Raw genomic sequence first — 57,378 nt, forward strand, 5'->3', positions numbered from 1 at the left:
CCAACACCCCGGCCGTCACGCCCACCCGGACCCCTACTCGCACCAATACGCCGGCCGTGACACCCACCCGCACCCCAACCCGCACCAATACCCCGGCGGCTACCCCAACGCGCACGCCCACCCGCACCAACACCCCGCCACCGACGTTCACCCCGACCCCCACCCGCACCCCCACCAAGAAACCCCTTGGTCCCGAGCCGCCTCCTCAGGCTAGGCTCAAAACCAATCCTTTGGATCGTCTGGCTTCCGTTTTCCGGCAGGCATGGGCATCGCTGGTGGCCGGCGTGAAAGCCTCCGCTTCGCCGCGGGTTGCAGAAGCGCAGGTGGGTACGGGCAACATTTACGAGTACAGGTTGCGGTACTTTAACCCCAGCCGTTTGGCGGTGGTCAAAAACGTGATGGGTGACTCGGTGAGCGTCTGGGTGCCACCCCAGGAGTGGCCTGCGGTGGACAATAGCTTTTGGAACGAAAGCGTGGTCACTGATACCAGATCGGGTATCACCACCCGCACGTACACCACCTTGACCTGCCAGGCGATGGCCCCAGCACCCCCGTTTGACACAGCCGCCTTGCCCGCCCCACGTCTCCCAAGGAACGTGGTCGGTCGCTATAAAGACAAGATCAATTGGGCAGTGCTCACCTATTCTTACGATGAGGGTGACCCCACCGTCTCTATTTCGAACTGTGATACCTGTACGGTAAACCGCGAGATCAACTACTCAATGCTTGGCGACGTGACCAGCATTCTGGACAAGATGAAGCTTGCCAAAGATGGAGGCTTCAAGGTGTGGGCGGGGACGCCCACCAAGGGAGCCCTTAAGTTTGCAAAAGAGGTAATTCAAAAGACCAAGGACGGTCTCTTATTCACGGATTACCAAGGCCAGGTATTCAGTCCCCCTGGCGACGCGCTGGCGCAGTGTCGCCTTTGGGGTGTTTTGCTGATTACGGATGGAGCTTCCAATTACTGTAACCCAGAGAGTGGGGAGCCAGGTGGGCGCGATAACTGGTGGAACGACTGCGCCACCAATGCCAGCAGTAACTGGGCTGACTACCCACCGGGCGAGGCCGATGCTATTTTCAACCTCTGGAGCCCCAACCCGCCCCGGACCTTTGCCATTGGGCTTTCCGCAGACGTGAACCAGTGCGAGCTTAACTGGACTGCCTTTAAGGGCCGCACCGACGCTTCGGCACCTTTGGGCGACGGGGGCGTGAAGTATCAGTCCGACCCCAGGTTGTGGGACCCGGTTAACGGAACGTGGGCAAACTTTGACCCCTCCGCCCCATACGCATTCTTCGCCTTGACCCCGGAGCAATTCGAACAAGCCGTGGAGGCGGTGCCCGCCTCTCTGGGCACTGGTGATTACGTGACTGGTCCGCCCTCCGGTGCGCCGTCAGCCTCCGGCACCGGCACCGTAGGGCTCATTGCATCGGTTAAGTACCCCACCTGGCAGGGCCACCTCTACGCTTACGATGTCACCAATAAAGTATTTGACGCCCCGCCCTACTTCCCGCTGCTGTGGGACGCGGGTCAGGTTCTGGCTTCGGGGAATAACGGCTTTGCCCGCAAGATTTACACCTGGAACCCAATCACCAAGGACCTAATTCTAATTGACGATCCAGCTTCCGATGCCGCCACCCTCAACGCCTTGTGCGGTGGCTGTGGCATTACGCCCCAGGTGGTGGACTTCATGCTGGGCAACGACGGCACCCTGACCAACACCCGCCGCCCCTGGCTTTTGGGGGCCCTGGTGAACAGCACACCCGCCATCATCGGCGCACCGGAGCATTGGACGCAATCCATCGGGTTGGATACCCAGCGTCGCGATTTCGAGGCTACTTACTCGACTCGCCATTCAATTGTTTGGGTGGGAGCTTCTGACGGCATGCTCCACGCGTTTGACCTTGTGGACGGGGCAGAAGTCTTGGCTATCGCCCCGCCCGACCTTTTGGACACACAAGTGCGGTTGTTTACCCAATACTCCCTGGACCCAGTCCGCTTCCCCATGGGGCAACCGGCCGCCGCCGACCGTCACATCTATGGGGTTGCTAGCTCGCCACGGTTTGCCGATGTGTACGACGGAAGCAAGTTCAGGACCGTGCTCTACCTCACCGAGGGCCCAGGTGGTACCGGTCTCCATGCTTTGGACGTGACCCATATCTACCCCGGCCGTACCATTGACGCCATAAATTACCCTGCAGATCCCAACTACAGCGCCACCAAGCCTTTTGAACCGCTGTTCAGCATTACCCAAAACGGGGAAGCGGGTACCTCGGCGGTTTCGGGCTTGAAACTTACGCTCTCCGTGCCCGCAGTGGCTCGGGATGAGACAAACGTGTGGAGGGTGATGGTGGCCCGCGGGTATCCCTGGCCATCTGATCCTAACAAGCTCACAGCGCCGCAGGTGTTTGTCTTCGACGCTCTCACCGGCGCCCTTCTTGATACCGAGACTTTGAGCTCTCTGGCTGACGCCAAGGTTTGGGTGAAAAACCAGGCCCTTGCGGACACCGGCTTCTTCCAAACCCGCGCCAAGTTCTTTAGGCCCGATAACGCTGCCGACCAAGGTGTGCAACCCGACCTTCACGGACAGCTGTGGGTCTTGGATCGCCTTACTGCCAGCAGCTTCAAAGCAACGGTGAAGGCCTCGCTCGCTGACAAGTTCGGCAGTCGGTTCGTACCGTTCTACTTCCCCTCTGCGGAAAATGGCTGGCCCACCAACGATCCAAAATACGACGTTTACGCCCTAGCGTCTGGGAGCTATTACGAAAACTCCTGGTTTATTAACCCGCCAACCACCACTTGGAACGGCGGAAACTTCTTCCGTGCTGGCCTTCACGTAGTGGTTGATAAGTTCGATCCGCCCAAGTCAACCAACACCTTAAGCCTCTGGGTTGAGGATCAAAAGCACCCCGATCCTGACAACCCACCGTTGAATCCGGGCGATCCGGTGATTTTGGAACCCTTTAGCCCCAGGTCTCAGCCCACAGCCCCGCCGTTCCTCTTCGTTCCCGAGGAAAAGAAGGGCGGGGCAGATGTGCTTGTCGTCGCGCTCATCTACGATCCCGATGCCGAGTTTTGCTTCGGCCACACCTACTTGGTCACTTGGAAGGTGAAACCCTCTGACCTTTCGAACCCGGGTGAGTTCAAGGCCTACGAAGGCGGGAAGGGGGCTTCTTCCGGAATCTTAGTGACTCCATCCGGCATTGTTTTTGCCAAATCGTGGGTGGGTAGCGAGTCTGAAGGTAACGCGTACTTTGAGCCTCCCCAGGTGCCCATTGATACGGGTGGAGCACCTACTCCCAGGGGGATCCTCTGGTGGCGAGAAGTCCAGTAGCGTTAACCGGTCTTCACCAGCGGGGGCGGGCTACAGCCCGCCCCCGCTGTGTTTCACCTTCGCTCGAAGAAGAACTGTACCGCCAACTCGAGGATCTACCGGCCTTTCGCGCGTTGGTGCGCGCGAAAGAAACGCTGCTCCTCCGTTCTTGGCCCAGACCTAGACCGGTTGTGGATTTGGGGTGCGGAGATGGGCACTTTGCCTCCATGACCTTTGCCCCACCGGCGGACGTTGGCGTTGATCCCCATTGGCTGGCCCTGCGGGAAGCCTCCGCTCGAAAAGGCCACCGGCTGCTGGTGCGGGCCAACGGGGCCAATCTGCCGTTTCCCTCGCAATCCGTTGGCACGGTGGTTGCCAACTCGGTGCTGGAGCATATCCCGGCGTTAGAAGCGGTGCTTTCCGAAGTGGTTAGGGTCCTGCGGCCGCAGGGGCGCTTCTACCTCACGGTCCCAGGGCCCGGCTTTTCCCGTTACCTTTCTGTGGCGCGGTTTTTCGACGCCCTCAGGTTAAGACCGCTCGCTGGTTGGTACCGGACGTTTTTCAACCGGGTTTCCCGCCACGTTCACGTGGACCCGCCGGAGGTCTGGATCGCCCGCCTGGATCGGCTGGGGTTTTCGGTGGTGGCCTCGCAGTCGTACCTGGGACCACGGGCGTTAACGGTGGTGGAGTGGGGCCACTACCTGGGCTTCCCGCTTTACCTGGCTAAGAAAATCACCAAGAGCTTTCGGCCCTGGCATTGGCGCTGGAAGCAAGCGTGGCTGGCGCACTGGCTGGTCAAGGTGGCCGCCGAAGACGTAGGGGAAGGGGCGTACTGGTTTTTCGCGGCGGAAAAGGGGAATACAACGTAAAATACGTTTATGACGCTCTTGTTCCAAGGTTTTGCCTGGTACGGGTTGTTGTTCGTGGGCGGCGTTGCGGGCTTTCCCCTAGCAAAAAAGTTGGTGCCAAGCGGTCTCGGGGCATGGGCTTGCGCACGCCTCGTGGGTTTCGCTATTCCCGCCTTTTTGTGCTGGTACCTGGGATTAGCAGGCTTAACCGGCTGGGTTTGGGTGGCCCTCCCGGTTGTCGCTTTTGGCGTGTTTTGGGGCACCCGAAACATCCGCCAGGAACAGAAAACCATCGTGGAGTTGGAAGCGGTAGGCCTTGCAGCTTTTTGGCTGCTGGTTTTGCTCCGCAGCCAAAACTTTGCAGTGACGGGAACGGAAAAACCCATGGATTTAGCCATTCTCGCCAGCCTCATGCGCCCCCAGGCTCTCCCACCGGGCGACCCCTGGTTTGCCGGTTATCCTCTTCCCTATTACTACTGGGGGTTTTTGCCTTGGACTCTGCCAGCCAGACTGTCGGGGTTTTTCCCAGACGAGGTTTTCAACCTTCTCGTCCCCACTTTGGCCGGTCTCACGGCGCAGTTAGCCTACGCTTGGGCGAGAACCTGGGACCTGGGGAAGCTTCCCGCGACAGCTGCAGCTGCAAGCTCAGTTTTTTTGGGCACTACCGATGGGTGGGTCCAGCTCTTGAAAGGCGAGGCCGGCTTCTTTACGTCCAACCTGTGGGACGCCTCGCGAGGAATTGCTCACACCATCACCGAGTTTCCGTTGTTCACCTACCATTTGGGGGACCTGCACCCCCACCTGTTGTGTCAGCCTTGGATTCTCGGCTGCTTCCTTCTTTGGACAGGTACCGAGAGCTTGCGCTGGCCTCTCAAGCTGTTAGTTCGGGCCCTGTTCTTCGGGGTGGTGGCCGCGACCAACCCCTGGGCCGTGCCTTTTCTTGGCCTCTCCCTGGCGGCGCTTCTCTGGGCCACCACGGGCCGAACGTTCCATGCGGGTGGTGAAGCGCTGCTTGCCGGCCTTTTGGCTTTCGCCCTGTTTTTCCCCGCCTGGGCTAGCTTGCCTGCCGGTGCTTCCGGGCTGGGATGGGTCACAACTCCCACCACCCTCGGAGAAATTGGGCGGGTCCTTCTGCCTGCCCTTATCCCATCTCTCGTTTTTGCCGCCTGGTTCTTCTTCAAAGAACACCGCCTCTTAGGGCTTCCAGCAGCGTTTCTGGGCTTTGTGGTCGTCGCTTTGGCTTCTGCCAGGCCTCTGGTGGCCCTGGCCCTGACCCTGGCCGTGGCGGCCTTGTGGTTTGCCATCAAGAACGGCGACGCCAAACCAGCTGCTGCCATCCTGGCATCGTGTCTGGCAGGTCTCATGCTGATGGAGCTCGTTTACCTCAAGGACCCGTACGGGCCCGAGTGGTACCGCATGAACACGGTGTTCAAAACCTTAAGCTTTGTCTTTCTGGTGCTGCCGGTTCCCAGCATCCGTTTGTTGGCGCTGGCTCAAAACCTTGGATTTCCACGGGCACTCCGCTGGCTCATCCTTCCCTGGGCCCTGAGCTTACCCCAGCTTGCCACCCTGGCTCGCTCCGCCTGGCCACCACCCCCTGACTTTTCCGGCCTTTACTGGATGGCCCCCGGTGAGGCGGAAGCCGCGCACTTTTTGCACCGGACTAGCGCCTCGGAGATCCTCGTTGAAGGCATTGGTCCCGCCTACTCCGACGCCGCTCGCCTGAGCGCCGCCTCAGGGGTGCCTGCGGTTTTGGGTTGGGAAAACCATGAGGGCCTTTGGCGCCGGCCTGAGTTCGGCCCTCTCATCGCGGACCGCAGCGAAAAGGTGAGCAGCCTCTACCGCTGTCAAGAGGTTGAGTGCGTGCAGGGTTTTGCCGCCGAGCTGGGGGCCACGTTGTTGGTAGTGGGCTCCGTGGAACGCCGCCTTTACCCGGAAATGAACGAAGAGGTTCTCAAAAACGCTGGGGACGTCGCCTTTGCCTCAGGCGAGGTAACCCTCATCCGCCTGGCACCGCCCCTCCCCTAGCATGAAACACAAGAAGCTCTTCTTCCCCTTCGTTTTGGCCGCCACTCTTCGCTTTACCGGCTTGGCCTGGGACGGGTGGTATCACCAGCACCCGGACGAGCGCTTCTTGGTCATGGTTGCGGAAAGCCTTTCCTTCCCCAAAAGTTTGGGTGAAGCTCTGGATCCTAACCGCACCCCACTTAACCCACAAAACCACCCCGAGTTTGGCTTTTACGTTTACGGCGCACTCTTCCCCAACCTCAATTTTACGGTGGCCAAGCTCTTTGGCTTGGCCCACTACCGGGGTCTTCTGCAAACCGGGCGGGTCTTGGCTTCCTTGTTTGACTGCCTCACCCTTTGGGTTTTAAGCCTTACCGCTTGGCGCTTGGCCGGCCCCGGGGCCGCAACGACCGTGGCGTGGCTTTACGCCTTTTCCGGCCTTCTGGTCCAAAACGCCCGATTTGGCACTCCTGATGCCCTGGGCATGCTGGCCGTAGCCCTGTGCCTGGCCTTCAGCCTCCGGGCTCAGTCCACCCCGCGCGCAGCGCTTGCGGGCTTGGCGGTGGGGCTTGCCGCAGCCGTCCGTCCTAACTTGGTCACAATGGCCTTGCCGGTGAGCCTCGCTCTTCTCTTGATGCCGTTGCGCAAACCAACCGCAAGGCCGTGGCTATCACGTGTCCTTTGGCTGTTGGTTGCCGGTGGAACGGCCCTGGTTACCTGGAAGCTTCTGGACCCTGGTTTCTTCGCCACCACTTTTTCGCCACTGCCGCACCCAAGAAGGCTGGCCTCGTTCCGTGAGCTGGCAGGATTTGTTTCCGGAGAAGGCCAGTACCCGCCTAACCTTCAGTGGGCCGACCGCGGTCCCGTCTTTCTCCTTTCCAATTACCTCTTTTGGGGGTTGGGACCAGCCTTGGGGCTAGCCTTCGCCTGGAGCCTCGTGGGGACTTTCAAGCGCGCACTCCTAGGGGATCGGCACACTTGGGTCATGCTGGCCTGGCTCGTTCCAGTTACCGCCTTTCAGGCCACGCGCTTGGTGTGTTCTGCGCGACATTACTTAGGCGCAACTCCGTTTTTCTTTTTGCTCCTGGCCATTATTGTCCGCCGCTGGCCTGCAAAACTGCGGGTCGCCCTGGTGGTTCTCACGCTCCCCTGGGGCCTTGCTTGGGCCGCGCGAGCCTGGCAGCCCTATACCCGGCTGGAAGCCAGCGAGTACCTTAGAGCCCATTTTCCACCTGAAACCGTCATTGCCACCGAGGCCTGGGACGATGGGCTGCCCATTGATTACGGTGCCGAACGTTTTAGGTACCGAGAAATTCCGGTGTACGCTCCCGACACTCAAGAAAAACGGGAACAGCTCCTCGCTATTCTTCACGAAGCCAAGGTAATTGTCCTTTCTTCCCAAAGGGGTGTAGGGAGCATCTGCCGGGTCCCCGACGCCTATCCCCTGATGTCCGAGTTTTACCACTTGCTCTTCGGTGGTCAGCTGGGTTTTCGCCTGGTGCACAGCCAGGAACGCCGCTTGGGGTGGGGTCGCTGGGGGCTTTCAGACCTTGGGGCTGAAGAAGCATTTTCCGTTTACGATCACCCACCGGTTTGGATTTTTGCAAAGGATGCCAGCTACAACCCGGAGATGGTGACCCACCTTTTGGCGCGGGTAAGGCTTCCGGAAAACACCGACTGGCACACCCGTGAGCTGGAGGCCCGCGGCCTTCCCCCCTATTTGAAGATTCCCGCGCAAGCCTACAGCACGTTTTTCAACTGGGGAAGAGGCTTTTTGGCCCAAGGAGCAAGTACCCTTTTGTGGCTGCTCTGGTGCGAATGGCTTGGTCTTTTGGCGACCGTCTGGCTCGTACACAAATGCGGCTTGGGCAGGCCTGCGGGGAGCCTGCTAGCAAGGCCTCTGGCCTTTCTGGTTCTGGGTATGGTCTTGCTTTGGACCGGCACCTTGGGAATGCCCCGCTGGCAATGGCTGCCATGGGTGGTGGTGGCGCTGATCCTGAGCTGGCGCTGGCGTTTCCTCCTGTGGTCAACTCTGAATCATGCCGAGGTTGGTTTTGCCAGACATTTGTTTGTCTTCACCTTCATTATCTTCCTGGCCATTCGCGCTTTTAACCCTGAAATTTACTGGGGTGAAAAGCCAATGGACAGCGCGATCTTCTTTTCCTTGGTACGCTCGCCTAGCGTGCCGCTCGCTGACCCTTGGTTTGCGGGGTACCCCATTAACTACTACTTTTTTGGCTTTTTGCCCCACGTCGCCCTGGCTTCCGCTTCTTTGGCGCATCCAGCGGTAGCTTTTAACTTGGCGGCGGCTACGGTACCTGCCTTGACTTTTTTGGGTGCGGCCTCGGTCAGTTTCACTTTCTGCCAAAGAAAATCCTCGGCTCTTCTCGGGGGCGTCATGGCCCAATTGGCAGGAACCGCCTACCTGTTGGTGCGACCGGGTCACCTTTTGAGTCCCAATTTTGACCGTTTCTGGGCGAGTTCGAGGGTAATCCCGGAGGGGATTAACGAATATCCAGTGTGGACGGCGCTGTTTGCGGATCTCCACGCCCATTTCTTAAGCTTTCCCGGGTTTCTCACCACCGTTGCCCTGCTTTTGTTTTTGGCCCAGGGATGGTACCAGGCCCGGAGTCTCCTATTCCCTCTGGCCCTGGCACTGGCCGCGCAGTACATGAGTAACACCTGGGAAATGCCGGCTTTAGCCTTCCTTTTCATGGTTGCCGTGGGGGCGAGCATGTCAACGGCGCCCCGTCCTTATGTTTGCGGCCTGTGGTTCGGTGCTCGTACCCTTTTCTTCGCTGCTCTCTTGACTTACCCATTCCTCAGCGCCCAGCACCTTCCGCAGGGTCGGTTTTTTCTCGAAAAAGGGCAAGGGGTGACGTGGGACCAGTACCTGGAGCTGTACGGCGTTCACGGCGTCGTCTTCCTCCTCGTGCTGGTCGCTGCTTGGCAAGGCCTATCTTGGGTACCCCATAGGTGGTTCGTGGGGGCAGTTGCGCTTTTGGCAACGGCGTACATTTGGGGTCCCGTTTATTTCACCCTCGTGGACAAGATGAACACCTACTTCAAGCTGGGCTTGCAAGCCTTTCTCCTCTTGGGAGCTTTCGCCGGTGGATTATGGGGCAAGAGCTACGAGTTGTCCCCTACCTGGCCCCGACGGCTGTTGCGGGGCTGCGCTTGGGCGCTAATGGCTGTTGGTCTCGCCCAGGCTACCTGGAACGCCTGGGCCGTTGTCACCACCCGTCGCCTTCCCGGGCCCCGCCCCACCCTGGATGGCCAGGCTTACCTGCGGTCAGCCCAACCGCCAGTGGCCGTAGCGGCGGAGCGTTGCCAGAAGAGTCCATTGGGGGTTGTGGCAGAAGAGGCCAGCCCCTCGTACGGTGATAACCTGCGTCTGCCCATGTTTTGTGGGGTGCCGGCAATGGTGGGCTGGGATTACCACCTCTGGCAAAGGGGGAAGTCGCAGGCGGAAATTCGCCTGCGGATGGCCGACTTAGACCTCATACTGCGGGGCAGCCCCCCGGAGATGGCTAAGGCTCTGGCCAACCGGTGGGATATTGACTGGCGGGCTTCCTGGCAGGAACCACCATCACCCTTGCCGGACTTTGAGCCGCTTTCGGAAACTGACGGGCGAGTGTGGGTAAGGAGCAAGAAATGAAGCGCTGGGAAAAGGTGGCGTGGTGGCTGCTGGGCCTTGCGGCTGTGGTTTCCCGATTCCTGTTCTTAGGGGAAAGGGTTCCCCACCATGACGAAGCCGTCCATGCGCACTTGGCCCGGGAGCTCCTGCTTTTAGGTAAGTACCAGTATGACCCCACCTACCACGGCCCGCTGCAGTTTTACGTCATGGCGCCGCTGATGGCGGTGTTCGGGCAAAACGACTTCGTAGTGCGGATTTGGGCAGCCGTCTGTGGTGTGGGGCTGGTCCTCGCCCCCGCGCTGCTCCGCAAACGGGTGGGCGGCTCCGGCGCTTTGGGCATGGGAGTGCTGATGCTCTTTTCGCCAACGCTCACCTATTACTCGCGCTTTGCCCGAGAGGATGCGCCGGTGATTTTCTTTACCTTTGCTGCTGCGGCCCTCCTTTTGGCGGGCCAGCGACACAGGCGCTATGCGCTGTTCCCCGTTGCGGTTTTGGCGGCGCTCCACCTGGCCTCCAAGGAAACCTTTTACGTTTACCTTGTGGTGTTGGCCGTGGCCTGGTGCGCCACGTGGATCAGGCGACCAAGTTACGCTTGGACCACGCTCCAGCCATGGCTCAAGCAGAATCAAACTAACCTCTTAGCTGCTTTTTTCCTCTTCCTCGCGGTAACACTCACACTTTACACTTTTTTCTTCCGCCATCCTGAAGACATCCTTTTTCCCGTTAAGGCGGTGGTTTACTGGTGGGGTCAGCATGCCCAGGAGCGGGTTGCCGGACCGGCTTGGTACTACCTGCCGCGGCTGGCCCTTTACGAGTTTGCCATCCTAGGTTTAGCTGCGGGCTTTTACTGGCAGCGGCGGCGAAGGATTTCGGCAACGTGGCGTTTTTTCTTCTTTTGGGGTTTGGTTTCGCTGGCCATGTACGCGTACTTGGGAGAGAAGGTCCCGTGGCTCGCGTTGCATCAAATCCTCCCATTTCTGCCCCCGGCTGGAATCGCGTTGGGCCGGCTGGTGAGCAGGGGTGCGTGGCGTGCCCGAATGGGGGTTCTGGTTTTGTTTGCCGCCACCGCCTGGAACACCGTCCAGGCTTGCTTCGTCAACTCGGCCATTGAGCCTAGCACCGGAAAAGCCGAGCTTTTGGTGTACGTGCAAACCGTGCCGTCTTTCAAAGCCATCATTGAAGAGGGCAAGCAATTGGCGGCGCAAAGCGGGGATGAGTTGGCGATAGCCGTGGCCGGCGAAGCAGGATGGCCATTGGCTTGGAGCTGGGCCAACATCCCGGTCTGGTGGGACACACCCAAGGAGGGGCAAAACATCCGCTTGTTCCTCTGCGACCCGGGTCGGGAGCAGGAAATCGTCAACACCTTGGGCAAGGGCTTCGGATGCGGCGAAATTCCCTTACGGGCGTGGTGGGCAGAAGAAGGGCCTTTCACGCTAAGGGGGGTAACCACGTGGTTTTTCACCCGCCAGGCGTGGTCGCCGGTGGGATTTCAGTCGGTAACCGTTTGCCGTATCCTCCCGGAACCTCCCGCCGGCTCTTCGGCACCGTAAGCTTGCCGGCAGCGGGTAGAATCCCCGCCGGGAGGGGTCATGGTTTTAGCGGTTCGGGCTGCTTTGGAAGCGCTGCTGCAAGAAGAGCTCAGCCTCCGGGGTTTTGAGGTTTCCCCACGGGTGGAGGTGCCGCCCCGTCGGGAGCTGGGGGATCTGGCGTGGGCGGGGGCTCTGGCCCTGGCCAAGAGCCTGGGAAAGCCACCACGGGGCCTGGCTCAGGAGCTGGCCAAATCCCTGGAGGCCAAGCTGCAGCAGGCTGAAGGGCCCCTGGGCTTGCTGGAGCCCAAAGTTTCCGTGGAAGGCCCCGGCTTTTTGAACTTCCACCTCCGGCGCGGCCCGGTGGTGGGCCAAGCTCTGCAGGCCGGCTTTCACGAAACGCCAGAGCGGCCGGCCAAGATCATCGTCGAGCACACCAACATCAACCCCAACAAGGCCGCCCACATTGGGCATCTGCGCAACGCGGTGCTGGGCGACGTGCTGGCCCGCTGCTTGCGGTTTTTGGGCTACCCCGTAGAGGTGCAGAACTACATTGACGACACCGGCGTGCAGGTGGCGGATGTGGTGGTGGGTTTTGTGTTTTTGCCGGAGGCCGAGCTGTTGGAGGCGGTTCGCCAGGTTTGGCCTTCCCCTTCCTCGCGCCGGGAGGTGCTGGAGGAGTTTGCCAAAAGAAAGCGGGAGAACCGCCTGGTGGTGGAGGCCTTGGGAGAAGCCGATTTCGATGACCTCTGCTGGCAGCTTTACCCCCAGGTCACCCGCTGGTACGAGCAGAACCCCGAAGCCAGCGCCAGAAGGACCGAGGTCCTGCACGCCCTGGAGGGCGGCGCTCCCGAAAGCCTCAGTCTGGAGGAGGCGGTGGCAGCCCTTGCCGCCGGCAACCAAGACCCGCAAGCCCTGGCCCGGCTGGGAGCGGCTGTCGCCGAGACCAACCTGCGCTGCCATTTGCTCACCATGGGCCGGCTGGGGGTGGCCTACGACGTGCTGCCCCACGAGTCGGACATCCTGCGCCGGGGCTTTTGGCAACGGGCCTTTGAGCTCTTGCAAGAGGCGGGTTGCATCCGCAAGGAAACCGATGGGAAGAACGCCGGCTGCTGGGTGATGAGCCTGGCGGATTCCCCGGAGTTTGCAGGCATGGCCGATGCCGACAAGATCCTGGTGCGCTCCAACGGCACCGTCACCTACACCGGCAAGGACATCGCCTACCAGCTCTGGAAGCTGGGGCTTCTGCGGGACCCCGACGGCACCTGCCACGACTTCGGCTACGTGCCCTTTGCCCGCTTCCACCAGGATGGCCCCGCAGCTCCGGTGCGCTACGGGGAAGGGCCCCGGGTGCTGTTCCGCACCTCGGCGGACCCCAACCAAAAACCGGAAAACGCCTCCTTTGGCCGCGGGCAGAAGGTTTACAACGTCATTGACGTGCGCCAGTCCTACCCGCAAAAGGTGGTGAAGGAAGCGGTGCGAGCGCTAGGGTTTCCGGAAAGCGCGGAAAACTCCATCCACTTTGCTTACGAAATGGTGGCCCTCACCCCCAAGGCCGTGCACCAATTGGAAGCGCAAACGGGCACTTCCTTTGGCCTCAACCCGGAGGAAGAAAAAAAGCCCTTTGTGGAGATGTCCGGACGCCGGGGCCTGGGCGTCAAGGCCGACGAACTCCTGACCACGCTGGTGGTGGAAGCCAAGAAGGCCATCCGCGAGCGGCTTCCCGAAGGGGAAAGCCCCGCCGATCTGGAAAGCCGTGCCCGGGACATTGCCGTGGGGGCTCTGCGCTACCAAATGGCCCGCCAGGGCCGCAACCGTGTATTGGCCTTTGACTTTGCGGAAGCCTTGGCCTTCGAAGGGGATACCGGGCCGTACCTGCAGTACTCGGCAGTGCGGGCCAAGAAGATCTTCGAAAAGCTCGCCCAGGCCGGGCTTGCGGGAAGCCCTGAGGAAGACGCCGCGGCGCTGGCCAGTACCCTGCTACCCAACGATCTCTGGGAGCTGGCCTTTTCCTGCCTCCGCACCCCGGAGGTGGTGGAAAAGGCCGTGGCTTCTCTGGAGTTTTCGCTTTTGGCCGGCCACGCCCGGGAGCTCGCCCAGACCTTCCACAACCTCTACCACCGCTACCCGGTGCTGCACGCGGAAAACGAACAGGAGCGGGCGGTGCGGCGGGCGGTCTTCCGCCTCTTCCTGCTCACCATCACCACGATCCTGGAAGAGCTTCTGGGCATCCCCGTCCCGGCGGAGATGTAACCCGGGCGCGGCCGGCACCCCCGCTATTCGGGAAGCGTGCGGTGGGTGCCGTCGCAAAAGGCCCCTTTGCCCGAGTGCTTGCACCCACACCAGGCCACCAGCTGCTTTTCGGTGATCTCCACCTTCACCGGCGAAAAGCCCGTGCCCTTGTGGGAGCCGTCGCAGAAGGGCTGGTTGGCCGAACGGCCGCAGGCGCACCAAAAGTACGTCCCCGGCTCCATTTCCAGCTTGTAAGGCTTCTTCTGGGCAATGGTAGGTTCTGCCATGCTCACCTCCTCTAGTAGTGCAATTCCACCACATCCCGGTCCCGCAGTTCAAAGTCCCGGGAAACCTTTTGTCCGTCCAGCTTGCCACCCCAAACCCGGGCAAAGGCCAGCTTTTCCGCAATGTCGCGGTGGATGCGCTCGGCCAGGTCCAAAACCGTTGAGCCCTGCGGCAGCACGAAAGGGGACGTGCGGTCGGCGGGCTTCCCCGGGGGCTTGGTGTACACGCGCACCAGCTGCAGCATCCGCCACAGCTTGACCTTGAAGGTTCCCAACCCCTGGTGGTTGGCCACCGAGATGCGCACCATGGGGTACTCGCCGCCGTACATCTCCTCCAGAACCTGCAGGTCCTCCTCCCGGGCGCGATCCACCTTGGATATCACCATGAGCGTGGGCAAAGGGGTGTCCCGGGGGTCAGCGTCTTCGGGGAGAGCCCCCACCAGCGGGATGCGCACCTCGGCGAGCCGCTGGCGAACCTCCTCCACGTCCTCGGGGAGCTCCGGGGAAGTGGGATCCACCACCAGGATGGCCGCATCGGCCCCCCGCACCACGTTGGGAAGCCAGGGGTCCAGGTGGGAGGCGGTCACCGGCGGCAAATCCACCAGCTGAACGTGCACGTCCTCAAAGGGCATCATCCCCGGTTGCGGGCGGGTGGTGGTGAAGGGGAAATCGGCAATGGCCGGCTCGGCCCTGGTCACCGCCGCTAAAAGCGAGGATTTGCCTGCGTTTGGGGGCCCTAGGATCACCACCTGCGCCGCTCCCTCGGGCTCTACCTTGAACGTCAGCCCGTGCTTGGCCGCGCGGCTTTCCTCCTCCTGACGTAAGCGGGCCAGGCGCCTCTTGATGTCCGCCTGCAGCTTTTCCGTCCCCTTGTGTTTGGGGATGGTGGCCAGCATTTCCTCCAGAGCCTGGCGCTTTTCCTCCAAGGTTCTGGCGGCCCTGAACTTGGCTTCGGCGGCCTTGTACTGGGGCGTGAGGTTCGCCGGCATGGCCTCATTCTACCCAACGGCAAACGCTAAACTGCCCCGGTATGGCCAGGCGCGTCCTTCTGGGAATTACGGCCGCCGGAATGGTGCTCGCTGGGGTTTTTGCGCTTCCCCTGCTGGCGTTTTTGGGAGCGCTCGCAGCGGTGACGGCACTCTTGCTGGCCTGCACGCGCACGCAAGAAAAGCCCAAACCGTCTTTCGCCCTCGCCTGGCTTTCCGCCCTAACGGTAGGTGTGGTGCTCTTGGGGGCGTTTCTGCTTAAAACCCACTCGCCATGGGGCTTTCTGTGGCTTTTGGGACCTGGCTTCCTGCTGGCCGCTCCGGTTTTTCTCCGGTGGTTTGCGGAAAGCGCGCGTAAGCCATGAGCGTGGCTCCCCTTTTCCTGCTGCTTTTGGGCGTCGCTTTGGCCCTGGCCCTGGTACGCCGCCGGCTTTCCGCCGCTGGGTTTTTAGCAGCCGATCACCAGGCGGGGGCGGTGCTGACGGGCCTGGCGGGCACCGCCATAGGGCTTTCGGCGTTCGTGTTCGTGGGGGGACCGGCGCTCTTTGCCCAGCTGGGATCAGGGGCTTTTTGGCTCATCCTCTCCGCGCCCTTTACCGGCGTTTTGCAGTGCTGGGTGGTGGGGGGCTGGATCCTGGCGCACCACCCGCGCCCCCTCACGGTGCCCGAGCTTCTGGGCCAGCGTTTTGGCCCTGGGGTGAGGGTCACCGCGGCGGTGCTGGTGGCGCTGGGCTGCCTGGCGGCGCTTTCGGTGCAGGCCCGGGCGGTGGCGGTGCTGGCCGAGGGGCTGGGAGGGGGCAGCGGCGAGGTTTGGGCGCTGGCGGTTTTTCTCGCCACCGCGGCGTACATGGCTGCCGGCGGCATGCGCGCCGGGGTTTGGGTGGACGCGGTGCAGGGCGTGATCATGGGGTTGGTGGCGGTGGCGCTGGCCGCCAGTGCCCTGCTGCACACCCGGGAAGCTGTTGCCAACCTCTTTGCCGCCGGTTCTCCCTGGCTTACCGTTTTTGGCAAGGTCCCTCCTTCCCAGGCGGTGGCCTGGTACCTGCTCTTCTGCCTGGGCACGCTGGCCCAGCCCCACTACCTGCAGAAGTTCTTCCTGCTCCGCTCCCGGGAGGAGCTCCGCCGCTTCCCCTGGGTGCTTACGGTAAGCCTCATGGCCGTGCTGACCGTGTGGGTGGGGGTGGGGCTTTCGGCGCTGGCCCTGGTGCAGCAGGGGGAGCTGCCGGCAGGCGCCGGGGACGCGGTGGTTCCCTTGCTTTTAAAACGGCTGGGGCCCACGGCGGTGCTGGCGGCGGCGGTGGGTTGCCTGGCCGCCATCATGTCCACGGTGGCTTCCTTCTGCAACCTGCTTTCGGCCTGCCTGGCTTACGACCTCCCCCAGGCCTTGGGCCGCCCTGGGTGGTCCCTTGCCTGGTCGCGGGTGGTGACCCTGGCCGGTGGGCTTTTAGGGACGCTCCTGGGGGTAGGCAGTAGCCGCTCCGTGGCGTTTTTGGGGGTTTTGGGGTGGGGGTTCTTCACCGCCTCGCTGCTGCCGGCGGTGTTGGCCGCCCGTTTTTCCCTTGGCTCATCCCGCGCGCTCGTCACGGCCATGGTGCTGGGGGCGGGGGTTTGCGCCGGTCTCGAGCTCTTCCGCCCGCACCTGCCGATGGGGCTGGAACCCGGGCTTTTGGGGGCCTCCCTGGGGCTTTTGTGGCTGGTGGCCTTTTCCCGGGAGGAAACGTGAGCTGGACCAAGGAAGACCTCACCTGGCTTTTGACCACCCTGCACGGGGCGGTCCGGGGGTTCCCCGCCACCACCCTGGCGCACGTGGAAAAAAGCAGGGATCCCTTTCGCCTTTTGGTGGCCTGCGTGATTTCCCTGCGCACCAAGGATCAGGTCACCGCCCAGGCCGCCGCCCGCCTCTTTGCGGTGGCCCCGGACGCAATGAGCCTGTCCCAGCTCCCCGCCGAGCGCATCGCCCAGCTCATTTACCCTGCGGGCTTTTACCGCACCAAGGCCCGGCAGCTGCAAAAGCTCGCCCAAATCCTGGTGGAACGGTGGGGTGGGCGGGTCCCGGAGTCCCGCGAAGAGCTTTTGAGCTTACCCGGCGTAGGCCGCAAAACCGCCAACCTGGTCCTGGGTTTGGGCTTCGGCATCCCCGCCATTTGCGTGGACACCCACGTGCACCGCATTGCCAACCGCCTGGGGCTGGTGCAAACCCGCCGCCCGGAAGAAACCGAAACCGCCCTGGAGCAGGTCTTGCCTTCCGAGTGGTGGATCCCCATCAACGACGTGCTGGTGACCTTTGGCCAGGAGGTCTGTACCCCGGTTTCCCCCAGGTGCTCCCGCTGCCCGGTGTCGTCCCGCTGCCCCAAGATTGGCGTGAACCGCCAGCGGTAAATCGGGCTGCAAAAAGCGAAGAGTGTGGGACCTGCGCTAAAAAATGTGGGAACCTCGCTAAAAAATGTGGCACCCGCGCTCCGTCGCGGGTCTTTTTTCTGTTTGCCGCCGCGGAGCGGCGGCCCCACATTTTTCGCGGCGGCCCCACAGGAGCGCGCGTCCAGCTTTGCTGGCGCGCATGGGGGCGCCGGGGGCCAAGCACGGCCACGGAGGGGTGGGGGAGCGTGGCCGTGCCCCCCGCGTCAGATAGCCGGCAGCCCCACATTGATCACGAAATGTGGGACCCGCGCTCCGTCGCGGGTCTTTTTTCTGTTTGCCGCCGCGGAGCGGCGGCGCCGCAGACAGCCCGGCTATGTTTGACGGTGCTCCCTACACGCCAAAATCTGCCGGCAGCTTGTTCATTTGGTTCTTCACGTCAGCTGCGCTCTTGTGCAGCAGGGCCAGCTCCTCCTGGGTGAGCTTGAGCTCGAACACCCCTTCCATACCGGAAGCGCCCAGCTTGCAGGGAACGCCAACCCACACGTCCTTAAGCCCGAACTCGCCCTGGAGGTACACCGAGCAGGGGAGGATCTTCTTGCGGTCCCTGACGATGGAATCCACCATCTCCCACACGCCAGCGGCCGGCGCGTAGTAGGCGGAGCCGGTCTTGAGCAGCTTGACGATCTCGCCACCACCTTGGGCGGTGCGCTGAACGATGGCGTCAATTTTCTCCTTGGGCAGAAGCTCCGGCAGCGGCACGCCGGAAACCGTGGTGTAACGAGGCAAGGGCACCATGGAATCGCCGTGGCCGCCCAAGACGATGGCAAACACGCTTTCGGTGGAAACGCCCATTTCCATGGCAATGAACGCCCGCATACGGGCGGTGTCCAGGATGCCGGCCATGCCGATCACCCGCTCCCGGGGGAACCCCGTTACCCGGCGCGCCACCTCGCACATCACGTCCAAGGGGTTTGTAACCATAATGACAATGGCATCCCGGGAGGTCTTGGCCACCCGGGACATGCACTCCGCCACGATCTTGGCGTTGGCATCCTGGAGATCGTCGCGGCTCATGCCGGGTTTCCGGGCTAGTCCAGCGGTCATCACCACGATATCCGAGCCCTCGGTGGGACCGTAGTCGTTGGTACCCACCAGAATGGAGTCGTGGTGCACCACCGGGGCGGCTTGGTAGAGGTCGAGGGCTTTGCCCTGAGGCATCCCCTCCACCACGTCTACCAGCACCACATCCCCCAAACCGCTTTCCGCCAACCGCATGGCGGTGGTGGATCCCACGTTGCCCGCACCAATCACTGTGATCTTGGGTTTCTTCATGGCCTTGCCTCCCTTCGGGTCGTCTCCGCTTGACCCAGCTTTTACAATAGCACCGCGTGAGAATAATCACAAGAGCAAAGCGGCCTGTGGGAGGTAGCCGTCCTTGCACCACCCGGCTGCGCCACAAAATTTGGTTTCGGCGCTGCACGTGGCGCGGAGGGGCCGTTGTGGAACCCGTGCCCCGTGGCGGGTTTTGGAAGGAGTGCCATGGGCCTCCGCTCCCCCGGCGGCCCCACATTTCCCACCACGGAACGCGGAGCGGCAGCCGGCCTTGCCGCGTGAAGCAATAAGCGACTTGGTGCCTGGCTGCCCCGCGTCCCGAGACCCACGGCCCGCATAGAAAACCCGGGAGTGCAACCCGGGCGCCACCCGCCCCTTGATTTTCCTGGGCAAAGGGGGGATACTTTCGACGGCTGCTTTCGCGAGAAAGTGGGACGTGTGTCCCACTTTTTTTTCGAGGTGGCCGAGGTGATGGGGTGAAGAGGTTACCCGAGGAGCTGACGACTAAGCTCGAGGCCCTGGTGGCCAGCGAGGGCATGGAGCTGTTGGCGGTGGAGTTTGCCGGAACAGCCAAAAAGCCCATCCTCCGCTTGGTCATTGACCGCGAAGGCGGGGTGAGCCTCGATGACTGCGCGCTGGTTTCCGAGCAAGCCAGCGTGCTTCTGGATGTCTATGATCCGTTCCCCGGCGCCTACACCCTGGAGGTTTCCTCTCCGGGGATGGAGCGCAAGTTTTACCGCCGGGAGGACTACCTGCGGTTTGTGGGGCAAGCGGTGCGGGTGCGCATGGCCCCCACCTGGAGCGGGGCCAAGGTCATCGAGGGGTACCTGGAGGGTCTGGAGGCAGGGATGGTGCGGGTGCGGGACCCGCAGGACGTGGTGCATCTTTTGCCGGAACGTGAGATATTTGAAACGCGCTTGGCGCCCTTTGCCGAAGAAAGTTGGCGCGCCAAGCCCAAGGGTCGAGGGAAGAAGCCATGAAGCTTGCACAACTGAAAGGTCTTATTCACCAGGCAGCCGCCGAAAGGGAAATTACCCCTGAGCGCATGGTGCAGGCGCTCGAGGACGCCATTGCCCAGGCGGCGAGAAAGCACTTTAAGGAAAAGGGGGTTCAGGCCAAGGTGGACCTGGAAACCGGAGAGATCTCCTGCCTGCGCGTGCGGCAGGTGGTGGCCACCCCGGAAGAGGTCAAAAACCCCACCGAAGCCATCACCCTGGAGGAAGCGCAAAAGCTCGATCCCAACGTGAAAGTTGGTGACACCCTGGTGCTCGGAGAATTGGACGCCGAACAGCTCGGCCGCATTGCCGCCCAGGCTGCCCGGCAGATGCTCTTCCAGCGGGTGCGGGAAGCGGAAAGGGACAACATTCACCGCGAGTACTCGCAAAAGATCGGGGAAATGGTCAACGGAATCGTCAAGCGCATCGAGCGGGGCGATGTCATCGTGGATTTGGGGCGCACCGAGGGGATCCTCCCCAAGCGCGAGCAGATCCGCTCCGAACGCTTCAACCAGGGGGAAAGGGTGCGGGCGGTGATCGTGGAGGTCACCAAGGACGCCAACAAACCGCAGGTGGTGCTTTCCCGCACCTCGCCCATGCTTTTGGTGCGGCTTCTGGAAATGGAGGTGCCGGAAATCTTCGATGGCACCGTGGTGATCAAGGGCTGCGTCCGGGCTCCGGGCGAGCGGGCGAAGGTGGCGGTGACCTCCCGGGACCGGGAGGTGGACCCCATCGGCGCCTGCGTGGGCATGCGGGGTACCCGCGTGCAGGCCATCATGCGCGAGCTCAAAGGGGAAAAGGTGGACATCATCCCCTGGTCCCCAGACCTGGTGACCTTCGTGCAGGCCGCCTTGGCCCCGGCCAAGGTCAACCGGGTGCGGGTGGACGAGGAAGTGATTGAAGAGCCGTTGCGGGACGCCGAAGGCAAGGTTGCCGTGGACGAGGAAGGCAAGCCCATCACCATCACGAAACGCCGTCCCGTCATGGAAGTGGTGGTGTCCTCCGAGCAGTACTCCATGGCCATCGGTAAGAACGGGCAAAACGTCAAGCTGGCGGACAAGCTCACCGGCTGCAAGATCATCATCAAGACCGAAAAGGAAGTGAAGGACGAGATTTCTTCGGCGCTGGCCGCCCTTTTGCGGGAAGTGGAGGGGGAGCTGGCGGAGGAAATGAGCGAAAAAGAGGAAGCCCCGACGGCCGTGGAGTACGACCTGGTGATCCCGCTGGAAGACGTCCCGGGGATTTCCGAGCGCATGCGCGAGAGGCTTACCGAGCACGGGATTTCTCACGCTCAAGCTTTGGCCAACACGCCAGCGGAAAAGCTCATGGAAATCCCGGGGATTGGTCCGCACTCGGCAGCCAAGCTCATCGAGGCGGCCAAGCAGGCTCTCGAAGCCCAGGTAGCTTCCCGAAGTGAGGAGTAAGGCATGGTTCAGGTCTTTCGCGTCGGCGATGTGGCCCGCCAAATGGGCGTGGAGGTACCGGAGCTCATCTTCAAGCTCCGGGCCATTGGCGTGGAGGTATCCAGTGCTGAGGACAGCTTAGACCTGGAGACGGTGCGCGCCATTATCCGCGGCGAAACCTTAAGCCGCCGCCCCAAAGAGGTCATTATTCGCCAGGAGACCACCACCCCGGCTCCCGCGGAACCGGCGCCCAAGGCCGTGCTCCGCAAGCCAAAGAAGGGCGTGCGTCGCCACGTTCTGGAGGAGGACCTCCCGGACGAGGTCCCCAGCTTGGACGGCCTGGGGGTGCCGGCCTCCCAACCGCGGCCCGTACCGCCTCCGCCACCGCCTCCGGAAACGGCACCGACGGCTGCTGCCGAGGAGGCCACCGAGGCGGCCAAAGCTGAAGCAGGAGCTGCAGCCCCGGCGGCCCCTCAAGAAGCCGTAGCCAAGGAGACACCCGAAGAGCTCGCACCCAGGCCGGCACCCGAAGAGGCCCCGGTTCGGGAGGCCGCAGCCGAAGTGAGCGCCGCCAAGCCCGCGGAAGAGGCACGGGCAGCGGCTCCGGCGCCCAAGCAAGCACCCGCTCCTGCGGCGGAGGCTAAGCCCGCCAAGCGGACGGCCAAAACCCCGCTGGAGGGCAAGCTGCGGGAGCTTTCCGAAGAGGAAATCAAGCAGCGCCTTCTGGCGCAAAAGCAAGCGCAAAAGGCGGCAGCTACAGCAAAACCGGGGAAAAAGGGCAAGGCCTCGGCCGATGCCGCGCTCATCCGCGAGCTTTTGGAGACCTTCGAGCAGCAAAAGGTTCGCCCCACCACCGAAGTGAAAGCGCCCACCCCCGGGCCCGTGGTTCCCGTGGCCGCAGGAAAGCCAAAGGCTGCCAAGCCATCCAAGAAGCGGGAAGCCCCGGTGGAGCCGGTGGAAGTGACCCTGGAGTTTAGGGATGGCAAGAAACCCGAAGGTCCCGTGTACCTCTCCGAGGCGGTCACCGTGCGGGAGCTGGCCGAAAAGCTCAACGTGCTGGTGAAGGACCTCATGAAGTTCTTGCTTTCCAAGAAGATCCTGGTCACCGCCAACCAAACCCTGCCCCGCGATCTGGCCGAGCAAATCTGCGAGTGGCTGGGGGTGGAAGCCATGGTGGTTTCCTTCGAGGAGGAAATTGACCTCACCCTGGAGGAAACCGGCAAGCTGGGCCGCGGCGAGCCTCGCCCGCCGGTGGTTACGGTCATGGGCCACGTGGACCATGGCAAGACCTCGCTTCTGGACGCCATTCGCAAGACGCAGGTGGCGGCCCGGGAAGCCGGTGGCATCACCCAGCACATCGGCGCTTCGCGGGTGGTGCACCAGGGTAAGGCCATCGTCTTCATTGACACCCCTGGCCACGAAGCCTTTACCGCCATGCGCGCCCGGGGGGCCAAGGTCACCGACATCGTGGTGCTGGTGGTGGCTGCCGACGACGGCGTCATGCCGCAAACGGTGGAGGCCATCAACCACGCCCGCGCCGCCAAAGTGCCCATCGTTGTGGCCATCAACAAGATTGACAAACCCAACGCCAACCCCGATCGGGTCAAGCGCGAGTTGGCCGAGCACGGAGTGCTGGTGGAGGGCTGGGGCGGCGATGTGCCGGTGGTGGAGGTTTCGGCCCTGAAAAAGCAAGGTATCTCCGACCTTCTGGAGGTCATCCTGCTGGTGGCCGAAATGAACGACCTGCGGGCGCCCAAGGAAGGGCCGGCCCGCGGCACCATCCTGGAAGCCCGCAAGGAAAAGGGTCGGGGCGTGGTGGCCACGGTTCTGGTGCAGCAGGGCACCCTGCGCCCCGGCGATTGCTTTTTTGCCGGCGCCACCTGGGGACGGGTGCGCAACATGGTGGACGCCAACGGCAAGCCGGTGAAGGAAGCCGGGCCTTCGGATCCGGTGGAGGTCATGGGCTTCGAGGACCTCCCCGAAGCCGGTGACATCTTCCAGGTGGTGGAAAACGAAGCGAAAGCTCGGGAAGTGGCCACCTTGCGGCAGGAGCGGGCCCGGGAAGAGCAAATGGCGGCCAAGCGGGTTTCCCTGGAAGGGCTTTTGGACCACATTGCCAGCAAGGACGTCAAGGAGCTCAACGTGGTGCTGAAGGCCGACGTCCAGGGCTCAGTGGAGGTGCTGCGGGATACGCTCACCAAGCTCTCCACCTCAGAAGTGGCGGTGAACGTGCTCCACGCTTCGGTGGGTGCCATCACCGAAAACGACATCCACCTGGCTTCCGCCTCCGACGCCATCGTCATCGGCTTCAACGTGCGGCCCGAGCGCACCGCCCGGGAGCTGGCCGAGCGGCACCGGGTGGAAATCCGCACCTACAACGTGATTTACCAGCTCACCGAGGACATCCAGAAGGCCATGACGGGTCTTCTGAAGCCGGTGTACGAGGAAAAGGAGCTGGGCCGCGCCGAGGTGCGGCAGATCTTCCACATTCCCAAGGTGGGCACGGTGGCGGGGTGCATGGTAACCGACGGGATCATCCCGCGTTCGGCCAAGGTACGGCTGGTGCGGGACAGCGTGGTGGTGTGGGAAGGCAGCCTCGGCAGCCTCAAGCGCTTTAAAGACGACGTGAGCGAGGTGAAGGCTGGCTTTGAGTGCGGCCTGACCCTGGCGGGCTACCAGGACATCAAGCAGGGTGACGTCATCGAGGCTTACCAGCTGGTGGAGGTAGCCCGCACCCTGGAAAGCTAGGGAGGCGCCGGTGCCGGGTGAGCTGTCGCCTCTTTTTGTGGCGGTAGCGGAAGTGGAGCTCCACTTCCCGGGGGCTCGCTCGCTCAAGGACAAGCGGCAGGACCTGCGGTCGCTCTCAGACCGCCTCCGCCATCGCTTGCCGGTTTTGGTGGTGGAAGCCGACTTTCAGGACCTGCACCAGCGGGCCGGTTTGGCCATTTCCGCCTTGGCCACCGGTGAAGCGCAAGCCCGGGGTACCGTCAACCGCGCCCTGGAGGTGGTGCACCAGCTCTTCCCGGGGGTGGTGTTGGCGGAACGGGTAAGCGTGGTTCAGCTGCGTTAGGAGGCAAGCTATGCGTGACCCAAGGCTGCGAAAAGCACGCCTGGAAGAAACCATCCGCGAGGTTTTGTCCTCGCTTTTGCTGCGGGAGGCCAAGGACCCGCGGCTTTCCGGGGTTGTCATTTCCGCGGTGGAGCTTTCCGGGGATCTGCGGCAGGCCAAAGCGTACTTTTCGGTTTTTGGCGACGCCGAGCGGGAACGGCAAGCGGCGGAGGGGCTGGAGCAGGCCAAAGGCTTCCTGCGCGCCGAGCTGCGCCGCCACCTCAAGGCGGAAACCATCCCCGAGCTCGTCTTCCTCAGGGACAAAGGCTACGAGCACGCCGATCGCGTCTTCCAAATCCTGGACCAGCTCAAGAAGGAACACCCCGAGGGGAACGATGAGTAACACCGCGGGAAAAGCTTTGGAGGTGGCGCAGGCGCTTTCTTCCGCGCGCTTCGTGCTCATCACCAGCCACCGCAGCCCCGACGGTGACGCTTTGGGTTCGGAGCTGGCGCTCTGGGAAATGTGCGGGCTTTTGGGTCGGCAAGCGGTGGTGGTCAACCGCGACCCGCACCCTGCCAGCCTGGCGTTCTTGCCTAACCTCGCAAAGGCCCAGGTCACCGAACGCGTTCCTGCCGAGCTCTTGGACCAGGTGGATCTGGTGGTGTTTTTGGAATGCCCCGGCCCCGAGCGCCCGGGCTTTCCGGAGCTTTTGCCAAAGCCTTTGGTCAACGTGGACCACCACCTGGACAACCCCCTTTACGGCACCGTCAACTTCGTGGACCCCGAAGCCCCGGCGGTGGGGGAAATGCTTCTGGCGGTAGCCGACGCCGCCGGCGTTGCCCTCACCCCCACCATGGCCACCTGCCTTTACACGGCTTTGGTCACCGACACCGGCGACTTTCGCTACTCCAACGCCACCCCCAGGGCCTTTGCGGCGGCCCAGCGGCTGGTGGAAGCCGGGGCGCAACCCGCCGCCATTGCCGAAGCCCTCAACGACCACGTCCCCGCCCGGGTCATCCGCCTGCAAGCCCTGGTGCTGGGGACCCTGGAGCTGCAGGCAGACGGGCGGGTGGCGGTCATCACCTGCACCGCAGACATGCTCAAGACCGCCGGTGCCTTCCCCGAAGACACCGAGGACATGATCAACATCGTCAGGGCCATTGACGGCGTCAAGGTGGCGGTGTTCTTCAAAGCCTTTGCCCCCGATACCGTGCGGGTTTCTCTGCGTTCCAAAGGGCCCATCAACGTTCAGAAGCTGGCCGCTGCCTTTGGCGGCGGTGGGCACGAAAACGCCTCCGGTTTAACCTTTCACGGCGACCTCCCCCAGGCCCGGGCAGCGATCCTGCCGGGTATTTTGCAACTATTGGAGAAAGCATGAGCGGAAAAGCTGGTTTGCTGTTGGTGGACAAGCCGGCGGGTCCCACCTCCCACGATGTGGTGCAGGTTGCCCGTCGCGGGCTCAAGGAAAAGCGCATCGGTCACACCGGGACCCTGGACCCCGCAGCCACCGGGCTTTTGGTGCTGTGCGTGGGCAAGGCCACGCGCCTGCAAGGCTACCTCTTGGCCTGGGAAAAGGCTTACCAAGGGGAAATCCGCTTGGGCTTTGCCACCACCACTTACGACGCTGAAGGCGAGCCCCTGGCCGAACCCAAGCCCGTCCCCGAACTGACCCCTGAGCTTTTGGCCGAGCTTACCCGCCGCTTTTCCGGCGAGCAGGCGCAGCTTCCCCCACCCTTTTCCGCCAAGAAGAAGGACGGCAAAAAGTTCTACGAGCTGGCGCGGGAAGGGCAAGAGGTACCGCGGGAACCCAAGCTGGTCACCATCTTTGAGCTGACCCTGGAACCCGCGGGACAAGACCGCTTGCGCTTTTCCGTGGTGTGCTCTTCGGGCACCTACGTGCGCTCCCTGGCCCACGACATCGGCGAGGTCTTGGGGTGCGGTGGGCACCTGGCCACCCTTCGCCGGGTGCGGGTGGGGCCGTGGAGTGTGGAGCAGGCGGTGGCCGCCGAGGAGCTGGCCAAAAGGCCACCGGAGATTCCCGAGGGCGCCTTTATCGAGCTGGACAACATTGCCCTCCCCTTCCCCACGGTTACCCTCAACCCGGTGGCCGTTCAGCACTTCAGCCGCGGCCAGGAGGTGGTGGTGCGCGACGTGGTGGGGGATTTCGTGCCGGGAAAGATGGTGGCGGTCCGCGACCGGGCCGGCAAGCTGGTGGGCATTGGTCAAACGGCCCTTTACCTACCCCGCGCCCGCAGCCTCACCATTGCCCCCCGCACCGTGCTGGCCGAAGGCTGAGCTGGCAAAGACCAGCGAGATCTCCCTGCACCTGGCGCGGCTTTGGCTTTTTTTCAATTTGGGAAGCTGGACTAGGGCAGCACGACCCGCACAAACACCGCTCTGGGACCCGCCATCACCGCCACCGGCAGCTTGTTCGCCCCCACCGCTGAGGCTCCCAGCCGCGAACCCAACCACCAGCCGATGCCGGCGCCGGCCACCACATCGGCGAAAAAGTGCTGGCGTTCCTTAACCCGGGATAATGCCACCCCCGAGGCCAGCACCGGGAAAACCCAGCGGGCTTTGAACTCGGGGTAGCTCCCCCACAGCACCCCGGCCCAGGCAAAAGCGTGGGCTGCATGGGCCGAGGGGAACGAGCTCCCGCCCCGGCCAAAATCGCCGGCGTGGGCTTGCCAGGGTCGGGCTCTGCCGGTGAGGTTTTGCAAACCCGCCACCAGCCAACTGGCCAGCAGGTTGGCCTCCACAAAGGCCACCCCCCGGCTTGCCACCTTTTTCTCACCCGTTGCCAAGCCCACCGCCAAAAACGACGCCCCCAGCGCGTTCCCCACCCCAAACCGCCCCAAAGGCTCCAGAGAGCTCAACCCTCCCGGGGCACTGTCGGCAAAATCCCGAGAGGGCCTGCGGTCCAGGCGCGTCAAAACCCAAACCCCCGCCACCCCCGCCAGCAGCCTGGGTGCTTCCTGGCGCCTGGGCACAAATGCAGCAAGGTCTCGCTCCAGCCTCGCCTTTACCGCTGCCACCACCGACGGCCTGGCCGCTTCCTGCCCCGCCGCCGGCGCCACCAGCCCCGCCGCCACGACCACAAGAGCCACCGAGCGCCACCCGCACATTTGAGCCGGATTGTAATCCCGAACTCACTTGCAGCGCATACGACCAGCAGAGTAGCTAGGCCCTCGGCACCTTGGAAGTGTTGGGAACTATGGGTCTTCCCAGAGTACCAACTGGTGATACCTTTTCGTGTTGACCCACAGTGTTTGGACGACCCGCCATCGCCGAAGAACTAGTCAGCATCAATGAGAATCACTTTTACCGGAACAGCAGGGAAATGCCGCTTTAAGCGTTCAATATCGTAGACCAGCTGTTCTCCGTAGGACACGCCAGTGGACATTTGCTTATGGAGCGCATGGGAAGGAACAATCTCAACCCCAACATCAGCCTTATTCTCGTTGAAGAAGTACTGAAACTTGGCCATATCGTAAAACATGAAGGCGTACTTACCCAGTTGGACTTCAATTAGAACTTTGCCCTTTACGAAGTCAATTTGCTTAAAACCACCAGGAATACTTACATTGCAATTGGGAATAGTGATTGTGTAAGTGTCCCGAAGCTCAGTATAACCTTTCGCCCGGAATGCTTCGCGGAACTGCTGGTTCATATCCTTCGGGGAGAAGAAGGCTTTTCCATGGCTAGCACGTTCCCGACTGACCTTGGTTCTCCTTGCTTTCACCATGGAAATGACTTCATTAATCTCAGCCTCCCACTCTGGGTACCGCACGTGCAAAATTTCAGCTCCCCCGAGGTGCGAGTACTCGTAAACTATTCTCATTCTTCTCGCTCCTGCAGAACATCAACCCCACCCTGATCAAACAACTGGGGCTGAACTACAGGCGGACCTAAACGGACTATTTGTGGTGGGACATTGAGGTTCGGCATACCAGGGTCAAAGACCGACCTTGTCATGGGTCTGATCCGCAACGCACCCTTTTCTGCAAGGCGGATCCGATCTCGGGCGATGGTCACGTACTCTTCCATAATTTCCGCGCCTATGGTCTTCCGGTGGTGCATGAGCGCCGCAATGGCTGTGGTACCTACCCCAACGAAGGGGTCAAGAACCCAGTCGCCTTCATCGGTCATTGCGAGAACCAGGCGCTCAATTAATTCCACCGGGAATTGGCAAGGATGAATGGTCTTCTCCACGTGATTAGCCTTAACATTTGGGATCTCCCACACATCACTAGGGTTCTTACCAAGGGGATTACCGGATAGCTGTCCTTTTTTTGGGCCTTTGAAGTACTTTTTCTGCGGATACTTCTGCGGCACACGAACCGCATCAAGGTTAAAGGTGTAATCGTCGCCTTTGGTGAACCACAGGATAACTTCATAGCGACCAGAAAACCTCCGGGAGGCATGCAAGCCATGACCAAAATGCCACACGATGCGGTTTCGAAGACGCAAACCCAGTGACTTAAAGATGGGATATAACACGATATCAAGAGGAATAATCTCCCCATTGTCGACATAATTCCCCACCTGCCAACAAATGCTGCCCCGATCATCCAGAACCCGCACACATTCCTCGATCACTCGTCGCTGCTGGGCCAAGTATTCGCCCATATCCAGGCGGCTCTCATAGGGCTTCCCCAGGTTGTAGGGCGGCGAGGTAACCACAAGCTTCACAAATTTTTCCGGGATCGTGGGCAGCAACTTAAGGCAGTCACCCTGGTAGAGGACCAAATCCGCCGCTGGGTCGAACTTCGAAGCTACTTTAATTTTCGACATCCTTCCTCCAGGTAATAACCCGGACGCCTGAAGTCCTCCCCCTGCCTCACGAAAGCTTGGTCAGACTTCCGACCCTTCCTTCCGTTCCGCCTCATCTGTTCTCATCAATACGAGTTTCGCCCCGCACCCATCACCTGTCAACTCACGACTCATGATAGCCTACGGCGGAAGCAGTACCTGCTTCCCGCTCGGCGTACGCCCTCACCCATCCGGTGTGGGAAGCCTCGGTCACTGCTCCGTGGAAGCGCGGGCGGCTTCTCGTCTCGCCGCTTTTGACCTACCGCAAAGCTCAGCAGCGGGGTGGCTTTCTTTTGCTGGACCTGCAAGCCCGCTGGCCGCTGACCACCAGCTGGGACCTCTCGCTTTCGGTGTGGAACGCCTTCCACCGTCGCTACCAGGAAATCCCCGGGGTTCCCCAGCCCGGACGTTGGCTTGCCATCGCCCTTGAGTGGCGGGGCTTGCCGTGATAGAGTAAGGTGCTTTGTGGGGGTAGCCCCGCAGGAAGAGGTATGGAAAGAAGGAGTCGAGAATGACGGAAAGGGAATACGCCCAAGCGAAAGAGCAGATCATCGCCGAGTTTCGGCGTCACGAGCACGATACCGGCTCGCCCGAGGTGCAGGTGGCGTTGCTCACCAAGCGCATCGAGTACCTCACCGAGCATTTCAAGGTGCACGTCAAGGACCACCACTCCCGACGGGGCCTTTTGATGCTGGTGGGGCAACGTCGTAGGCTCCTGGAGTACTTGAAGCGCAAGGACATCAACCGCTACCGCGCCCTCATTGAGCGCCTCGGACTGCGCCGCTGAGGGACCGGCATCCACGGCTTTTAAAAGGAGCACCATGGAAGTCATTGAAAGCGTCACATTAGAAGGAAGATCCCTGCAACTGGAAGTGGGGAAAGTTGCCAAGCAGGCCGATGGGGCCTGCTTGGTTCGTTACGGGGAAACGGTGGTGCTGGTCACCGCCTGTTTTGCCAAGGAGCCGCGGGTGGGGGTAGATTTCTTGCCGCTCACCGTGGACTACCGGGAGTACACCTACGCCGGTGGCCGCATCCCGGGCGGCTGGTTCAAGCGCGAAGGACGCCCCACCGAAAAGGAAATCCTTACCGCGCGTTTGATTGACCGCCCCCTGCGTCCCCTCTTTCCTGAGGGCTACCGCCAGGAAACGCAAATCATTGGCACCGTGCTTTCCGCGGACGGCGCCAACGATCCCGATGTTTTGGCCATCAACGCGGCCTCTGCCGCCCTCATGGTTTCCGACTGCCCCTTTAACACCCCCGTGGGTGCGGTGCGGGTGGGCCTGGTGGATGGCAGCTTCGTCATCAACCCCACCCACGACCAGCGGGCGCGGGCGCAGCTGGAGATCGTGGTGGCCGGCACCGAGGAAGCGGTGGTGATGGTGGAAGCCGGGGCGCAAGGGGTCCCGGAATCGGTCATTCTCGACGCCATTGACCTGGCCCATCACCACATTCGCGAGCTCATCAAAGCGCAACGGGCATTGGCGGAAAAGGTGGGCAAACCCAAACCCACCTGGGTGCCACCGGCCGACCCCTGGCCTGCCGAGTTCGAAGAAAACATCCGCAAGCAGTTTGCCGCTCCTTTGGATGAGGCGTTGCGGGTGAAGGGCAAGCTCAACCAGAAGAAAGCCATTGAAGCGGTGGAAGACCAAGCTCTGGCCAGCTTGCCCGAGGAAGAGCAGGCGGAAAAGGGCCCGTGGGTGTTGGCCATCATCCACCGCATGGTGAAAGACCAGTTCCGGCACGCGGTTTTGGAAAAGGGCGAGCGTCTGGACGGCCGGGCATTTGACCAAATGCGAAAGGTCACGTGCGAGGTGGGGCTTTTGCCGCGCACCCATGGCTCGGCGCTTTTCACCCGCGGTGAAACCCAGGCGCTGGTCACCTGCACGCTGGGCACCTCCGAAGACGTGCAAATCATCGAAGCGCTGGAAGGGGAAACCCAGCAGCGCTTCATGCTCCACTACAACTTCCCGCCGTTTTCGGTGGGCGAGGTGAAGCCCATGCGGGGACCCTCCCGGCGGGAAATTGGCCACGGCAACCTGGCACGGCGAGCCCTGGCACCGGTGATCCCCTCCCAGGACCTCTTCCCCTACACCCTGCGGGTGGTTTCCGACATTCTGGAGTCCAACGGCTCTTCCTCCATGGCCACGGTGTGCGGGGGAACCCTGGCGCTGATGGACGCTGGTGTCCCCATTGCTCAGGCGGTGGCCGGCATTGCCATGGGTCTGGTTTCCGATGGGCAAAAGCACGCGGTGCTCACCGACATTGCCGGGCAGGAGGACCACTACGGGGACATGGACTTCAAGGTGGCCGGCACCCGGGAAGGCGTTACCGCCTTGCAAATGGACATCAAGGTTTCCGGGTTGACCCGGGATGTTCTGGAAAAGGCCTTGGAGCAGGCCAAGAAGGCGCGGCTGGAGCTTTTGGACATCATGACCGCCACCATTGCGGCTCCCCGGCCGGACATTTCGCCCTACGCCCCCCGCATCATCAACGTGTACATTGACCCCGACAAGATCCGCGACGTCATCGGACCCGGCGGCAAGACCATCCGCGCCATTTGCGAGCAAACCGGAGCCCGCATCACCATTGAGGACGACGGGCGCGTGGAGATTGCTTCCCCCGACCTGGAAGCGGCCCACAAGGCCAGGCAAATCATTGAAAACCTCACCCGTCAGGTGCAAGTTGGGGAAATCTTTGAGGGCACCGTCAAGCGCATTGAACCCTATGGTGCTTTCATTGAGATCCTCCCCAACCAGGACGGGCTCTTGCACATTTCGGAAATTGCCCACGAGCGCATCCGCGAGGTCACCGATGTTCTCAAGCTGGGGGACAAGGTGACGGTGAAGGTCATCGGCATTGACGCCCAGGACCGCATCAAGCTGTCCCGCAAGGCACTGCTCACCCCGCCCCCTTCCACCCCCAGCGGCGAAGGCCAGCGGGAAGAACGGCGCGGTGGGGGCCATCGTGGCAGCGGCGGTCGCCCCCCCAGGCGACACTAGGGACCTTGGCTCTACGCCCGGGACACAGAAAACTTGCAGGCTCACGGCAACGTAAGCTACCCATGGTCGCCGGAGGAAACCGGCGCAAGGAGGGAACATGAAACGCTTTTTTGCTGCACTCATGGCCTGCGGTCTGGCGAGCTTGGCCGCAGCGGAAGAAGGCATGTGGACCTTTGACAACCCCCCGGTGAAGCAGCTCCAGCAAAAGTACAACTTCACCCCCACCCAGGAATGGCTGGATCATTTGCGGCTTTCCTCGGTGCGCTTCAACGACGGCGGGAGCGGCTCCTTCGTTTCCGCCACCGGCCTGGTGCTCACCAACCACCACGTGGCCCTGGGGCAACTGCAGAAGGTTTCCTCGCCGCAAAAGGACTACGTGGCCGATGGCTTCCTGGCCCGTACGCCGGAGGAAGAGCTCAAATGCCCCGACCTGGAGCTCAACGTGCTGGTGTCCATGGAAAACGTTACCGATCGGGTGCTGGCCGCCGTCAAACCCGGCATGAGCGAAAAGCAAGCCAACGACGCCCGCAAAGCCGCCATTGCCGCCATTGAAAAGGAAAGCATGGAGAAAACCGGCCTGCGCTCGGACGTGGTCACCCTTTACCACGGCGGCGAGTACTGGCTTTACCGCTACAAGAAGTACACCGACGTGCGCTTGGTGTTTGCCCCCGAGCAGCAAATCGCCTTTTACGGTGGCGACCCCGACAACTTCACCTACCCCCGCTACGACCTGGACATGGCCCTGTTCCGCGTGTACGAGGACGGCAAGCCTGTCAAGCCCCAGCACTACCTCAAGTGGAACCCGGAAGGCGCCAAGGATGGGGAGTTGGTGTTTGTTTCCGGGCATCCCGGCTCCACCAACCGGCTTTACACCCTGGCACAGCTGGAAACCCTCCGCGACCTCAGCTACCCCATGCGCCTGGAGGGCATCGAGCGGCGCCTGGGGGTGGCCCGGGCTTACGCCGCCCGCGGCAAGGAGCAGGCACGGCAAGCGGCAGGCCTGATTTTCGGTCTGGAAAACTCGAAAAAGGCCCTTTCCGGCGAGTACAAGGGCTTGAAGGACCCGCAGCTCATGCAAATCAAGGCCCGGGAGGAAAAAGAGCTGCGGGATAAGGTAGCCGCCAACCCCGAATGGCAAAAGGCCTACGGGGATGCCTGGCAGGCCATCGAAAAGGCGCAGGCCAGCTTCCGGGAGCGGGCCAAGGAGTACAGCTACCGGAGGCTTTCCGGTTACCGTCTGCCCGGCGTTGCGCTTTCCATCGTGCAGCTGGTGGCGGAAGTGAAAAAGCCCGACGGGGAAAGGCTGGATGGCTTCCACGAAAGCCAGCTCCCCTCCCTGAAATTCCGCCTCTTCTCCCCGGCTCCCATTTACCCCGAGTTTGAAGAGGTTTTGCTCGCCGATGGCCTGCGGGAAGCCCTGGAGAAGCTGGGGCCCGAAGACCCGTTTGTGAAGGCTGCCCTGGCAGGCAAAACCCCTGAGCAGGTAGCCCATGAGGCCATTGCCGGCACCAAGCTTGCCGACCCCGACTTCCGCAAGCAGCTGGTGGAGGGCGGTGAAGAAGCGGTGGCGGAAAGCCAAGATCCCCTCATCGCCCTGGCCCGCCGGGTGGACCCCATCTTGCGCCAGGAGCGCAAGTGGTACGAAGACACCATCGAGTCGGTGGTGCGCACCGCCGGCGAAAAGATTGGCAAGGCCCGCTTTGCCATTTACGGCAAGGACACCTACCCCGACGCCACCTTTACCCTGCGGCTCACCTACGGCACGGTCACCGGCTACCCCTACAACGGCACCATCGCGCCGTCAAAAACCACCTTCTACGGCCTCTACGACCGCGCCGCTTCCTTCGATTACAAGCCCCCCTTCCACCTGCCCCAGCGCTGGCTTGACCGCAAAGACGCCTTGAACCTGGCCACCCCCTTAAACTTCGTTTCCACCTGCGACATCATTGGCGGCAACTCCGGCTCACCGGTGGTCAACCGCCAAGGGGAAATCGTGGGCCTCATCTTTGACGGCAACATCGAGTCCCTGGTGGGGAGGTTTGTCTTTGACATCACCGCCAACCGCGCAGTGGCGGTGCACACCGCCGGCATGACCGAAGCCCTGAAGAAGGTTTACGACGCCGAGTTCCTGGTGAAGGAACTCCTAGGTCAGTAAAGCAGCTTAGGCCCGGAAAGACGAACGCCCCGGCCCCGCCGGGGCGTTTTTTTAAGTCGAGCCAAAAGTGGCTTTACAAAGCGTCCTCCAGGATGATCCACCGCGTGCCTCTATGCTTGCAAGCCTCGGCTACCGGGAGGTCCCAGCTCCACCACGCGTAAAGCCGGCTGTAGGCCCAACGGTACTGGTAGGAAACAAAGGGCAGCCGTTCCACCGCCACCCGGTACCAGCGGGCGGCTTCGCTACAGCGGCCCTCCGCTTGCGCCTTCAAGCCCAAGTAATAAGCAAGCTCGCCGCCATCTCGCCGGGAAAACCTGGTGGAAAGCAGCATCTCCTCCTCCTTGGGTGTGGCCACACCCAGCAAATACCGCACTAAAGCGCCGTTGGGGTCGGAACTGGGCTTGCTAAACTCGCTCAGCAGCAGCTCCCGGTTTTTCCTGCCCGGATCAAACCCCAGGGCCAGCGCCGCGGCCCGCTGGATCCAAACCCGCTCCGCCCCGTCCCCCTGCGGCTGGGGCGGCAGCAAATCCCAAAGCACCTCGTAGCTTTCCGAATCCCAGCACTCGTAGGAAACCCGGTTCCAGGGTTCAACCTTGAGCCGCTCCTGCAACCACTCCAAGGCGGCGCGCTTTCCCTTCAGCTGCCGCAGGTAGCGGTACGCTTCGAAAAGCAGATCCGGCCGCCCGGGAGGCCATATCGCCTTTTCTGCCACCACAAAGGCGAGCTCCACATCTCCCAACCTTGCGGACTCGTGGGCAAGGGTGATGAGCTTTTCCCCTTCCACCTTGCGCCCAAAGGCCTTCATGGCCTCGATGGCTTGCTGGCTTTTGCCGTGAAAACGGCGCACGAACACCGGTCCCAGGTCGAATCGCCAGCGCTCCGCGCTCAGGGTATTCCGGTGGCGGGCAAAAGCCTCGGCCGCAGCGGCGTAGTTGCCCAAGGCCCAATGGACGTCCATAAGCGCAACCAGGGAATACTCTGAAAACGGATAGCGCTCATAAGCCTTCTGCGCCCACTCCAGGGCTTCTTGCTTTCGCCCGTTAGCCAAAAGCGCGCGAACGTAGACGAAAAGCACGTTCTCCTGGTACGAAGGCACCACTTCTTCCACTGTGGTCAGGGCCTCCCGGTTTTTCCCCATTTTCAACAGCACCTGCGCCAGGTGGGCTCGGGCTACCGCGTATTCCAGGCCGCCTTGGGACAAGCCCTGGCAAAGGTCCTCCAAAATCCGCACGGCTTTTTCCGGATGGCCTCGGGCTACAAACACCCGCGCCATTTCTTCTGCCAGGTTCCATGGATCCGGAATGGCGTCCCGCAGCTTTTCGTAAGCCTCCTCCAAAGCGGGAAGCGGTTGATCCGGAAGCCGCCCCAGGTACCGCAAAGCCATGTGACGCACCAGGGGTGGGCTTTGCGGGTCGTTGACCCACTGCCAGAGCAAGTTCTGCTCCCCAGCAACGGCCTTGTGGTACACGACTGCAAGGGGAAAAAGCAGGCGGGAGCTGCGGTAAAGCTCCTCTGTAACTTTCTCTGCTAACTCCAGATCCAGAAGCGTGTTGCGGGCCAAGACTATCAGACTTTGACGATGGTCGGGGCGGCTATCCAACGACAAAAAGGCCACCCGCGCCGCCGCCAGGCGCTCGGGAACCCCATAGGCCATGGCCCGCTCCAGCTTCCAGAAAAGGTCCATCCTGGCCTGGCCTCCCGGCGCCCCGGGGGTTGCCAGCACCCGCAGCAGGGTTTGCTGATCGCCCTCACCCAAGAAGCTCCCCACCACCGCAGCGGCCCACTTTTCCAGTGCCCTCCCCCAGGGGCTTTTGGCATTTCCCAGAGCTGTACGCAGCTGCCTTGCGGCGTTCACCTCGGCGTACTGACGCACAGCGTAATCCACCAGGATCTCCACACCCGAGGCAAACAGGCTCCGGGCAAAGCTCTGGTGCCACGAGCGGGGAAACAGAGCATTCTCAGGCCAGGAGCGGGACGCCAGAGCCTTCTCAAAGGCGCCAAGGAGCTGAGCTTCCGGTAACCCCTCCCTGGCTTGAGGCTTTCTTCCTTTTGCCCAGGCCATGGCTGCAGAAAGCGCCTGCCGCCCCGCCTCCTGGGCCACCGGCATTTCGTGCCTTTGGCCCACCGCCCGCAGCCACACTAAAGACCAGGGGTCAACCTGCTTTGTGCGCTGGGCCATGTCGTAGGCTTTGGAGAAAAGCAGGCTCTCGCTCAAACTTTCGGCCGCAAAAAGCACCGTTAATGGGTCCGAGGAGCGAGCCGCAAGAGCTTGCAGTTTGTCGCTTTCGTGGTTTACGAACAAAACCAGAGGATGCTCCGGCCCCAGCTTGCCTAAAAGCTCATCCCCCGGCCAGTAACCCAGACGAAAGGCCAGCACCGCCGTTTCTTGCGGCAGCTCCTGGCCGAAGACCTCGGCCAGAGCCACCAGGGCCAAAGCGTGGGCCGAAACTTCATCCCCGGTTTCCAGCAAATCCAAATGATGGGCCGCCAAAACCGTCGCCAGTTGAGCAGCATCGGCAAGCGTTTTTGCCGATGGCCCTTGCTGCCACCGGTTGGCAAGCTCCTTGGCTTGTTCCAAAAAATTCAGGGAGGGCTTCAAAGCCTCTTTTTTGCCGTTGTCGTCCTTCAGCTTCGGGGCAAGTTTCGGCTGCAACTGCTGCGCCCACGAACGCAACAGCTGCCAGTAATCCTCAAACACCGGCCAGGCGGGCAGGCTCCCTACGGGCGTTTCCCCGTAGCGAATGGCCCAACCGTTGTCCTGCCACACCGCCGTTGTGTCCGCTTTCGAATCCCCCAGAGCGAGCCGCGCCATTTCAGTGACGGCAAGCAGAAACCGCCGGTCCGGCGGCAGCTGGAACGCCCGCTCTAGGTAGTCCCGCACCTCCGCAAGCGTGGCTTGATCAGGCAGTTCCTCCCCGGCCCGCTTGACCTCCCGAGGGACCGGCTCCTCTGTTGGTCCCTGATAGCCACAACCCGAAAGCAGCACCAGCAAAACCGCAAGCCCCGCTATTGGTCGCCGCATAACCCCTCCCACGGCTCACAAGGCCTCGAGTTTTCTGAAAAAAGTGTAAAGCCTCTGCGGTTGTCCGCAAGCCCTCGCTGCCAACCGATTCTTAGGCGGAGGTACTAGTGTTTCGGCAGGAAAAGCCCGCTAATGCTTTGAGGACGATGCCCGCCGCCGAGGCGAATGCCTCGGGCTGACCAACGAACCGGCGAAGCGGAAGAACGAATCAGCAAAGCTTGGAAAACAACGTCTTGAGCTCATCCACAGTGGGGACGCGGCCGGCCACCACGATCTTGCCGTCCACGATCACGGCGGGTGTTAGGGTCACGCCCATGCGGGCAAACTCCTCCACGCGGGTGACATGGGCAACCTCGGCGGCCAGGTTGAGCTCGGCGCAGGCGTTCATGACGTTCCGTTCGGTGGCTTGACAACGGGGACAACCGGGACCCGCAACCACGATTTTCATGGTTTTCCCTCCTTTTTAAAAGACAAAGTTGCCAAAAACCCAGCCCACCACCGTGCCAAGAACCACGACGGTGGGCACATAAACCAGAGTTTTTTTCACCCCGAAGACGCGAGCAATGGCTAGCCAGTTGGGCAAGGAAAGACCGGGTCCGGTGAGCAGCAGGGCGAGAGCCGGCCCTTTGCCCATGCCCATCTTCATGAGGGTGTCCACAAAAGGGGCCTCGGTCATGGTGGCAAAGTAGCTGACCGCACCGAAAAGGGTGGCCACAAAGGAAGCCAAAAGCCCGTTCCCACCTACCAGCCGTCGAACCCACTCTTCGGGTAGCACCGCTCCCACGACCCCCACCACGAAGACCCCTACCAGCAGCAGCGGAAAGATGATGCGGACAAACCACCAGGTTTCTGCAAGCCACTGGCGGATGAGCTCCCGGGCCACAACCCGCCAAGCGTAAAGCGCCATCACGCCCGAAGCTAACGCCCACACCACCACCTTGCGGCCGTAGGAGCCCCCCTGCACCAGGTAGTTGGGCAGCAGCAGGGAAAGCACCAAGAAAGCCAGCAAAACCAAGTGGCGGGGATCAACCATCCCCGAATGGGTGTCCGGGTCATGGACCTGATGGGGAAGCTCCCGGCGTTCGCCGGAAAAAGCCCAGCTCATGACGCCCCCCACCACAAAGGCCATGACCAAGGCCGCCGCCACCCGGGCCAGGGCCATTTCGCCCCCCAGGATGCTGCCGGTGTAGGTGAGGGCCAGGATGTTGCTGGCTGGCGTTACCCAGAGCACGATGAACGCCACACCCACCCCAGCACCGCCGTAAAACAAGCCGCTGGCCACCGGAATCACCGTGCAGGAGCAGGCAGCCACCAAAAAGCTGGCCACGCTGGCAAGAGAAAAGGACTTGAGCTTGTGGACCTGCTCCCCCAAAAGCCGGAGGATGGTGTCCCGGCGAATGAACGTCACCATGGCGCCCGCAAGCAGAAACGCCGGCACCAAACAGGTAAGCACGTGGGCGGCCACGTACTCCTTCACCGCCGCAAGTCCGGCTACCAGCAGCTTTTCCAGCACAGGACACCTCCGAAGGCAGGTTGTTTTCTCGTCACCTTTTGGGCCATGAAAACGATCTCGCTCGGGGCACAGGCAGCGTCAAGCCCCGCCGGTTTTTCGCCGGACCGTTTTCGGAAAGGCTCGATGTCCCCGCGGTCTTCGGTTCCCAAGAAGCCTGGGTTTTCGGCTTTGTGTACAGCCCGGTTAGCAGGAGAGGCCGGACCAAACCGCCACCGCGGGTCGGGGAATCCTTCTGGTAATACGAACATGGGTGGCCACCGGCAGGCGCTTACGGATCTCATTTCGTCTTCTTGCGAAATATAGCGGTGCGTCCCTAAGCTGTCAAGCGGGTGTGCTTGCGGCCGGGCGGTAGCTGTGCCTGGGCTTCAGGAGGCAGATCCTAGAGTTTCATTGCTTGAGCCTGGTTACGCTGTCTCGTAACCGTTAACCAGGGAAAAACCGAGAAGCGTCAAGCTCTAACGCTTGAGCTGGGGGGCAAGCAAGCCCAGGCGGGAGAGGTCCAGGTCGGCGTCGCACAGCACCTGCGGGTCAATGCAGCGGAGCTTGCCCACCAGCGCGGCGTCCTGGGCAATTTGCGGATCGCCGGTCAGCTCCTCCCTGAGCTGGGCCAAAAGCCTTTCCCCTTCCGGCTCCAGGTGGTAGTAAACCCAGCGGCCCACCTTGCGCTCCCCCACCAACCCGCCCCGGCGCAGGGCAGCCAGGTGAGCAGAAACGGTGGAAGGGGCAAGGCGCAAGACGGCGGTGAGCTGGCACACGCACAAATCCCCCAAACCCAGCATGGCCATCATGCGCAAACGGGCGGGGTGGGCCAGTGCCTTGAAGCGATCCACAACCAGGGACAGTGCCGTGCGCGCCATTTCGCTTTCAGACGAAAGGTCCTACACTTTTTTGGGGATGTCAAGAACATGCCGGCAAGACGCGGGTGAACCCATGGTCAAGGCGTCTGGGTCTTGCCAGGCCGGCCAGCTATAGTAACGTCACCATGGCCAAGGCGGAGCCAAAAGCCGACAGCACTGGAAAGACCAGGGCGCAACCGTTCAAAAGCGCGCCGCCCGAAGTGCGGTTGGGCGTGCTGGCCGCTCTGGTGGTGCTGGTGCTCGCGGGAAGCAGGTTGGCGGACCGCTGGGAGCTCCCCTTCCGGGATCTTCTGTTGTCATGGGCCCCCCATCGGCCCCCTCGCCTTACGGCAGCGGTGGTGGTGGATGAGCAGGCGCTGGCCCGTTTTGGACGCTTCCCCTGGCCCCGGGAGCGGTTGGCCCAGGTGGTGGAGGCCATTCGGGAGGCGGGTGCCCGGGGCCTGGTGGTGGACCTGCTGCTGGCCGAACCAGCCCCCGGCGACGCGCTTCTCGCTTCCGCCCTTTCCCAAATCCCCGCGGTGTTGGCAGTGGCGCCCACCGACAGCGGGGATCGCTGGCTTTGGCCCAGCCCGCAGCTGGCGGCAGCCGCTCGCCTGGGGCACGCCACCTTTGCCGGCGACCACGATGGTGTGGTGCGGCGGCTTTCTTCCACCCAGCAACTGGGTGACCGCATGCTCCCCGCTTTGGCCTGGGAAGCGGTGCGGCTGGTGGCGCCCTCCCTTCCTCTTCCCGTGGGCCGTGCCTTAAGGCCCGACTTCCGCACCCGGGCCCGGGCCATCCCCCAGGTGAGCGTGAACGCGGTGCTGGAGGCCCAGGGCTCCCACAGCATCCTGAAGGGGCGCGTGGTCTTCCTGGGAGTTACCGCCGCCGGCTTGGGAGACCGGGTGGTTACCCCTACCTCGGTGCCCGGAATCCCCGATGCCGGGGTGCTGGTGCAAGCGGCATTTGCCGAGTGCCTGTACCAAGGAGGGTTGTTGCAAAGGCTCCCCCCCTGGGGGGCCGCTCTGGCTGCGGGTTTGCTGGTTTGGGCCGGCGCCGTGCTGCGCCGCCGGGCTTCCCTTTCCCTGGCGCTCACCGCAGCCCTTGCGGTTTTGGTCCCCCTGGCCGCAGGGGTTGTGAGCTTGCTGGGGTTGGGCTGGGAAACGCCTCTGCTCACGCTGGCGGCGACCTCGGGTTCGGTGGTGCTGCTTTCGGGTTTGCGCATCCTCCGCCACATCGAGGAGGCCACCCAAAGGTTGGAGACTACCGCGGCACACCCGCGCCTTTCGCCGGAGGAGCGGGTCGCGCAGCTCTTGCGTTTGGCGCAAAGCGTTGCGGAGCTCGAGCGGCAGTCGGCGGAAAGCCGGCGCCTTTTGGTCCACGAGCTCAAAACCCCGCTGGCGGGGCTTAAAGGCTTGAGCCAGCTTCTCAGCGAGTACGAGCTTTCCCCGGAAGAGCACCAGCGGGTGGCTGGGCTCGTGGCGCAAGAGTCTTCCCGCTTGGCCGAGCTGGTGGAAACCCTTCTGGAGCTGGAAAACCTCACCTTGCGCCCCTTCCCCCCCGATGCACCGGTGGTGGACCTGGAGCAGCTGGTTCGGGAGCGGGTGGAGTTGTTCCGGGCCGGCACCGGGCGAAACGTGCAGTGGCAGAGCGACGGCCCGGCACCGGTGCGGGGCGTCAGCTCGCTTTTGGCGCGGGTAGTGGACAACCTGCTGGCCAACGCCCACAAGTTCTCGCCCCCGGAAGCCCCCGTGATGGTGCGGCTTTCCCGCACAGACCAGGTGCTCTTGGAGGTGGAAGACCGCGGCCCCGGCATTGCCCCCGAAGAGCAGGAGCGCATCTTCCAACGCTTCGTGCGCGGACAATCAGCGCGGGAAGTGCCCGGGTTGGGTTTGGGGCTTTCGGTCGTGCGGGAGGTTGTAACATGGCATGGGGGCCGTGTGGGCGTGCGGAGCACCCCCGGTGCGGGAAGCACCTTCACCGTAGTCCTACCGCTGAGCGGGGAGGCCAGTCGTGGCAAAAGTACTGGTGGTTGATGACGACGCGGGCATCCGCGAGATGGCAAGCTTGGCTTTGGAAAAAGCAGGCCACCAGGTGTTGCGCGCCGCCTCCATCGCCTCCGCCCGCCGGCTTCTCGCCGAGGAAACCGTGGCGCTGGTGCTCTGCGACATTTATCTGCCCGGGGAAAACGGCTTGGAGCTTTTGGCGGACATCCAGAAGCTTCCCCACGCCCCCAAGGTCATCCTCATGACCGCCCGGGGCAGCCTGGAAACCGCCCTGGACGCTACCCGCCTGGGCGCCCACGACTACCTGGCTAAGCCTTTTGATTTGCGGGAACTGGTGGCCGTGGTGGAAAAGGCTCTGCAGCCTCCACCGCCACCGGCGCCGGCGCTTCCACCCATGCCCGGCTTGTTTGTGGGCTCCCACCCCTCTATGGTGGAGGTGTACAAGGCCATTGCCCGGGTGGCGCCGCTGCCGGTGCCGGTGCTGGTGCTGGGGGAAACCGGAACCGGCAAGGAGCTGGTGGCGAAAGCGCTGCACCAGTACTCCCCCTTTGCCACCGGTCCCTTTGTGGCGGTGAACTGCGGGGCCATCCCCGATTCGTTGCTGGAAAGCGAGCTCTTCGGCCACAAGAAGGGGGCCTTCACCGATGCCCACACCGACCGCAAAGGAGCTCTGGCCAGTGCCGATGGCGGAACGGTTTTCCTGGACGAAATTGGCGAGGTTTCCCCGGCGTTCCAGGTGAAGCTGTTGCGCTTTTTGCAGGACTCCTTGGTCCGCCCGTTGGGGAGCGACAAGCCCATCCCGGTGCGGGTGCGGGTGGTGGCGGCCACCAACCGGGACCTGGTGGCCCAGGTGAAAGAGGGGAAGTTCCGGGCCGATCTGTACTACCGCTTGGCGGCGTACGAGATCCGCCTTCCCCCGCTGCGGGCCCGCGCTTCCGATATCCCGGAGCTGGTGGAGCATTTCCGCCAGAAGATCACCGCCGAGCTGGGGCTGGGGGAAACGCTCCCCGCCACGGAAGAGGTCCTCGCCATGCTGGCCCAGCACCCCTGGCCGGGCAACGTGCGGGAGCTGGAGCAGGTGGTGCGCCGCATGCTCATCAACACCCGGGGCCTCGCCGACGCCCAGGAGCTGGGGCGGCTCTTGGCGCTCGCCCCAACCCGCAACCAACCCTCCCCTAGCCCCGAGCCTGCCCTCACCTCGCTGGAAGAAGCCGAACGCAGCCACATCCTGGAGGTGCTGTCCCGGGTGGGGGGCAACCGCAGCCAAGCGGCGCGGCTTCTGGGCATCGATCGCAAGACCCTGGCACGAAAGCTCAAGCGCTTTGGCATCAATTTTGAAAACGAAAGCACTGGAGAGGGTGAACCATGAAGTACGCTGGTGTCCTTTGCTTGTTGCTGTTGGCCGAGCCCAGCGCTGGGCCGCTGGAGTACCGTTTTGCGGAAGTGAAAAGTAAGGTGATCATCACCCACGGGCAAACGGAACGTCGAGCCCAGGTGGGCACGGTGGCCCTGGCCGGTGACCGGGTGCGCACCGGCTGGTTTGGCCGGGCGGTGATCGAGGTTCCCACCCGCGGCTCCCGCTTCGAGCTTTTCCCCCTCACCCAGGCGGTGCTAGCCGGGGAGCAACCGGGGGTGCTCATCGAGCTGAAGCGCGGCAGGCTCTGGGCGGTTTTTGAGGCCATCACCGGCCAGGAGGAGCGCTTGGTGGCCACACCCGGAGCCATCCTGGCGGTGCGGGGAACAGCTTACGGCCTGGAAGTGGACCGCAGCGCCAACGTTGAGCTGGCGGTTTTTGAAGGCACGGTGGAGGTGCGCTCCAGCTTGCCGGAGGTTCCGCCGCTTCTGGTTCCTGCCGGGCACTTCTGCACCTTTTCCCCCGCCCGGCAACCCTTTTCCCGCCCCATGCCGCAAGGGATGAGCCCGGAAATGTGGCGGCATGGGGGCGGCATGGGCGGTATGCGCCCGGGGGATATGGGCGGACGCGGTGCCGGCGGCATGGGTGACAGCACCCGCCGTCCCCCTTCCGGCATGGGGCCCCACCGGCACTGAGGGCCCTAGGGGCAGCTTGCCCCAGGGGTGAGGCAGGACACCCCAGCCAGCCGGCAAAAGGGCCTTCCAGGAACAGCAGGGTTGTGGCATGAAAGGTGCATAAGTCTCAAGCGGGCCTGAGGGCCCTAGAAAAGGAGGCAACAGAGATGAAAAAAATCCTAGCAATTTCGGTCTTGGTTCTGGGCTTGGCCACTACGGGCTTTGCGCAGATGGGGATGGGAGGGGGCATGGACGGCATGGAGCCGGTGGTGGCACCCACCGGTGAGGTGCTGGTGGTTCGTCCCACCCTGGATCAACAGCAGTTCCCCAACGGCATGGAGCTGGTGGTCCTCTCCCCTGCGGGACAGGTCCTCTGGACCTGGCAGGCGCAAGCGGGGCTCGGTGAGGTCTTGGTGGTTGGGCAAACGGTGCTGGTGCCCGTGGGTATGGGCTTCTTCACCCCCAACAACAACACCACCACCAACGCTCAGCTGGTGGCCCTGCACCTGGCCAACGGCGTGGAGCTGTGGCGCCTGAACCTCCCCGGCATGGCTCACGGCCTCACCGCCGCCGGCGATCGGGTGTACGCCTTTGTGGGTGCCGGCCCCAACTCCACTCCTCAAAACCCGGGAGGAAACCAGGGTGGCCAGGGTGGTCAAGGGGGTATGGGTCGCGGCCACATGGGCGGCAACCGCGGCAACGGTGGCATGAACGGCAACGGCGGCATGAACCAGGGGCAAGGCCCCGGGGCCCGCACCCTGGTGGCCATCTCCCTCTCGGGACAGATCCTGTGGTCCTATCCACCCTTAAACTGAGGCCCTTGCGGGCAAAGCCACGAGGGGCGCTGCGGCGCCCCTCGTTTTTTTACGCCGGAAGCTTTTGCCTCTGTTACCGTGCCCGCTGGAAGACCCGCCAGAACACGCTGTACACCGTAGGCAAAACAAAAAGCGTCAGGGCAGTGCAGGTGACAAGCCCGCCAATGACCACCGTGGCCAGCGGCCGCTGCACCTCAGCACCGGAACCGGTGGCCAAAGCCATGGGTAAAAACCCCAGAGACGCCACCAGGGCGGTCATCAGCACCGGGCGCATGCGGGCCCCACAGGCTTCCTGGAGGACCTCAAAGACCGACCTGTTCCCCTGTTTTTCCAAACTGCGCACCTGGCTCATTAAAACCACGCCGTTGAGCACCGCCACACCAAACAGGGCAATGAAGCCCACCCCGGCCGAAATGGAAAAGGGCATGTCCCGCAGGGCCAGGGCAAAAACCCCGCCGGTAGCGGCCATGGGGATGTTGAGGTAAATCAAAGCGGCATGTTTCGCGCTGCCAAAGGTGAAGTAAAGCATGGCAAAAATGAGCGCCAACACCAAAGGCACCACCAGCGCCAGCCGCTTGCTGGCCGCCTCCAGGTTTTCAAACTGCCCTCCCCAGCGGATGAAGTAACCGGGCGGCAAAGAAACCTCCCGGGCCAGGCGCTCCTGCGCCTCAGCCACGAAGGAAGCCACGTCCCTACCCTGCACGTTAGCCTCCACCACGATCCGCCGACGCACCGCTTCCCGGCTAATTTGGGCCGGGCCGGTTTCCAGAGTGAGGTGCGCCAGTTGCCCCAGGGGGACCAGGGCTCCGGAAGGTGTGGCCACCGGCAGGTTGGCCAGGGCCTCCAGGCCGCGGGCAGCGTCGTCGCTGAAGCGCACCACCAGCGAAAAGCGCTTTTGCCCCTCAAACACCGTTCCCACCACCTTGCCGGCCCGGGAGGCCTCCACCGTGTCCAGCACCTCCCCCACCGAAACCCCGTAGCGGGCGCAGCGATCCCGATCCACCCGCACCCGCATGACCGGCAAGCCGGCGGTTTGCTCCAGCTTCACGTCCGCTGCCCCGGGCACTGCCGCTACCACCCGGCGAATGGCCTCCCCTTTTTCCCGAAGCACCTCCAGGTCATCCCCAAAGAGTTTGACCGCCACATCGGAGCGTACCCCCGCCAGCAGCTCGTTAAACCGCATTTCAATGGGCTGGGTGAAGGAAAAGCCGGTCCCCGGTACCTCTCGCTCCAGGGTTTCCCGCATCCGCTCCACCAGCTCACCCTTGGTTTTGGCTGTCTGCCACTGCCTTGGGTCCTTCAAAATCACAAACACATCGGCCAGCTCAATGCCCATGACGTCGGTGGCCAATTCGGGACTGCCCAGCCGGGTGACCACGGTGGCAACCTCCGGGAAGCGCCGGAGCACCTTTTCAATCCTGGTGGTCCCGGCCACCGCCTCGGACAACGCCACCGAGGGCAAGCGCACCGCGTTCATGGCGATATCCCCCTCGTCCAGCCGGGGGATGAACTCAGCACCCAAACGCGCCGCCACCACCCCACCCGCCACCACCGCAAGCACCGCCCCCGACACCACCAGGCCCGGCCGCCGCAGGCATCCCGAAAGCGCCTTCAGGTACAGAACCCGCAGGCGGCTTACGAACCGCGGTTCCTGGGCGTGGGCGATCTTCTTAAGCCACAGCGAGGCCAGCACCGGAATCAAGGTCAGGGTGAGCAAAAGAGAGGCCACCAACGCAAAGAGCACCGTAAAGGCCATGGGTTTGAACATCTTCCCCTCCACACCGGTGAGGGTGAGGATGGGCAGGTAAACCAGGATGATGATGCCAATGCCAAAGGCAATGGGCCGAACCACCTCGCCGGCCGCCTCGGCCACCTCCCGCCGGAGGTCCTTTTCGGAGCTACCCTGCTGCCCCAGCCGCCGCAGCACGTTTTCCACCAAAACCACCGCCCCGTCCACGATGAGCCCAAAGTCAATGGCCCCAAGGCTCATGAGGTTGGCGGAAAGGCGGGTCTGGGCCATCCCCAGAAAGGCAAAGAGCATGGAAAGGGGAATGGCCGAAGCCACAATGAGCCCCGCCCGCAGGTGGCCCAGAAAGGCAAAAAGCACCGCCACCACCAAGATAGCCCCCTCCACCAGGTTCTTCTCCACCGTGGCGATCACCCGCCGCACCAGCAAAGCCCGATCGTAGTAAGGCACAAGCTTTAAACCTTCGGGCAGAGAGGGCTGGATTTCCTCCAGTGCCCTGCGCACCCGGGTGGCCACATCTAGGGCGTTTTCCCCGGCCAGCATTTGCACTATGCCAATGACCGTTTCCCCCCGGCCGTTGGCGGTGGCGGCGCCGATGCGCAGCATGGACCCCTCCCGCACCTGGGCCACGCTTCCCACCGTCACCGGCACCCCGTTTTCATCGGTTTTTAAAACGATCTTGGCAATGTCCTCCAGCGACCCCACCATCCCTTCGCCGCGGATCACCACCTGCTCCTGGTTGTGCTCGATGTAGCCGCCCCCGGCGTTGCGGGTCCCCTGGGCTACCGCTTGGAACACCTCCCGCAGGGAAAGCCCGTAGGCCACCAGCCGCCGGGGGTCCACCACCACTTCGTACTGCTTGGGGAGCCCACCCCACACGTTCACCTCGGTAACCCCCGGCACCGCCCGCAGCCTGGGGGCAATGAGCCAATCCAAGATGGTCCGCCGCTCCATGGGGGAAAAGGAGTCCCCTTCCACCGTGAACATGAACACCTCGCCCAGGCCGGTGGACACCGGCCCCAACTCGGGATTGCCAAACCCTTCGGGGATTTGCTCCCGGGCCTGGGCCAACCGCTCGGAGACCAGCTGGCGGGCAAAGTACACGTTCACGTGGTCGGCAAACACCACCGTCACCGCGGAAAGACCGTAGCGGGTGACCGAACGGATTTCCTTGAGGTTGGGCAAGCCGTTCATAGCGGCTTCAATGGGGTAGGTGACGTACTGCTCCATTTCCAGAGGCCCCAGGGCCGGGGCTTTGGTGAGGATTTGCACCTGCACGTTGGTGATGTCGGGAACCGCGTCAATGGGCAGGCGGTACAGGGCCGCCACCCCGGCCACCACCAAAAGGGCGGTAGCCAGCAGCACCAAGCTGCGGTTTTTCAAGCTCCATTCCACGATTCTTGCCAGCATGGTCAGTCCTCCCCCACCAGGGCTTCCCGGGAAAACTCGGACTTGAGCACAAAGGACCCCTCACTCACCACCTCCTCGCCGGCCGCCAAGCCCGAAAGCACCTCGGTGTAGCCGTCAAAGCTGTGGCCCACGGTCACCGCCCGGCGCACGAACACCCCGCCCCCCAGGTGGACAAACACCACCGGCTGGGAGTCCATGGTTTGCAGGGCCCCTTGGGGCACCGCCAGTTTCGGGGTTTCCCCGCCTTCCCCATGGGGGACCATGATTTTCGCGGTGACGAACATGCCGGGGCGCAGCTTTTCCTGGGGGTTGGGCACGGTGGCGCGGACCCGCACCGTGCGGGTAGCCGGGTCCACCACCGAGCCCACAAAGTCCACCTTTCCGGCAAAGCTCTCGTGGGGAAAGGCCTCGGCCTCCACCGTCACCGGCAAACCCTCCCGCAGCACCGCCAGGTCCTTCTCGTAGGCCTGCAGGAAAACCCACACTGAAGTGAGGTCGGCCACGGTGACCAGCGGCTGCAGCGCCTCAAAAAGCGCCCCGGGGGTGACCTTGCGGTCAATCACGCGGCCGGCAAAAGGAGCGGTGAGCGTGAGCGAAGCCGCTCCCCCCAAGGAACGCGCAGGGTCGTGGCTGTTTACCGATTGCCGCAGCCGGTCCACCGCTTCCTGCGACTCCCCGTAAAGGTGCAGGGTGCGCTCGGCCGCCTCGGCGGCCGCTTTTTTCACCAGGTACTCCCCTTCTCGCGCATGCAGCTCACCGGCGGCAATGGCCTTGGCTTCCGCTAAGGCGCGGGCCCGCTGCAGTGCCCGCTCGGCAACGTTGAGCTCGGCCAGGGCCCGCACCAGCTCCTCCCGGGCCCGCCCCAGCTCCACCGATTCCAGCCGCAAGATCGGGTCCCCGGGGGAAACCCGCTGCCCCAAATCCACCGCAATTTCCGCCACCCGCCCCTTGACGTTGGCGGCCAGGTGCAGCAAGCGGTTTTCGTTGTAGCCCACGCTGCCGTTAAGCACCATCACGTGGGGCAGCACCATGGGCTGCACCTTGAAGGTGCGGATCCCCGACTCGGCCATGACCCGCTCACTTAGCCGGATGCTGTTCGGGGGCAGCTCGGTTTTTGTGTGCTCATCTTCGGCCACGCTTTCGGTCTTTGGCTTTTGACAGGCCGTGGCCAACATCAAGGCCCACAGCAACAGCAAGGTTCCGTTTATGGCTTTCCAAGCTTTTTTCATGGCTTTTCCTCCTGAACGATTTGGTAAGCATTTGGGCCTTCGGCTTTCACCCCAGCCTCCACCCCCAGCGGCGGGCCCATGGGCAAAGCCGCCAGGCTTTCCAGCTCCACGCGCCAGAGGTGCAGCTGCCGCCGGGCCTCCAGCTCTTCCAGAGCCACCGCTTGCCAGGAGCGCCGGGCGTCTAAGGCATCCAAAAGCGAGGTTTCACCCTGGCGCAGGGAAAAATCAGAAAGTTCCTGGGCGCGCTGGGCCAAAGGCAAAGCGGTTTGCCGCAGCCTTTCAGCCACCTGCAGCGCACCCCTCAGGCGCTCGGCCGCCGCCCGCACCGCCGCCGCCACTTCCCGCTGGCTGGCCTCCAGCTCCGCCTGCACTTGCCGCAACCGCGCTGCCGCTGCTGCCCGTTGCCCGCGGTTGGCGTTCCAGAGGGGCAGGCGGAAGCTCAAAGAGAGAGCCTGGGAACGGGTATCCACGTCCTCGCTGCGTTCCCAGCGGGCCACCACCGTGGGGCTGCGCTCCCCGGAAACCAGGGAAAGGCGGGCCCGAGCCGCCGCCACCTGCGCTTCCCGCTCGGCCAGTATGGGGTTTTGGGCCAGCGCCCGGGCCACCAAATCTTGATCTTCAAGACCCGGCACCGACCCCCCCAAGCGACCCTCCAGCCGGAAGGAAGCGGGCAACCTACCGGCCAACCGCGCCAGCACCCCGGCCAATGCTTGCACTTCCGCCTGGGCCAGCTGCAGCTCCCGGCCCACCCGCTCCAGCTCCACCAGAAGCCGCAAGCGCTCCAGCTCCCGGCTTTCCCCCAGCTCCACCCGCAAGGCCATGAGCTGGGCCAATTCGGCGGTGAGCTGGTGCTGCTGGCTCACGATGTCCACCCGCTCCTGGGCGGCCGCCAGCTCCACCACCAACGCCCGCACCCGGGCCCTCACCTCCAGCTGGGTGCGGGCCAAAGCACCCGCAGCCTCCCTCACACCGGCCGCCGCCACTGCCTTACCGGGCCGGTAGCTCCAGGGCAACGGCACCTCCCAGGCCACCGCCCCAAGACCGCGGGTGGCAGCAGCGGCTCCCAGGCGCTCGCGGCTGTGTAAAGCCCCCACCTCCAGCACCGGATCGGGCAAGAGCCGGGCCGCCTTGAGCTCGCCTTCGGCAGCCTCCAGCGCCGCTTGGGCGGCCGTGATTTCCGGAAAAGCGGCCAGCACCTGCTGCTCCAGCACCTCCGGCGAGATGACCGGCGGTGCGGAAAACGCGGTGGCCCCCACCAAAAGCAAAGAGCTATGCAAACACGCTGACAGCACACACACCTTCATTCCTACCTCCTTGGGTTTTGACAGCAAAAACTTGAGTTTTGCTTGCGGAAAATGCTAAAGCGTTGAAAGGAAAAAGCTGGGGTCTAAATCAAAAGGAACACCGTGCGCCAGGCACGGCAAGGGGGAAGGAGGAAAGCTGCGGTGCGCAGCTCCGGGAAGGCTGGAGGCTGGGGCGGCACCACCTCCAGGCACGCTCCTAAGCTCGCGGAAACAACAGCCGGGGTTTGCCCCGCCCGCGCCGGAACCGGCGTATCCGAGCAGGAGTCCGAGCCGCTGGGAACCCACGCTGAGGTGGCCGGCCCCTCCGGGGCGCAAGCTCCCTCCTCGATGCAGCACACCACGTTCCAGGCCCCCAGCACCACCTTGCCCGAGGCTTCCCGGCAAAGGGCCGGCGATACCAGCATCAGGAGCGGCACCAGCAGAGCTCCCCAAAAGGAGCTCCACCGGGTCAACGCTCGCCATCTCCCGTGCTTCTTCAAAACCCCTCCGGCGCGCGCCAGAAAAGCGCGCCTGTGGATTCTAACACCCGGCCAGACGGCAGCATTTCCTGGCGCCGCGGCCATGGGCCTCAGCAGGGGGAGCAAGCGTCCTTGTTCGAACCTGCCCCGAGCTTTCAAGGAAGAAGGAAAACGCCCCCCTCAGCTCTTGCGGGAGGTTTTGGCGTAAAAAGCGGAAAACACCCGCTCCACTTTTTCGGATTTGCAGTCGGGGCACTGCACCTTGGTTTTTTCCCGCTCCTCGAGGCTTGAACGCACCTCAAAGCGCTTCTTGCAGTCCTGGCAGGCGTACTCGTACACGGGCATAAACACCTCCCGGTCGGTGCACCTACCGACCTTCCATTACTTACAATGGCGAACCGTCAAAGAATTTGCAAGGGCCCTGAGGCTACCTAAGTCGTCCGCCGCGGCCGCTCAAAAAGGTAAGCACAGGGGCGCAGTTCCGGGGCTTGACCGGCCCGGCACACCGCAAACTGCGCGCCAGACCAAATGCTTGCCCCTCCCACCTCACCCCGCAGGTTCACGGCGTAAAGCGTGAGGTTGTTCTTGGGCCTTCCCTGGGCATCCTTGAGGTAGGCCTCCCGGGTGTTGCGCACCACCCGCTGCAGGGTGGCCAGACAGGCCTCTTCCGGGCTTTTCCCCTGCCGCATGAACTCCACCACCGTGTGGGCGCCCACCACGATGATGTTGGACTCCCCATGCCCGGTGGCACCGGCGGAACCCAGCTCCCCGTCGCAGTAAAGCCCACAGCCCACGAGCGGTGAGTCCCCCACCCGGCCGGGGAGCTTGAAAAACAAGCCTGAGGTGGTGGTGCAGCACCCCACCCGCCCTTGCCCATCCACCGCCGAAAGGTGAATGGTGCCCTGGGGACGGAAGTAGGCATCCCCAAACTTTTCCACGAACCAGCGAAGGTCGGGGTCCTCCAGCTCCTTGGGGTCGGGAAGCCAATCATCGCCGGGCGCGGCGTTTTCCTTCCAGTAAAGCCAAATCTTGCGGGCCCTTTCGGTGAGGAGCTTTTCCTCTTTAAAACCGTGCGCCAAGGCAAACTTCTTGGCCCCTTCCCCCACCAGCAGCACCCGCGTGGTGCGGCGCATGACCGTAAGCGCCACCTGGGAGGGATGCTTGATGCCCTCCAGCGCCGCCACCGCACCGGCGCGCATGGTGGTGCCGTCCATCACCGCGGCGTCCAACTGCACCACCCCTTCTTCGTTGGGCAGGCCGCCATAACCCACGGTCACGTCGTTGGGATCGGCCTCCACCAGGCTCACCCCGGCCACCGCCGCTTCCACCGGGGGAAGACCCTGCTCCATGCGCTTGACGGCTTCCGCCACCGCCTGCAAGCCGTTGCTGGAAGCCACCGCCACCGGTAGCGGCTGCGGAGAAGCTACAGGTTTGACCGCCTGCGCCGCTGCCAGCGCCGGAATGGCTGCCAACGCTTCTCTGCGGGTTAAGCCTCGGGCTTGGCTCATGGGCACCTCCGCTGCAAAGCTTAGGGGTTTGCAAGGGCGTGGAGCAAGGGGTACAGTGAAGAGGTGCGAGCTGGTTTTTGGGTGTTTATGCTGCTTTTAACAACTGCCTGCGGAAGTCCCCCTCCGGTGGACCGTTTGCTGGTAGGTGGCACCGTGCACCTTCCCGAAGGGGCCCGGCGCGTGGAGATAGCCGTCAAGGACGGCAAGATCGTGGCCCTGGTGCCGCCAAGCCAGGCCCGGTCCTGGCAAAAGAAGGCCAAGGAGGTGGTCAACCTCGCCGGAGCCCACGTGTACCCGGGTTTTACCGAAAGCCACGGCCACCTCACCGGCTTTGGCTTGGCCCTGGAAACCGTGGATCTCACGGGCAGCCCGAGCTTTCAGGAGGTGGTGCGGCGCCTTTCGGCAAAAGCCGCTGACCTTCCCCGGGGGAGCTGGGTCCTGGCCCGGGGTTGGGACCAGAACCTCTGGCCGGAAAAGAGCTTCCCCCACCACCGGGAGCTTTCCCAGGCGCTGCCTGAGCATCCGGTGCTGGCCCGGAGGGTGGACGGCCACGCCATCCTGGTGAACCAGAAAGCCCTGGAGCTGGCCGGTATCAGCGCCGCCACCCCGGACCCGCCAGGGGGGCAAATCCTTCGGGATGAAAAAGGCCAACCCACCGGCGTGCTGGTGGATGCCGCCACCGATCTGGTGGAAAGGATCCTCCCCGCGCCCAGCCCGGAAGACCTCGCCCGCCGGCAGCTCAAGGCCGCAGAGAAGCTCGCCGCTTTAGGTTTTACCGCCTTCCACGACGCCGGAACCGGAAGCAGCGAGCTTGCCTCCTTACGGAAGCTCGCCCAGAGCGGGAAGCTTCCCATCCGCGTGTACGTCATGCTGGACGGCAGCAACCCGGAGCTTCTCGCCCAGGAGTTTGCCAGGGGCATCCAGCGGGACGAAAGGGGCATGCTCACCGTTCGGGCGGTGAAGCTTTACGCCGACGGGGCTTTGGGCTCCCGCGGGGCGTGGCTTTCCCAACCCTATAGCGACGCCCCGGGGCACGTGGGCCTGGCGGTGACGCCGGTGGCCAAGCTCAAGGAGATCGTGGCGCGCATTGCGGCGGCCGGTTTTCAGCCCTGCATCCACGCCATTGGTGATGAAGCGGTGCACCAGGTTTTGAACGTGTACCAGGAGGTTTTGGCCGCTAAAACCGCCTCCCTGCGCCCCAGAATCGAACACGCTCAAATCGTGCGGCCGGAGGACGTCCCACGCTTTGCCCAGCTGGGGGTCATTGCTTCGGTGCAGCCCACCCACTGCACCTCGGACATGCCCTGGGCTCCCTCCCGCCTGGGACCCGAACGCATCCTCTGGGCCTACCGCTGGCGTTCCCTGCTTTCGGCAGGGGCTCGCCTGTGTTTGGGCTCCGACGTTCCCGTGGAAAACCCCGATCCCCGCTTGGGGCTCTGGGCGGCCATGACCCGCAAAACCCCGCAAAACCAGCCCGAGGAAGGTTGGAACCCGGAAGAGCGGCTCTCGCCGGCGGAAGCCATTGCCGGCTTCACCGAGTGGGCGGCTTACGCGGCTTTTGAGGAAGAAAAGCGGGGGCAAATTGCCCCCGGGTTTTTCGCGGACCTCACGATTTTTGATCGGGCCTTGGAGGAGGATGCGGTGCTTTCGGCCCGCCTGCTGCGCACGGTGGTGGGTGGGGCCGACGTTTTCGTGGCCAGAGGTGGGCCGTGACGAGGATGTGGGTGATTTGGCCTTTGGCGCTTTTGGGCATCTTTGGCAGCTGCGGCAACGACGGCAAGAAGCCCCAGGACGATGCCCGATGGGCGGCGGTGCGGGCGGCCATGGTGCAAACGCAAATTGCCGCCCGCGGGGTGAAGGACGAGCGTGTGCTTTCGGCCCTCCGGGAGGTGCCCCGCCACCTCTTCGTTCCCGAGGAGTTCCGCGACCAGGCCTACGAGGATCACCCGCTGCCCATTGGCGAAGGGCAAACCATCTCGCAGCCCTACATCGTGGGGCTCATGACCGAGCTGCTGCAGGTCAAACCGGGAGACAAGGTGCTGGAAGTGGGCACCGGCTCCGGCTACCAAGCGGCGGTGCTTGCCGCCATGGGCTGCCAGGTGTTTACCATCGAAATTCGCCCCACCCTGGCTGCGCAGGCGGCGGAAAGGCTCAAGCGCCTGGGTTACGCCAACGTGCAGGTGCGGGTGGGGGACGGGTACCGGGGCTGGCCGGAGGAAGCGCCTTTTGCCGGAATTATCGTCACCGCCGCTCCGGAAAAGATCCCGCAGCCGTTGCTCCAGCAGCTGGCGGTGGGGGGGCGGCTGGTGATCCCCGTGGGCTCCTTTTACCAGCAGCTCAAGGTCATTACCCGTGAAGCCGAGGGGTACAGCGAAAAGGACGTGATTCCCGTTCGCTTTGTGCCCATGGCTGGGGAGGTGGAGCGCACCCCGTGAGCATCCACCCGGGCTTCCCGCATTTGGCCGGTCATGCTTAGGCTCGCCATCACCCTTCCCGACGGTTCCACCGCTGAGCGTGCGTTCCTCACCGGCCCGGTCACCGTGGGGCGGGCGGAGGACGTCACGCTTTCCCTCAAAGACCTTTCGCTTTCCCGCCGCCACGCCCTCTTTGAACCGGGGCCCCACGGCTGGACCGTCCAGGATTTGGGCTCCCGCAACGGCACCTTCGTTAACGGTCACCGTCTCACAGGGCCCCAAGCCCTCCGGATGGGCGACGCCCTGCAGCTGGGTCAGGTGCGCATCCAGGTGCTGGAGTGCGGCGCGCCGGCGGAGGTTTCCGACCGGGAAATAGGCGAAACCACGCTTCTAAAGCCTGTAGCCAAAGTGCTCAAGGACAGCGGCGTGGACGCCTTGCCGGTCACCGCTGAAGCTTCCAAGGAGACGCTGCACCGGTACGCCGAAAGGCTGTCGCTTTTGGCCAAGGTGCATGAGGCCCTGGCCTCGCAGGTCACGGAAGAGGGGCTTTTGACGCTGGTTTTGGACCAGATTTTCGACCAACTCCACCCCGACCAGGCCGCCATTTTCCTCAAAGGGGAGGACGGCTCCTTTGCGTGCGCCGCCAGCCGCTGCCAAAAGGACTGCTACGACAAGCTTTTGCTTTCCCGCTCGCTGGTAAGGGAGGTGGTGGACAAAAAAGCCGCAGCGCTGGTGGTGGATGCCTTCACCGACGCCCGCTTCCAGCAGGCCATGAGCTTGCGTGCAGTGGGGGTGCGCAGTATTCTGGCCGTTCCCCTGCTCACCGAGGACGTGGCTCTGGGGCTTTTAGTGTGCGCCTCCCGCCTGGCGGTGCGCAGCTTCACCCAGGAGGACTTGGAGTTTGTGGTGCCCCTGGCTTCGGTGGCAGCCATGCGCCTGCGCAACCTGCGTCTGGCCCTGGAGGCTGCGGAAAAGAAACGCCTGGAGCAAGAGCTGGCGCTGGCCCGGCGCATTCAGGTGGGGCTGTTCCGGGAGGAAATCCCCTAGCTTCCCGGCTACGCCATCCTGGGGGGAAACGTGCCTTCCCGGGTGGTTTCCGGGGACTTTTACCAGCTTTTAAGCTCGGACAACGGCTGTACAGCGCTGGTGGCTGACGTGTCGGGCAAAGGCATTGGCGCCGCGCTGCTGGCGGCCTCCCTGGAAGCCCTCTTCGCCGGCCCCTTGCACCTCAACCTCCCGCCCTCCGAAGTGTGCAACCGGGTATCGCAGCTTTTTTACGCCCGCACCGATGCCAGCAAGTTTGCCACTGCTTTTTTGGCGCAGCTGGACGCTGCTTCCGGGGTGGTGACCTATTGCAACGCCGGCCACTGCCCGGCGGTGCTGGTGACCGCGCCAGGGGAGGTCAAAGCCTTAACGTCCACCGGCCCACCCCTGGGGATGTTTGCCGATCAACAGTACAGCCAGGAGCAGGTGGCCCTCCAGCCCGGGGACACGCTGGTGCTTTACAGCGACGGGGTCACGGAAACCACCGACGCCCACGGCGAAGAGTTTGGGCTGGAGCGGTTTTCCGAGCTTCTCCGGTCCTACCGAACCCTGCCTCTGGAAGACCTCTGGGAGCAGGTAGAGCAGGAGCTTTCCACGTACTCCCAAAGCCCCACCCCCGGCGACGACCGCACCCTGGTGTTTATCCGCAGGGAAACCAAGCCGGCGTAAGCCGGTTTTGTGGCTGTCGCTTGGATTTCTCGATGACCGCTAGCGGGACCCGGCAGGCCTCTGTGGCCAATGGAGGGAAGCCGCACCGGAACGGCTGTCCACCACCGAAGCTAACAGGAAAAACGGCGCGCTGCCGCTGGCTTCAATGCGGGCCGCTTCCGCCCTTTGCACGCCAAAGCTCAACAGCACGTCGTCCAACGGCAAAAGCCCCCCCGGGGCCAGGCCGTAGGTTTGCTCACCGTAAACCTCACCCCGCTCCCCCACCACCCGCAGCCGCACGGTAGCCCCTTCCGGACCCGGGCAAAACAGCAGCACGTTGGTGCGGAACTGGGCGCTTCGCCGCAAACCGGTGAGGTGCACCACCTCCCCGCGGCGCACCGCCTCCTGCCGCGACAGCGCCGGGATCACCTGCCCTGAGGAAACCCGCCCGGAAGCGTTGTAAATGCGGGCCGCCACCACCACCCCCGGGGAAACCACAAAGCGCAACGCCCCCAGCTCTCCCTGCGGTACCAAATCCGTGTACACCGCGGAAGCAAAACCCGCAAGCTCCTCGATGCGCTCCGGCTCCTGCCGCAAAAGCTCGGCGTTGCCCTGGCCTGCTGGCAGGAACACCACGCCCCAGTGGGCCACAGAACCGGTGGTGTTCACCACCCAAACCTCGGTGTTCCACCACGCCCCTTCCTGCCCCTGCTTTTGCACCGCCACCGGCACGAAAAGCTCTTCAGCCGACAGCGCGGTGGCCAAAAGCAGGCCCGCAAGGGAAGTGATCCGCATCACCCATCATCCTAAGCCCTCCCCACCCCCGATGCAAGGACCACGTTTTCACGTGCCAAGTCACTTATGCGGTGCGCAGCTCCCGAGCTTTTTTCAACAAGTAGCCAGCACGGCTACTGCCAGCTTTCTTAACTCGTTGCAAACGGGCGCAACTATCGCCTCACGCCGCGCCCATCAATCCGGGGTGACGGTGAAGCGCACGCGGACCTTGCGGGCGTGGCGGAGGCCAAACTGGGAGGTGGGGAACACCGCGTTTACCAGCTGGTGGACCTTGCCGTCGTCCAGCTCCAACACCCCGCGAAACCCGTCAATGACCTCGTTTTTGCCGTCCAGAAGCTCCACCAGATAGTGGAGGTTGTAATCGTGACCGGTGGGGTTGGAAAACTCCACCTGGAAAAACAAAAGCTGGTGGTAGCTGGGGTCAAAGTACCAGTCCCTGTTGGGCACCGGGCCTGGGTGCTTGTCCAAGAGCCAACGGTGCAGGGTCACCGGCGGCTCGGAGGCCTCCAGCGTCATCCAGGAGCCCAATTTTAGGGGCACTTCTTTACGGGTTTCCCCGTAAGCCACAAGGCTTTGGGTGAGCAATAAAGCCAGGACAAAACGAACCAGCCGCATATGGTCCTCCTTTTTTAAAAAGGCTACCACAGGCCTGGGGTTTGCGAAACA

The 57,378-nt window shown here is 63.1% G+C and carries 47 protein-coding genes; 28 read left to right on the plus strand and 19 right to left on the minus strand.

What is annotated here, in order from left to right; all coding sequences use genetic code 11:
* Positions 1–340: 340 nt before the first annotated feature.
* Positions 341–511: a hypothetical protein gene (locus EG19_RS13560; protein ID WP_161685288.1), complete on the minus strand. Its 171-nt coding sequence runs from the start codon at positions 509–511 to the stop codon at positions 341–343.
* Positions 512–521: 10 nt separating this feature from the next.
* On the opposite strand from EG19_RS13560, the gene EG19_RS13045 reads away from it, so the two are divergent.
* The 6 genes from EG19_RS13045 (at position 522) to argS (ending at position 13,582) form a co-directional block, all read left to right on the plus strand.
* Complete coding sequence (locus EG19_RS13045) at positions 522–3,332, plus strand: PilC/PilY family type IV pilus protein (RefSeq protein ID WP_161685291.1); 2,811 nt, start codon at positions 522–524, stop codon at positions 3,330–3,332.
* A 116-nt stretch (positions 3,333–3,448) separates the two neighbouring features.
* Positions 3,449–4,180, plus strand: coding sequence for a class I SAM-dependent methyltransferase (locus EG19_RS12220; protein WP_161685293.1), 732 nt, complete (start codon positions 3,449–3,451; stop codon positions 4,178–4,180).
* Between the two features lie 9 nt (positions 4,181–4,189).
* Entirely contained in the window at positions 4,190–6,187 is a 1,998-nt protein-coding gene (locus EG19_RS02330; RefSeq protein WP_038047047.1) for a DUF2298 domain-containing protein, read from the plus strand.
* A gap of 1 nt (position 6,188) precedes the next feature.
* The gene (locus tag EG19_RS02335; protein WP_038047050.1) at positions 6,189–9,824 is read left to right on the plus strand and encodes a DUF2298 domain-containing protein; all 3,636 of its coding nucleotides are present in this window, start codon (positions 6,189–6,191) and stop codon (positions 9,822–9,824) included.
* Entirely contained in the window at positions 9,821–11,353 is a 1,533-nt protein-coding gene (locus tag EG19_RS02340; RefSeq protein ID WP_038047052.1) for a flippase activity-associated protein Agl23, read from the plus strand. The genes EG19_RS02335 and EG19_RS02340 overlap by 4 nt, the downstream gene beginning before the upstream one ends.
* A 39-nt stretch (positions 11,354–11,392) precedes the next feature.
* The gene (gene argS / locus EG19_RS02345) at positions 11,393–13,582 is read left to right on the plus strand and encodes an arginine--tRNA ligase domain-containing protein (protein ID WP_053334781.1); all 2,190 of its coding nucleotides are present in this window, start codon (positions 11,393–11,395) and stop codon (positions 13,580–13,582) included.
* 23 nt (positions 13,583–13,605) lie between these two features.
* On the opposite strand, the gene EG19_RS02350 is transcribed toward argS, so the two are convergent.
* Both EG19_RS02350 and EG19_RS02355 read right to left on the minus strand, forming a co-directional pair.
* On the minus strand, positions 13,606–13,848 hold the full coding sequence (locus EG19_RS02350; protein ID WP_038047055.1) for a CDGSH iron-sulfur domain-containing protein: 243 nt from the start codon (positions 13,846–13,848) through the stop codon (positions 13,606–13,608).
* Between the two features lie 11 nt (positions 13,849–13,859).
* Complete coding sequence (locus EG19_RS02355; RefSeq protein WP_038047057.1) at positions 13,860–14,834, minus strand: TGS domain-containing protein; 975 nt, start codon at positions 14,832–14,834, stop codon at positions 13,860–13,862.
* A 41-nt stretch (positions 14,835–14,875) separates the two neighbouring features.
* Between EG19_RS02355 and EG19_RS02360 the strand changes: the two genes are divergently transcribed.
* From EG19_RS02360 to EG19_RS02370, 3 genes are read left to right on the plus strand one after another with little or no spacing between them, the layout of a single operon-like run.
* Positions 14,876–15,196, plus strand: a complete 321-nt coding sequence (locus tag EG19_RS02360; protein ID WP_038047060.1) for a hypothetical protein — start codon at positions 14,876–14,878, stop codon at positions 15,194–15,196.
* Positions 15,193–16,554, plus strand: a complete 1,362-nt coding sequence (locus tag EG19_RS02365; RefSeq protein ID WP_038047064.1) for a sodium:solute symporter family protein — start codon at positions 15,193–15,195, stop codon at positions 16,552–16,554. Before EG19_RS02360 ends, EG19_RS02365 begins: the two co-directional genes overlap by 4 nt.
* Positions 16,551–17,210 carry an endonuclease III domain-containing protein gene (locus tag EG19_RS02370; RefSeq protein ID WP_038047068.1) on the plus strand — a complete coding sequence of 220 codons (660 nt, stop codon included), beginning with the start codon at positions 16,551–16,553 and terminating at the stop codon, positions 17,208–17,210. The genes EG19_RS02365 and EG19_RS02370 overlap by 4 nt, the downstream gene beginning before the upstream one ends.
* A 369-nt stretch (positions 17,211–17,579) precedes the next feature.
* Here the strand turns inward: EG19_RS02370 and mdh are convergent, their stop codons facing one another.
* Positions 17,580–18,521 carry a malate dehydrogenase gene (gene mdh / locus EG19_RS02375; protein WP_038047071.1) on the minus strand — a complete coding sequence of 314 codons (942 nt, stop codon included), beginning with the start codon at positions 18,519–18,521 and terminating at the stop codon, positions 17,580–17,582.
* A 476-nt stretch (positions 18,522–18,997) separates the two neighbouring features.
* On the opposite strand from mdh, the gene EG19_RS02380 reads away from it, so the two are divergent.
* From EG19_RS02380 to truB, 7 genes are read left to right on the plus strand one after another with little or no spacing between them, the layout of a single operon-like run.
* A complete protein-coding gene (locus tag EG19_RS02380; RefSeq protein ID WP_053334782.1) occupies positions 18,998–19,501 on the plus strand; it encodes a ribosome maturation factor RimP in 504 nt (167 codons plus the stop codon).
* Complete coding sequence (gene nusA, locus EG19_RS02385; protein ID WP_038047074.1) at positions 19,498–20,940, plus strand: transcription termination factor NusA; 1,443 nt, start codon at positions 19,498–19,500, stop codon at positions 20,938–20,940. Before EG19_RS02380 ends, nusA begins: the two co-directional genes overlap by 4 nt.
* A 3-nt stretch (positions 20,941–20,943) precedes the next feature.
* Entirely contained in the window at positions 20,944–23,667 is a 2,724-nt protein-coding gene (gene infB, locus EG19_RS02390) for a translation initiation factor IF-2 (protein ID WP_038047077.1), read from the plus strand.
* Between the two features lie 10 nt (positions 23,668–23,677).
* Positions 23,678–23,989: a DUF503 domain-containing protein gene (locus tag EG19_RS12225; protein ID WP_053334783.1), complete on the plus strand. Its 312-nt coding sequence runs from the start codon at positions 23,678–23,680 to the stop codon at positions 23,987–23,989.
* 10 nt (positions 23,990–23,999) lie between these two features.
* Complete coding sequence (rbfA, locus tag EG19_RS02400; RefSeq protein WP_038047080.1) at positions 24,000–24,371, plus strand: 30S ribosome-binding factor RbfA; 372 nt, start codon at positions 24,000–24,002, stop codon at positions 24,369–24,371.
* On the plus strand, positions 24,364–25,347 hold the full coding sequence (locus EG19_RS02405) for a DHH family phosphoesterase (RefSeq protein WP_053334784.1): 984 nt from the start codon (positions 24,364–24,366) through the stop codon (positions 25,345–25,347). The genes rbfA and EG19_RS02405 overlap by 8 nt, the downstream gene beginning before the upstream one ends.
* Complete coding sequence (gene truB, locus EG19_RS02410; RefSeq protein ID WP_053334785.1) at positions 25,344–26,264, plus strand: tRNA pseudouridine(55) synthase TruB; 921 nt, start codon at positions 25,344–25,346, stop codon at positions 26,262–26,264. The genes EG19_RS02405 and truB overlap by 4 nt, the downstream gene beginning before the upstream one ends.
* Before the next feature lie 71 nt (positions 26,265–26,335).
* Here truB and EG19_RS12230 read toward each other — a convergent pair whose 3' ends face one another.
* The 3 genes from EG19_RS12230 to EG19_RS02425 form a co-directional block, all read right to left on the minus strand.
* Positions 26,336–27,094, minus strand: a complete 759-nt coding sequence (locus tag EG19_RS12230) for a phosphatase PAP2 family protein (protein WP_053334786.1) — start codon at positions 27,092–27,094, stop codon at positions 26,336–26,338.
* A 170-nt stretch (positions 27,095–27,264) separates the two neighbouring features.
* Complete coding sequence (locus tag EG19_RS02420; protein WP_038047084.1) at positions 27,265–27,810, minus strand: BglII/BstYI family type II restriction endonuclease; 546 nt, start codon at positions 27,808–27,810, stop codon at positions 27,265–27,267.
* Positions 27,807–28,763: a DNA-methyltransferase gene (locus EG19_RS02425; protein WP_038047087.1), complete on the minus strand. Its 957-nt coding sequence runs from the start codon at positions 28,761–28,763 to the stop codon at positions 27,807–27,809. The genes EG19_RS02420 and EG19_RS02425 overlap by 4 nt, the downstream gene beginning before the upstream one ends.
* Before the next feature lie 212 nt (positions 28,764–28,975).
* Here EG19_RS02425 and EG19_RS02430 point away from each other — a divergent pair, with 212 nt between their 5' ends.
* The 4 genes from EG19_RS02430 (at position 28,976) to EG19_RS02445 (ending at position 33,935) form a co-directional block, all read left to right on the plus strand.
* Positions 28,976–29,230 (plus strand): TonB-dependent receptor, encoded by a 255-nt coding sequence (locus EG19_RS02430; protein ID WP_152543860.1) that lies wholly within the window; start codon positions 28,976–28,978, stop codon positions 29,228–29,230.
* A gap of 62 nt (positions 29,231–29,292) precedes the next feature.
* On the plus strand, positions 29,293–29,568 hold the full coding sequence (gene rpsO / locus EG19_RS02435) for a 30S ribosomal protein S15 (RefSeq protein ID WP_038047093.1): 276 nt from the start codon (positions 29,293–29,295) through the stop codon (positions 29,566–29,568).
* A 34-nt stretch (positions 29,569–29,602) separates the two neighbouring features.
* On the plus strand, positions 29,603–31,780 hold the full coding sequence (pnp, locus tag EG19_RS02440) for a polyribonucleotide nucleotidyltransferase (protein WP_081799852.1): 2,178 nt from the start codon (positions 29,603–29,605) through the stop codon (positions 31,778–31,780).
* Between the two features lie 97 nt (positions 31,781–31,877).
* Positions 31,878–33,935, plus strand: a complete 2,058-nt coding sequence (locus EG19_RS02445; RefSeq protein WP_038047094.1) for a S46 family peptidase — start codon at positions 31,878–31,880, stop codon at positions 33,933–33,935.
* 73 nt (positions 33,936–34,008) lie between these two features.
* On the opposite strand, the gene EG19_RS02450 is transcribed toward EG19_RS02445, so the two are convergent.
* The 4 genes from EG19_RS02450 to EG19_RS02470 all read right to left on the minus strand — a co-directional run bounded on the left by EG19_RS02450 (position 34,009) and on the right by EG19_RS02470 (position 39,327).
* Positions 34,009–36,957, minus strand: a complete 2,949-nt coding sequence (locus EG19_RS02450; protein ID WP_038047096.1) for a tetratricopeptide repeat protein — start codon at positions 36,955–36,957, stop codon at positions 34,009–34,011.
* Between the two features lie 208 nt (positions 36,958–37,165).
* A complete protein-coding gene (locus EG19_RS02455; protein WP_038047097.1) occupies positions 37,166–37,405 on the minus strand; it encodes a thioredoxin family protein in 240 nt (79 codons plus the stop codon).
* A gap of 15 nt (positions 37,406–37,420) precedes the next feature.
* Positions 37,421–38,470: a permease gene (locus EG19_RS02460; protein WP_081799853.1), complete on the minus strand. Its 1,050-nt coding sequence runs from the start codon at positions 38,468–38,470 to the stop codon at positions 37,421–37,423.
* A 455-nt stretch (positions 38,471–38,925) separates the two neighbouring features.
* Complete coding sequence (locus EG19_RS02470) at positions 38,926–39,327, minus strand: ArsR/SmtB family transcription factor (protein ID WP_081799854.1); 402 nt, start codon at positions 39,325–39,327, stop codon at positions 38,926–38,928.
* A gap of 125 nt (positions 39,328–39,452) precedes the next feature.
* Between EG19_RS02470 and EG19_RS12235 the strand changes: the two genes are divergently transcribed.
* From EG19_RS12235 to EG19_RS02490, 4 genes are all read left to right on the plus strand, one after another.
* The gene (locus EG19_RS12235) at positions 39,453–41,342 is read left to right on the plus strand and encodes a CHASE2 domain-containing protein (protein WP_053334787.1); all 1,890 of its coding nucleotides are present in this window, start codon (positions 39,453–39,455) and stop codon (positions 41,340–41,342) included.
* Positions 41,320–42,681: a sigma-54-dependent transcriptional regulator gene (locus EG19_RS02480; RefSeq protein ID WP_038047100.1), complete on the plus strand. Its 1,362-nt coding sequence runs from the start codon at positions 41,320–41,322 to the stop codon at positions 42,679–42,681. Before EG19_RS12235 ends, EG19_RS02480 begins: the two co-directional genes overlap by 23 nt.
* The gene (locus EG19_RS02485) at positions 42,678–43,361 is read left to right on the plus strand and encodes a FecR domain-containing protein (RefSeq protein ID WP_038047102.1); all 684 of its coding nucleotides are present in this window, start codon (positions 42,678–42,680) and stop codon (positions 43,359–43,361) included. Before EG19_RS02480 ends, EG19_RS02485 begins: the two co-directional genes overlap by 4 nt.
* Before the next feature lie 146 nt (positions 43,362–43,507).
* Positions 43,508–44,155, plus strand: coding sequence for a hypothetical protein (locus tag EG19_RS02490; protein WP_038047103.1), 648 nt, complete (start codon positions 43,508–43,510; stop codon positions 44,153–44,155).
* A 73-nt stretch (positions 44,156–44,228) separates the two neighbouring features.
* On the opposite strand, the gene EG19_RS02495 is transcribed toward EG19_RS02490, so the two are convergent.
* From EG19_RS02495 to EG19_RS02515, 6 genes are all read right to left on the minus strand, one after another.
* Entirely contained in the window at positions 44,229–47,312 is a 3,084-nt protein-coding gene (locus EG19_RS02495; RefSeq protein WP_038047105.1) for an efflux RND transporter permease subunit, read from the minus strand.
* Positions 47,313–47,314: 2 nt separating this feature from the next.
* Complete coding sequence (locus tag EG19_RS02500; RefSeq protein ID WP_038047107.1) at positions 47,315–48,541, minus strand: efflux RND transporter periplasmic adaptor subunit; 1,227 nt, start codon at positions 48,539–48,541, stop codon at positions 47,315–47,317.
* Positions 48,538–49,845 (minus strand): TolC family protein, encoded by a 1,308-nt coding sequence (locus EG19_RS02505; protein WP_038047108.1) that lies wholly within the window; start codon positions 49,843–49,845, stop codon positions 48,538–48,540. Before EG19_RS02505 ends, EG19_RS02500 begins: the two co-directional genes overlap by 4 nt.
* An 83-nt stretch (positions 49,846–49,928) precedes the next feature.
* The gene (locus tag EG19_RS02510; protein ID WP_152543861.1) at positions 49,929–50,261 is read right to left on the minus strand and encodes a hypothetical protein; all 333 of its coding nucleotides are present in this window, start codon (positions 50,259–50,261) and stop codon (positions 49,929–49,931) included.
* A 222-nt stretch (positions 50,262–50,483) separates the two neighbouring features.
* Positions 50,484–50,648: an FmdB family zinc ribbon protein gene (locus EG19_RS13050; protein WP_081799855.1), complete on the minus strand. Its 165-nt coding sequence runs from the start codon at positions 50,646–50,648 to the stop codon at positions 50,484–50,486.
* Positions 50,649–50,734: 86 nt separating this feature from the next.
* On the minus strand, positions 50,735–51,811 hold the full coding sequence (locus tag EG19_RS02515) for a N(4)-(beta-N-acetylglucosaminyl)-L-asparaginase (protein WP_038047111.1): 1,077 nt from the start codon (positions 51,809–51,811) through the stop codon (positions 50,735–50,737).
* A gap of 63 nt (positions 51,812–51,874) precedes the next feature.
* Here EG19_RS02515 and EG19_RS02520 point away from each other — a divergent pair, with 63 nt between their 5' ends.
* Genes EG19_RS02520 through EG19_RS02535 form a run of 4 tightly spaced genes read left to right on the plus strand, consistent with a single transcriptional unit; the run spans position 51,875 to position 55,938 of the window.
* Positions 51,875–53,524: an amidohydrolase gene (locus EG19_RS02520; RefSeq protein WP_081799856.1), complete on the plus strand. Its 1,650-nt coding sequence runs from the start codon at positions 51,875–51,877 to the stop codon at positions 53,522–53,524.
* A gap of 5 nt (positions 53,525–53,529) precedes the next feature.
* Positions 53,530–54,246 carry a protein-L-isoaspartate(D-aspartate) O-methyltransferase gene (locus tag EG19_RS02525; RefSeq protein WP_038047116.1) on the plus strand — a complete coding sequence of 239 codons (717 nt, stop codon included), beginning with the start codon at positions 53,530–53,532 and terminating at the stop codon, positions 54,244–54,246.
* A 33-nt stretch (positions 54,247–54,279) separates the two neighbouring features.
* Entirely contained in the window at positions 54,280–55,272 is a 993-nt protein-coding gene (locus tag EG19_RS02530) for an FHA domain-containing protein (protein WP_038047119.1), read from the plus strand.
* Positions 55,273–55,302: 30 nt separating this feature from the next.
* Positions 55,303–55,938, plus strand: coding sequence for a PP2C family protein-serine/threonine phosphatase (locus EG19_RS02535; protein WP_038047122.1), 636 nt, complete (start codon positions 55,303–55,305; stop codon positions 55,936–55,938).
* Positions 55,939–55,977: 39 nt separating this feature from the next.
* Here EG19_RS02535 and EG19_RS02540 read toward each other — a convergent pair whose 3' ends face one another.
* Both EG19_RS02540 and EG19_RS02545 read right to left on the minus strand, forming a co-directional pair.
* Positions 55,978–56,712, minus strand: a complete 735-nt coding sequence (locus EG19_RS02540; protein WP_038047125.1) for a hypothetical protein — start codon at positions 56,710–56,712, stop codon at positions 55,978–55,980.
* Positions 56,713–56,886: 174 nt separating this feature from the next.
* A complete protein-coding gene (locus tag EG19_RS02545; protein WP_152543862.1) occupies positions 56,887–57,327 on the minus strand; it encodes a hypothetical protein in 441 nt (146 codons plus the stop codon).
* Between the last annotated feature and the right edge of the window lie 51 nt (positions 57,328–57,378).

The organism is Thermoanaerobaculum aquaticum, assembly GCF_000687145.1.
GTDB classification, from domain to species: Bacteria; Acidobacteriota; Thermoanaerobaculia; order Thermoanaerobaculales; family Thermoanaerobaculaceae; genus Thermoanaerobaculum; species Thermoanaerobaculum aquaticum.

Bases quoted from the DNA above. Each gene is read 5' to 3' on its own strand.
- EG19_RS02405 (WP_053334784.1), top strand. From the start codon at position 24,364: ATGAGTAACACCGCGGGAAAAGCTTTGGAGGTGGCGCAGGCGCTTTCT.
- EG19_RS02360 (WP_038047060.1), top strand. From the start codon at position 14,876: ATGGCCAGGCGCGTCCTTCTGGGAATTACGGCCGCCGGAATGGTGCTC.
- argS (WP_053334781.1), top strand. From the start codon at position 11,393: ATGGTTTTAGCGGTTCGGGCTGCTTTGGAAGCGCTGCTGCAAGAAGAG.
- EG19_RS02420 (WP_038047084.1), bottom strand. From the start codon at position 27,810: ATGAGAATAGTTTACGAGTACTCGCACCTCGGGGGAGCTGAAATTTTG.
- EG19_RS12230 (WP_053334786.1), bottom strand. From the start codon at position 27,094: ATGTGCGGGTGGCGCTCGGTGGCTCTTGTGGTCGTGGCGGCGGGGCTG.
- EG19_RS02530 (WP_038047119.1), top strand. From the start codon at position 54,280: ATGCTTAGGCTCGCCATCACCCTTCCCGACGGTTCCACCGCTGAGCGT.
- EG19_RS02525 (WP_038047116.1), top strand. From the start codon at position 53,530: ATGTGGGTGATTTGGCCTTTGGCGCTTTTGGGCATCTTTGGCAGCTGC.
- EG19_RS13050 (WP_081799855.1), bottom strand. From the start codon at position 50,648: ATGCCCGTGTACGAGTACGCCTGCCAGGACTGCAAGAAGCGCTTTGAG.
- EG19_RS02490 (WP_038047103.1), top strand. From the start codon at position 43,508: ATGAAAAAAATCCTAGCAATTTCGGTCTTGGTTCTGGGCTTGGCCACT.
- EG19_RS02485 (WP_038047102.1), top strand. From the start codon at position 42,678: ATGAAGTACGCTGGTGTCCTTTGCTTGTTGCTGTTGGCCGAGCCCAGC.
- rpsO (WP_038047093.1), top strand. From the start codon at position 29,293: ATGACGGAAAGGGAATACGCCCAAGCGAAAGAGCAGATCATCGCCGAG.
- infB (WP_038047077.1), top strand. From the start codon at position 20,944: ATGGTTCAGGTCTTTCGCGTCGGCGATGTGGCCCGCCAAATGGGCGTG.
- EG19_RS02425 (WP_038047087.1), bottom strand. From the start codon at position 28,763: ATGTCGAAAATTAAAGTAGCTTCGAAGTTCGACCCAGCGGCGGATTTG.
- EG19_RS02340 (WP_038047052.1), top strand. From the start codon at position 9,821: ATGAAGCGCTGGGAAAAGGTGGCGTGGTGGCTGCTGGGCCTTGCGGCT.
- EG19_RS02545 (WP_152543862.1), bottom strand. From the start codon at position 57,327: ATGCGGCTGGTTCGTTTTGTCCTGGCTTTATTGCTCACCCAAAGCCTT.
- EG19_RS02365 (WP_038047064.1), top strand. From the start codon at position 15,193: ATGAGCGTGGCTCCCCTTTTCCTGCTGCTTTTGGGCGTCGCTTTGGCC.
- EG19_RS02350 (WP_038047055.1), bottom strand. From the start codon at position 13,848: ATGGCAGAACCTACCATTGCCCAGAAGAAGCCTTACAAGCTGGAAATG.
- nusA (WP_038047074.1), top strand. From the start codon at position 19,498: ATGAAGCTTGCACAACTGAAAGGTCTTATTCACCAGGCAGCCGCCGAA.
- EG19_RS02495 (WP_038047105.1), bottom strand. From the start codon at position 47,312: ATGCTGGCAAGAATCGTGGAATGGAGCTTGAAAAACCGCAGCTTGGTG.
- EG19_RS02330 (WP_038047047.1), top strand. From the start codon at position 4,190: ATGACGCTCTTGTTCCAAGGTTTTGCCTGGTACGGGTTGTTGTTCGTG.
- rbfA (WP_038047080.1), top strand. From the start codon at position 24,000: ATGCGTGACCCAAGGCTGCGAAAAGCACGCCTGGAAGAAACCATCCGC.
- EG19_RS02515 (WP_038047111.1), bottom strand. From the start codon at position 51,811: ATGAGCCAAGCCCGAGGCTTAACCCGCAGAGAAGCGTTGGCAGCCATT.
- EG19_RS02500 (WP_038047107.1), bottom strand. From the start codon at position 48,541: ATGAAAAAAGCTTGGAAAGCCATAAACGGAACCTTGCTGTTGCTGTGG.
- EG19_RS02355 (WP_038047057.1), bottom strand. From the start codon at position 14,834: ATGCCGGCGAACCTCACGCCCCAGTACAAGGCCGCCGAAGCCAAGTTC.
- pnp (WP_081799852.1), top strand. From the start codon at position 29,603: ATGGAAGTCATTGAAAGCGTCACATTAGAAGGAAGATCCCTGCAACTG.
- EG19_RS12235 (WP_053334787.1), top strand. From the start codon at position 39,453: ATGGCCAAGGCGGAGCCAAAAGCCGACAGCACTGGAAAGACCAGGGCG.
- EG19_RS02540 (WP_038047125.1), bottom strand. From the start codon at position 56,712: ATGCGGATCACTTCCCTTGCGGGCCTGCTTTTGGCCACCGCGCTGTCG.
- EG19_RS02335 (WP_038047050.1), top strand. From the start codon at position 6,189: ATGAAACACAAGAAGCTCTTCTTCCCCTTCGTTTTGGCCGCCACTCTT.
- EG19_RS02455 (WP_038047097.1), bottom strand. From the start codon at position 37,405: ATGAAAATCGTGGTTGCGGGTCCCGGTTGTCCCCGTTGTCAAGCCACC.
- EG19_RS02505 (WP_038047108.1), bottom strand. From the start codon at position 49,845: ATGAAGGTGTGTGTGCTGTCAGCGTGTTTGCATAGCTCTTTGCTTTTG.
- EG19_RS02470 (WP_081799854.1), bottom strand. From the start codon at position 39,327: ATGGCGCGCACGGCACTGTCCCTGGTTGTGGATCGCTTCAAGGCACTG.
- truB (WP_053334785.1), top strand. From the start codon at position 25,344: ATGAGCGGAAAAGCTGGTTTGCTGTTGGTGGACAAGCCGGCGGGTCCC.
- mdh (WP_038047071.1), bottom strand. From the start codon at position 18,521: ATGAAGAAACCCAAGATCACAGTGATTGGTGCGGGCAACGTGGGATCC.
- EG19_RS02445 (WP_038047094.1), top strand. From the start codon at position 31,878: ATGAAACGCTTTTTTGCTGCACTCATGGCCTGCGGTCTGGCGAGCTTG.
- EG19_RS02450 (WP_038047096.1), bottom strand. From the start codon at position 36,957: ATGCGGCGACCAATAGCGGGGCTTGCGGTTTTGCTGGTGCTGCTTTCG.